The 56,842-nt window shown below is 72.7% G+C and carries 44 protein-coding genes (1 of these 44 running past the window's edge); 23 read left to right on the top strand and 21 right to left on the bottom strand.

Going from position 1 to position 56,842, the window contains the following annotated elements; all coding sequences use genetic code 11:
- Positions 1-104: 104 nt before the first annotated feature.
- Both ACIQOW_RS02060 and pulA read right to left on the bottom strand, forming a co-directional pair.
- Complete coding sequence (locus tag ACIQOW_RS02060) at positions 105-2,438, bottom strand: M4 family metallopeptidase (protein ID WP_401078704.1); 2,334 nt, start codon at positions 2,436-2,438, stop codon at positions 105-107.
- Between the two features lie 631 nt (positions 2,439-3,069).
- The gene (gene pulA / locus ACIQOW_RS02055) at positions 3,070-8,589 is read right to left on the bottom strand and encodes a pullulanase-type alpha-1,6-glucosidase (protein ID WP_401078701.1); all 5,520 of its coding nucleotides are present in this window, start codon (positions 8,587-8,589) and stop codon (positions 3,070-3,072) included.
- A 317-nt stretch (positions 8,590-8,906) separates the two neighbouring features.
- Here pulA and ACIQOW_RS02050 point away from each other — a divergent pair, with 317 nt between their 5' ends.
- Positions 8,907-9,875: a phosphatase PAP2 family protein gene (locus ACIQOW_RS02050; RefSeq protein ID WP_401078698.1), complete on the top strand. Its 969-nt coding sequence runs from the start codon at positions 8,907-8,909 to the stop codon at positions 9,873-9,875.
- A gap of 55 nt (positions 9,876-9,930) precedes the next feature.
- Here the strand turns inward: ACIQOW_RS02050 and ACIQOW_RS02045 are convergent, their stop codons facing one another.
- The gene (locus tag ACIQOW_RS02045) at positions 9,931-12,957 is read right to left on the bottom strand and encodes a bifunctional [glutamine synthetase] adenylyltransferase/[glutamine synthetase]-adenylyl-L-tyrosine phosphorylase (RefSeq protein WP_401078696.1); all 3,027 of its coding nucleotides are present in this window, start codon (positions 12,955-12,957) and stop codon (positions 9,931-9,933) included.
- Positions 12,958-13,142: 185 nt separating this feature from the next.
- Here ACIQOW_RS02045 and ACIQOW_RS02040 point away from each other — a divergent pair, with 185 nt between their 5' ends.
- Positions 13,143-14,336: an acyltransferase family protein gene (locus ACIQOW_RS02040; RefSeq protein WP_401078693.1), complete on the top strand. Its 1,194-nt coding sequence runs from the start codon at positions 13,143-13,145 to the stop codon at positions 14,334-14,336.
- Here ACIQOW_RS02040 and ACIQOW_RS02035 read toward each other — a convergent pair.
- Together ACIQOW_RS02035 and glnA are read right to left on the bottom strand one after the other, a co-directional pair.
- Positions 14,303-15,547 (bottom strand): hypothetical protein, encoded by a 1,245-nt coding sequence (locus ACIQOW_RS02035; RefSeq protein ID WP_401078690.1) that lies wholly within the window; start codon positions 15,545-15,547, stop codon positions 14,303-14,305. The genes ACIQOW_RS02040 and ACIQOW_RS02035 overlap by 34 nt on opposite strands.
- A 180-nt stretch (positions 15,548-15,727) precedes the next feature.
- Positions 15,728-17,089: a type I glutamate--ammonia ligase gene (glnA, locus tag ACIQOW_RS02030; RefSeq protein ID WP_188296447.1), complete on the bottom strand. Its 1,362-nt coding sequence runs from the start codon at positions 17,087-17,089 to the stop codon at positions 15,728-15,730.
- A 190-nt stretch (positions 17,090-17,279) separates the two neighbouring features.
- Between glnA and ACIQOW_RS02025 the strand changes: the two genes are divergently transcribed.
- Positions 17,280-19,034, top strand: coding sequence for an NAD+ synthase (locus tag ACIQOW_RS02025; protein ID WP_401078686.1), 1,755 nt, complete (start codon positions 17,280-17,282; stop codon positions 19,032-19,034).
- Positions 19,035-19,046: 12 nt separating this feature from the next.
- Here ACIQOW_RS02025 and ACIQOW_RS02020 read toward each other — a convergent pair whose 3' ends face one another.
- From ACIQOW_RS02020 to ACIQOW_RS02010, 3 genes are all read right to left on the bottom strand, one after another.
- On the bottom strand, positions 19,047-20,096 hold the full coding sequence (locus ACIQOW_RS02020; protein ID WP_401078684.1) for an endonuclease/exonuclease/phosphatase family protein: 1,050 nt from the start codon (positions 20,094-20,096) through the stop codon (positions 19,047-19,049).
- 193 nt (positions 20,097-20,289) lie between these two features.
- Positions 20,290-20,922 (bottom strand): TetR/AcrR family transcriptional regulator, encoded by a 633-nt coding sequence (locus ACIQOW_RS02015; RefSeq protein WP_401078681.1) that lies wholly within the window; start codon positions 20,920-20,922, stop codon positions 20,290-20,292.
- Between the two features lie 185 nt (positions 20,923-21,107).
- Complete coding sequence (locus ACIQOW_RS02010) at positions 21,108-22,715, bottom strand: DHA2 family efflux MFS transporter permease subunit (protein ID WP_401078678.1); 1,608 nt, start codon at positions 22,713-22,715, stop codon at positions 21,108-21,110.
- A gap of 302 nt (positions 22,716-23,017) precedes the next feature.
- On the opposite strand from ACIQOW_RS02010, the gene panB reads away from it, so the two are divergent.
- The 3 genes from panB (at position 23,018) to ACIQOW_RS01995 (ending at position 25,896) form a co-directional block, all read left to right on the top strand.
- A complete protein-coding gene (panB, locus tag ACIQOW_RS02005; RefSeq protein WP_401078675.1) occupies positions 23,018-23,887 on the top strand; it encodes a 3-methyl-2-oxobutanoate hydroxymethyltransferase in 870 nt (289 codons plus the stop codon).
- 174 nt (positions 23,888-24,061) lie between these two features.
- Positions 24,062-25,084: an ATP-binding cassette domain-containing protein gene (locus ACIQOW_RS02000; RefSeq protein ID WP_401078672.1), complete on the top strand. Its 1,023-nt coding sequence runs from the start codon at positions 24,062-24,064 to the stop codon at positions 25,082-25,084.
- Positions 25,081-25,896 carry an ABC transporter permease gene (locus tag ACIQOW_RS01995; protein ID WP_401078669.1) on the top strand — a complete coding sequence of 272 codons (816 nt, stop codon included), beginning with the start codon at positions 25,081-25,083 and terminating at the stop codon, positions 25,894-25,896. The genes ACIQOW_RS02000 and ACIQOW_RS01995 overlap by 4 nt, the downstream gene beginning before the upstream one ends.
- A gap of 163 nt (positions 25,897-26,059) precedes the next feature.
- Here the strand turns inward: ACIQOW_RS01995 and ACIQOW_RS01990 are convergent, their stop codons facing one another.
- On the bottom strand, positions 26,060-29,515 hold the full coding sequence (locus ACIQOW_RS01990) for an AfsR/SARP family transcriptional regulator (RefSeq protein WP_401078667.1): 3,456 nt from the start codon (positions 29,513-29,515) through the stop codon (positions 26,060-26,062).
- Between the two features lie 194 nt (positions 29,516-29,709).
- Between ACIQOW_RS01990 and ACIQOW_RS01985 the strand changes: the two genes are divergently transcribed.
- Entirely contained in the window at positions 29,710-30,525 is an 816-nt protein-coding gene (locus ACIQOW_RS01985) for a site-2 protease family protein (protein WP_401078664.1), read from the top strand.
- Here the strand turns inward: ACIQOW_RS01985 and ACIQOW_RS01980 are convergent.
- Positions 30,522-30,713: a hypothetical protein gene (locus tag ACIQOW_RS01980; RefSeq protein WP_401078661.1), complete on the bottom strand. Its 192-nt coding sequence runs from the start codon at positions 30,711-30,713 to the stop codon at positions 30,522-30,524. The genes ACIQOW_RS01985 and ACIQOW_RS01980 overlap by 4 nt on opposite strands.
- Positions 30,714-30,850: 137 nt before the next feature.
- Positions 30,851-31,543, bottom strand: a complete 693-nt coding sequence (gene npdG / locus ACIQOW_RS01975; RefSeq protein ID WP_401078658.1) for an NADPH-dependent F420 reductase — start codon at positions 31,541-31,543, stop codon at positions 30,851-30,853.
- A gap of 47 nt (positions 31,544-31,590) precedes the next feature.
- On the opposite strand from npdG, the gene ACIQOW_RS01970 reads away from it, so the two are divergent.
- The 3 genes from ACIQOW_RS01970 to ACIQOW_RS01960 all read left to right on the top strand — a co-directional run bounded on the left by ACIQOW_RS01970 (position 31,591) and on the right by ACIQOW_RS01960 (position 34,397).
- Entirely contained in the window at positions 31,591-32,205 is a 615-nt protein-coding gene (locus ACIQOW_RS01970) for a hypothetical protein (protein ID WP_401078655.1), read from the top strand.
- A 91-nt stretch (positions 32,206-32,296) separates the two neighbouring features.
- Complete coding sequence (locus tag ACIQOW_RS01965; protein ID WP_401078652.1) at positions 32,297-33,631, top strand: MFS transporter; 1,335 nt, start codon at positions 32,297-32,299, stop codon at positions 33,629-33,631.
- A gap of 13 nt (positions 33,632-33,644) precedes the next feature.
- Entirely contained in the window at positions 33,645-34,397 is a 753-nt protein-coding gene (locus ACIQOW_RS01960) for a hypothetical protein (RefSeq protein ID WP_401078649.1), read from the top strand.
- A 23-nt stretch (positions 34,398-34,420) separates the two neighbouring features.
- Here ACIQOW_RS01960 and ACIQOW_RS01955 read toward each other — a convergent pair whose 3' ends face one another.
- Positions 34,421-34,663, bottom strand: a complete 243-nt coding sequence (locus ACIQOW_RS01955) for a hypothetical protein (RefSeq protein ID WP_401078647.1) — start codon at positions 34,661-34,663, stop codon at positions 34,421-34,423.
- Between the two features lie 98 nt (positions 34,664-34,761).
- Between ACIQOW_RS01955 and map the strand changes: the two genes are divergently transcribed.
- Positions 34,762-35,607 (top strand): type I methionyl aminopeptidase, encoded by an 846-nt coding sequence (gene map / locus ACIQOW_RS01950; RefSeq protein WP_401078644.1) that lies wholly within the window; start codon positions 34,762-34,764, stop codon positions 35,605-35,607.
- A gap of 66 nt (positions 35,608-35,673) precedes the next feature.
- Here map and ACIQOW_RS01945 read toward each other — a convergent pair whose 3' ends face one another.
- Positions 35,674-36,366: a bifunctional DNA primase/polymerase gene (locus tag ACIQOW_RS01945; RefSeq protein ID WP_401078641.1), complete on the bottom strand. Its 693-nt coding sequence runs from the start codon at positions 36,364-36,366 to the stop codon at positions 35,674-35,676.
- A gap of 513 nt (positions 36,367-36,879) precedes the next feature.
- On the opposite strand from ACIQOW_RS01945, the gene ACIQOW_RS01940 reads away from it, so the two are divergent.
- The gene (locus ACIQOW_RS01940) at positions 36,880-37,098 is read left to right on the top strand and encodes a hypothetical protein (protein WP_401078638.1); all 219 of its coding nucleotides are present in this window, start codon (positions 36,880-36,882) and stop codon (positions 37,096-37,098) included.
- 40 nt (positions 37,099-37,138) lie between these two features.
- Positions 37,139-37,336 (top strand): hypothetical protein, encoded by a 198-nt coding sequence (locus ACIQOW_RS01935; protein ID WP_401078635.1) that lies wholly within the window; start codon positions 37,139-37,141, stop codon positions 37,334-37,336.
- A gap of 58 nt (positions 37,337-37,394) precedes the next feature.
- Here ACIQOW_RS01935 and ACIQOW_RS01930 read toward each other — a convergent pair whose 3' ends face one another.
- The gene (locus ACIQOW_RS01930; protein WP_401078632.1) at positions 37,395-38,060 is read right to left on the bottom strand and encodes a PadR family transcriptional regulator; all 666 of its coding nucleotides are present in this window, start codon (positions 38,058-38,060) and stop codon (positions 37,395-37,397) included.
- 175 nt (positions 38,061-38,235) lie between these two features.
- On the opposite strand from ACIQOW_RS01930, the gene ACIQOW_RS01925 reads away from it, so the two are divergent.
- Entirely contained in the window at positions 38,236-38,634 is a 399-nt protein-coding gene (locus tag ACIQOW_RS01925; RefSeq protein WP_188296051.1) for an ACT domain-containing protein, read from the top strand.
- Positions 38,635-38,733: 99 nt separating this feature from the next.
- On the top strand, positions 38,734-38,991 hold the full coding sequence (locus ACIQOW_RS01920) for a hypothetical protein (protein ID WP_049658025.1): 258 nt from the start codon (positions 38,734-38,736) through the stop codon (positions 38,989-38,991).
- Between the two features lie 168 nt (positions 38,992-39,159).
- Here the strand turns inward: ACIQOW_RS01920 and ACIQOW_RS01915 are convergent, their stop codons facing one another.
- The 7 genes from ACIQOW_RS01915 to ACIQOW_RS01885 all read right to left on the bottom strand — a co-directional run bounded on the left by ACIQOW_RS01915 (position 39,160) and on the right by ACIQOW_RS01885 (position 48,463).
- Positions 39,160-40,305, bottom strand: coding sequence for a LuxR family transcriptional regulator (locus tag ACIQOW_RS01915; protein ID WP_401078628.1), 1,146 nt, complete (start codon positions 40,303-40,305; stop codon positions 39,160-39,162).
- Between the two features lie 339 nt (positions 40,306-40,644).
- Complete coding sequence (locus tag ACIQOW_RS01910; RefSeq protein ID WP_401079769.1) at positions 40,645-42,024, bottom strand: MFS transporter; 1,380 nt, start codon at positions 42,022-42,024, stop codon at positions 40,645-40,647.
- 242 nt (positions 42,025-42,266) lie between these two features.
- Positions 42,267-43,442: a 3-deoxy-7-phosphoheptulonate synthase gene (locus ACIQOW_RS01905; RefSeq protein WP_401078625.1), complete on the bottom strand. Its 1,176-nt coding sequence runs from the start codon at positions 43,440-43,442 to the stop codon at positions 42,267-42,269.
- 64 nt (positions 43,443-43,506) lie between these two features.
- Positions 43,507-43,836, bottom strand: a complete 330-nt coding sequence (locus ACIQOW_RS01900; RefSeq protein WP_401078622.1) for an ArsR/SmtB family transcription factor — start codon at positions 43,834-43,836, stop codon at positions 43,507-43,509.
- Between the two features lie 101 nt (positions 43,837-43,937).
- Positions 43,938-44,747, bottom strand: a complete 810-nt coding sequence (locus tag ACIQOW_RS01895) for an aminotransferase class IV (RefSeq protein ID WP_401078619.1) — start codon at positions 44,745-44,747, stop codon at positions 43,938-43,940.
- Positions 44,744-46,864 carry an aminodeoxychorismate synthase component I gene (gene pabB / locus ACIQOW_RS01890; protein ID WP_401078615.1) on the bottom strand — a complete coding sequence of 707 codons (2,121 nt, stop codon included), beginning with the start codon at positions 46,862-46,864 and terminating at the stop codon, positions 44,744-44,746. The genes ACIQOW_RS01895 and pabB overlap by 4 nt, the downstream gene beginning before the upstream one ends.
- Before the next feature lie 48 nt (positions 46,865-46,912).
- Positions 46,913-48,463, bottom strand: coding sequence for a carboxylesterase/lipase family protein (locus ACIQOW_RS01885; protein ID WP_401078612.1), 1,551 nt, complete (start codon positions 48,461-48,463; stop codon positions 46,913-46,915).
- Between the two features lie 252 nt (positions 48,464-48,715).
- On the opposite strand from ACIQOW_RS01885, the gene ACIQOW_RS01880 reads away from it, so the two are divergent.
- From ACIQOW_RS01880 to hemA, 8 genes are all read left to right on the top strand, one after another.
- A complete protein-coding gene (locus ACIQOW_RS01880) occupies positions 48,716-50,131 on the top strand; it encodes an NAD(P)/FAD-dependent oxidoreductase (protein ID WP_401078609.1) in 1,416 nt (471 codons plus the stop codon).
- The gene (locus ACIQOW_RS01875; RefSeq protein ID WP_401078606.1) at positions 50,128-51,411 is read left to right on the top strand and encodes a cation:proton antiporter; all 1,284 of its coding nucleotides are present in this window, start codon (positions 50,128-50,130) and stop codon (positions 51,409-51,411) included. Before ACIQOW_RS01880 ends, ACIQOW_RS01875 begins: the two co-directional genes overlap by 4 nt.
- Positions 51,412-51,436: 25 nt before the next feature.
- Complete coding sequence (locus ACIQOW_RS01870) at positions 51,437-52,303, top strand: diiron oxygenase (RefSeq protein ID WP_401078604.1); 867 nt, start codon at positions 51,437-51,439, stop codon at positions 52,301-52,303.
- Positions 52,303-53,145: a hypothetical protein gene (locus ACIQOW_RS01865; protein WP_401078602.1), complete on the top strand. Its 843-nt coding sequence runs from the start codon at positions 52,303-52,305 to the stop codon at positions 53,143-53,145. The genes ACIQOW_RS01870 and ACIQOW_RS01865 overlap by 1 nt, the downstream gene beginning before the upstream one ends.
- Positions 53,146-53,264: 119 nt before the next feature.
- Positions 53,265-53,507: a phosphopantetheine-binding protein gene (locus tag ACIQOW_RS01860; protein WP_401078600.1), complete on the top strand. Its 243-nt coding sequence runs from the start codon at positions 53,265-53,267 to the stop codon at positions 53,505-53,507.
- Positions 53,508-53,532: 25 nt separating this feature from the next.
- Positions 53,533-54,360, top strand: a complete 828-nt coding sequence (locus ACIQOW_RS01855) for a class I SAM-dependent methyltransferase (RefSeq protein WP_401078598.1) — start codon at positions 53,533-53,535, stop codon at positions 54,358-54,360.
- Between the two features lie 64 nt (positions 54,361-54,424).
- Entirely contained in the window at positions 54,425-56,005 is a 1,581-nt protein-coding gene (locus tag ACIQOW_RS01850) for a class I adenylate-forming enzyme family protein (protein WP_401078596.1), read from the top strand.
- Between the two features lie 32 nt (positions 56,006-56,037).
- On the top strand, positions 56,038-56,842 hold the 5' portion of the coding sequence (gene hemA, locus ACIQOW_RS01845; RefSeq protein ID WP_401078593.1) for a 5-aminolevulinate synthase. It continues 443 nt past the right edge of the window; 805 of the gene's 1,248 nt are visible here — the first part of the coding sequence; its start codon is at positions 56,038-56,040; its stop codon lies beyond the right edge, outside the window.

Below are 56,842 nucleotides of genomic sequence, written 5' to 3'. Positions count from 1 at the left end.
TCCGCGCCACGGTCCGCCGGAGCGCACGACAAGGGCCCGGCAGCCGTGGCCGCCGGGCCCCTCACCTGTCCTGGTTCACCGGCCCGTCAGGAGCCGGCCCGGGCTCAGCCGGTCTGGATGGAGGTGTCGTCGATCACGAAGCTGGTCTGGAGCGAGGCGTCCTCGGTCCCGGCGAACTTCAGGGTGACCGTCTGGCCCGCGTAGGCCGACAGGTCGAAGGTCCGCTGCTGGTAGCCGGCCGCGGCGTCCACGTTGGAGTACGTCTTCAGCGCGGTGCCGTTCACCGTCACGGCCAGCTTGTCGTACGCCGTGCTGCCCGACTCCGCGGTGTCGATGTGCAGCCAGAAGCTCAGCGTCGCCGTGCAGCCCGCCGGGATGCTCACCGTCTGCGACAGCGAGTCCGAGTGCGTGGAACCGTAGCCGTTCAGCCACGCCTTCCACGAACCACCGTGCGCCGCCTGCGAGGTGCTGTTGTCCACCACACCGCTGGAGGCCGTCCACGGCGAGGCCGTGCCCGACTCGAAGCCCGCGTTGCCCAGCAGCTGCGCCGGCGTGCAGCCGCCGCCACCGGTCGAGACGGTCCAGGTGAAGCTGGTCGTCCCGGTCTTGCCGGCCGAGTCCTTCGCCGTGACGGTCACGTTGTAGGTGCCCGCGGTGCTCGCGGTCCCGGTGATCACGCCGGTGGAGGCGTTGATCGACAGGCCGGTGGGCAGCCCGGTGGCCGTGTAGGACAGCGGGGCGGTGCCACCGGAGGCCTTGATCGACAGGTTGACCGCGCCGCCGACGGCGGTGGACTGGTTGCCCGGGTTGGTGACGGTGACGCCGCCCGGGTTGGGCGCGGTGCCGACGTTGACACCCGCCCAGGCGGTGCCGACGGCGGCCAGCTCGGCGCTGCCGGCGCCGTACAGGTCGGTGGCCGCCTTCTCCGTCGCGGTGCGCGCCGCGGCGTAGTTGGTGTTGGAGGTCATGTAGGTGGTCAGCGCGCGGTACCAGATCGCCGCCGCCTTGTCCCGGCCGATGCCGGTGACCGCGATGTTGCCCTGGGTCGGCGAGTCGTAGCTGACGCCGTTGATCACCTTCGCGCCGCTGCCCTCGGACAGCAGGTAGAAGAAGTGGTTGGCGACGCCGGACGAGTAGTGGACGTCCTTGTTGCCGACGGTGGAGGACCAGTAGTCGGCCGAGGCCCCGTCCTTGGACGGCTTGTCCATGTAGCGCAACGGGGTGCCGTTCCCGTTGATGTCGATCAACTCGCCGATCAGGTAGTCGGGGTTGTCGGTCGGGATGTTGGCGGAGAACTCGACCATGGTGCCGAAGATGTCCGAGGTGGCCTCGTTGAGGCCGCCGGACTCACCGGAGTAGGTCAGGTTGGCGGTGGCCGAGGTGACGCCGTGGCTCATCTCGTGGCCCGCGACGTCCAGTTCGGTGAGCGGCGCGGTGTTGTTGGAGCCGTCGCCGTACGTCATGCAGAAGCAGGAGTCGTCCCAGAACGCGTTCACGTAGTTGTTGCCGTAGTGGACGCGGCTGTAGGCGCCGACCCCGTCGTTGCGGATTCCGCTGCGGCCGAAGGTGTTCTTGTAGTAGTCCCAGGTGGCCGCGACGCCGAAGTGGGCGTCGACCGCGGCGGACTCGCCGTTGCTGACGGTGCCGTCGCCCCAGGTGTCGGTGGACTTGCTGTACAGCGTCCCGGCGCCCGAGGTCCCGTGGTTCAGGTTGGTGGTGTACATCCCACCGCGGGCGCCGTCCTTCATCTGGTACGTCGACCCGGACTGGGTGGTGCCGATGGTGACGTTGCCGACGAAGACGCCCTTGCCGGAGCCGGTCTCGATGCCGTCCCACTGCTGGATGACCTGGCCGCTGGTGGCGTCGGTGACGACGTGCATCTTGCTCGGGGTGCCGTCGGCCTTGGTGGAGGCGACGACGGTCTCCCAGGCGAGCCGGGGGCTGTTGTCCGAGGCCCAGACCACCAGGCGCGGCGCGGTCTCGACCGCGGTGCCCTGCTCGGCGGCGAGCGCGGCCGACTGGGCGGCCGGCGCGGCCAGCTTCGGCGTGGTGCCGACGCCGCTCAGCGAGGCGGTGCTGGCCCGGTCGACGCTCTTGGTCGCGCCGGTGGGCGCCTGGTGCACCACCAGGTCCCCGCCCAGGACGGGCAGTCCGTTGAGGGTGCGCTCGTACCGCAGGTGGCGGGTGCCGTCCGCGTCCTGGATGACGTCCTTGGTGACCAGATTCTCCTCGCCGCTCAGGCCCAGGCTCTGGGCGAGGGAGGCGGTCTGCTGGTTCGCCGCGGAGATCAGCTGGGCGCGGTTCGCCTGCTGGGCCGCGACGGCGGCCGGCGCGTCCGGCGTGGCCGCCTGGGCGATGACCGGTATGCCGGTCACCAGCAGCGCGGTGGAGGCGGCCATGACAACCGCCGCCTTCCGGGTGTGAGCGTAACGGGACATGCGGACTCCTTTTCCGACCGGCGCTGGGTCGCGCACGGTGGAGAGAAACCTGGGCCGCTGGATTGCGGCGCAGTGGGGGCCCCCGCCGGGTACGACGGGAGTGCGGATGCGGTGCTCACAACTCGTTCGCAGGGTCGGGACGCGCTGCACCTGAACTGGACCGGCCGCACCGGGGGGTGGGGTCCCCTCGTCTACAGCCGGGGGAATCGTGGCAGCAAACCAGCCGTTGATGACAGATGCATGCCATGGATTGGCCGATTCATTACCGAAACCGTATGGAGGACTGTTCGTCAGTTGTGTTACCCCACGGCAAACTCGTGAACACGGTTTTCATGCCCCGGGTGAAGTTCGATCACCACCGGAGGTCGGTGACCAGCACTCAGGGCCGGTGTCGGCACCGGCGGGTGGCCGACAGCGCCCGGCAGGCCCGGCACATCACAGTTCCGGCCGTGCCACTGACGCTTTCCGGCCATTGTCCGGCCGGAACGGAACCGACCCCGGCCGGACCGCGACCGGGCCCCGTACCGACTGAACAGTGGTACGGAGCCCGGGAGTTGTCAGGGTGTACGAATCAGTACCGGACGCATCGGCGCCGGAGGATTCGGCGCCGGACGAGTCGGTACCGGACGAATCAGTGCTGGACGAACACCGCCACGGTGCGGCCCGGCACGGTGAAGGTCCCGGTCCCGGCGTCGAAGCCGGACCGCTGCACCACCCGGTCCGCCCCGCCCGCCTGGACGGGGTGCAGCGCCTGGCCGGTGCCCTTCAGCGCCGGGACGGTCTGCGCCTGCGCCGTGGGCGTGGCGTTGAACACCACCGTGACGCCCTTCTCCGCCCCCGCCAGCCCGGTGCCGTCCAGGTGCAGGGTGATCACCCCCGGCGTCTCACCGGCGGTGCCGGAGAGCGGGTAGGAGAGCCGCTGCTGGACGGCGTCCAGGGTGGGCAGCGAGAACAGCGGGGAGGACCGCTTGATCCGCAGGAACTCCCGGTACTGCGCCGAGGCCGCGCCGATGTCGGCCGCGCCGACGGTCAGCCGAGGGTCCGCCAGCAGGGCCGCGGCGGCCGGCCACTGCGACCGGTTGTCCTCCGCCGTCGGCAGGCCGCGCCCCCAGCCGTTGCCGGCCGAGGCGTCCCAGTGGATCGCGTTGAACCAGTCCCCCGAGTCGTAGGAGTTGGAGTCCAGCGACTTGGAGCGCAGCAGGTCGCTGCCGGCCTGGGCGAAGCCCGCGCCCTGGGTGAGCACGGTCAGCGAGAGCCCGAGCGCCTGCATCCGGGCCCGGTCGGCGGGCGCGGTGCCGGTCGGCAGCTTGTAGGCGAGCGCGTCGAAGAGGTCGGTGTTGTCGTGGGCGTCCACGTACTCCACCGCCTCACCGGGCTTGGCGGCGTACCCGGTCGGGGCGCCGTTGTAGTCGACCCCGGCGCCGGTGACGGGCTTCCCCGAGCTGTCGGTGAAGGCGTAGCCGGCCAGGTTGCCGGTCAGCCCGACCTTCACCTGGTCCATCCGGTGCAGCAGCCCGGCCTTCTGCTCCTCCGGGGTGCCGTTCGCGGCCGAGCCGTTCGGGTCGGTGTACAGGCCCGAGGCGAAGCCCTGCTGCGGGGCGGAGTCCAGCATGAAGTTGCCGCCGCGGGCGGCGTCCCTGATCCGGTCGTCGAAGGTGGCGATGCCGGTGCCGGCCATGTTCTGCTGGGTGGCCTGCTCGAAGCGGGCGTTGTCGGCGACCGCGCCGAAGTTCCAGCCCTCGCCGTAGAGGAGGACGTTCTTCCCGTCCACGCCGTCCGAGTCCGGCGTCATCCTCCGCAGCGCGGCCTGGACGTCCAGCATGGTGGACTTCGGGTCCAGGCCCATCAGGTCGAAGCGGAAGCCGTCCACCTTGTACTCGCGGGCCCACAGCGTCACCGAGTCGACCACCAGCCGGTTCATCATGGCGTGCTCGGGCGCGGTGTCGGCGCAGCAACTGTCCGTCGTCACCTTGCCGTTGGCGTCCAGCCGCTGGTAGTAGCCGGGGACGACCTCGTCCAGCACCGAGTGCTCGGCCTGGCCGGCGGCCGCGGTGTGGTTGTAGACCACGTCCAGCACCACCCGCAGCCCGGCCGCGTGCATCGCCTGCACCATCTGCCGGAACTGCACGGTCCGCGCCGTTCCTGCGGGGTCGGTGGCGTAGGAGCCCTCCGGCACGTTGTAGTGCAGCGGGTCGTAGCCCCAGTTGTACGCGTCGTCGGCGGCCACCGCCGCCACGCACTCCTGCTGCGCCGGGCCGTCCTTCGGGAGGGACTTGAGGTCGCAGGCGGGCAGCTTCCGGTCCGCCGGGTTCTCCCGGATGGTGGCGATGTCGAAGGTCGGCAGCAGGTGCACGGTGGTCACCCCGGCCTCGGCCAGCTCCCTGAGGTGCCGCATGCCCGCCGAGTCCGACTCGGTGAACGCCAGGTAGGTGCCGCGCTCGGCGGCCGGGACGGTCGGGTCCTCGACCGAGAAGTCCCGGACGTGCAGTTCCTGGATCTGCTGCTGCGCGGGCGGGACGGCCTTCGGGCGGGCGTGGTCGTCCCAGCCCTCCGGCTTGAGCTCCCCGGCGTCGAGGTCCGCGACCAGGCTCCGCCGGGAGTCGGTGGACAGCGCCACCGAGTACGGGTCGGTGACGGTGTTGACCACCGACTGCTGCGTCGAGGGCGCCCAGACCTTCACCTGGTACAGGTAGTACCTGCCGTCCAACTCGCGCTTGTCGCGGACGACTTCCCACACTCCGGTCTCGTCGTCGCGCTTCAGCGGCAGCGTCCTGGGGGTGCCCCCGGTGGCGCTGTCGAAGACCTGGACGGAGACCTCCTGCGCGGTCGGCGCCCACAGCGAGAGCGCCACCTTGCCGTGGTAGTAGGCCGGCCCGAAGTCCACCTTGGCGGTCCGCCCGGCGTACAGGTCGTCCAGCACGCCCGGGATCTGCACCCCGGTGGCGGCCAGGACGGCGCCGCTGGGCAGGTGTTCGGTGAACAGCAGCCGGCCGCGCAGCGCGGCCGGCACCCGGGCGGCGTCCCTGGCGTCCACGGTGAAGGCCCGGTAGCCCGCCAGGTGCGGGTACTTCGCCTTCTGGGCGTCGGTCAGCCCGCCCCTGGCCGGGGTGAGCCGCAGCCACTTGCCGGGCTTGGTCAGCGCGCCCCTGTCTGCCCGGATGCCGCCCTCGGGGTCGTACACCAGCTGGGCGCTGGTGCCGCCGGCCAGGGCGTCGTCGCCCGCGCCGTAGTTCGCCGGGACGACGACGGTCCTCGCGTCGATCCACTGGGCCCTGGCGCCGGTGAGGTCCACCTGCGCGGAGGCGGCCGGGCTCTGCGGCAGCAGGTAGCCCTCCCGGCCGCCGAGGATCCAGACCTCCTTGCCGGTGACGGCGAGGTCCAGCGACTGGTCGGTGGGCAGGTCCTTGTCGTTGCCCTTGTGCAGGATGTAGCTGAGGCTGGTCGCGCCGGGGGCCAGCGGCACCTCGAAGACGGCGCCGAAGGCGTCGCGGCGCGCCGGCGTCAGCGGCTTGCCCCAGTCGGTCGGGGTGGCCGCGCCGGTCCAGTCGTGCAGGCCCCAGCCGTCGTATTCGCCGTCGGCACGGTTGTAGTGGACGACGGCGGTGTCCGCGGGCTGGGTGTCGGGCGGGCCGGGGTTCGTGGTGCGCACCGCCGGGTCGCCCTGCCCGAGCCACACCTCGCCGGTGCTGCCGGCGTCGAGGTGCCGGTCGGCGTCCACGTCCTTGACGCCGTCCTTCTCCACGACGAAGCCGACGTCCGAGGCGCCGGGCCTGAGCCGCACGTACGCGAAGGCGCCGTACGCGTCCCGCCCGGTGAAGCCGTGCCCGGCCGGCCACGGGGTGGTCTCGCCGTCGGCGAGGTCGCCCCAGGCGTAGAGGTTCCAGCCGTCGTAGTCGCCGTCCGGCCGGTTGTAGTGGACGACGGCGTACGGGCGGGAACCGGCGGTGGGTGCCGGCTTCGGCGCGGGGGTGCCGGTGGTGAAGCTCGCGGTGGCGGAGCGCAGCCGGCCGCCGGAGTCCTGCACGACGGCCTTGTAGCGCACCACCGTGCCGGGGGCGACGGCGCCGAGGTCCTGGGTGACCAGGTACTTCCCGGTGTCGGCGGTGCCCAGGGTCTGCCAGGGCCCGTTGCCGATCCGGGCGGCGAAGCTCACCCGGTTGAAGCCGCCGTCCGTCCTGGCACCGACCGTGACCAGGCCGGTCGCGCCGTCCGCCGGCGGCTGCACCGAGAGCTGCGGTGCGGCGTTCGCGGCCGCGAGCCTGCCGCCGGCCTTGAACACCACGGAGGACAGCGCCGGCACGGTGACCGTCACCCTGCGGTCGGCGCCGCTGGTGAGCCGCTCTCCGGCAGCCGGGAAGATCCGGTCGAAGCCCATCCCCGCCGAGAAGGTGTCCAGCGTGACGGTCTTCGGCTCGGTGGCGTTGTTGACCGCCGCCAGGTACTCGACCTGCTGCCCCGCGTCGATCCGGGAGAAGGCGTACACGCCGGCGCCGTCGGCGGCGTACCGCTCGATCTGGGCGCCGTCGGCCAGGGCCGGGTTGTCCCGGCGCAGCCTGGCCAGCCCGGCGATGCCCTGGTAGAGCTCGCCGCCCTGCCCGTACCGGTCGGCCGGGCCCGAGGGGCCGCCGAGCACCCGGTCGGCGTTGTACGAGTCCGTCTTCGAGGCGAACAGGTCCTGCCTGGCCTCCTTGTCGCCGCCCGCGCCGGTGAAGCCCTGCTCGTCGCCGTAGTAGACGACGGGCTGGCCGCGGGTGAGGAACTGGAGCTCGGTGCCGAGCCGGTCCTTCCTCAGCAGGGTCGCCTCGTCGGCGCCCGGGTTGTCGGCGAGCAGGAAGGAGCCGAAGCGGCCCATGTCGTGGTTGCCGAGGAAGGTCGGCAGCTCGTACGCGTCGGTGTCGGCGCCGGTGTAGCGGTAGTCCTGGGCGTAGACGTCGGCGAGGTTGCGCGCCGAGCCGCCCTGCGAGACGTAGGAACGGGCCGCGCCCTGGAACGGGAAGTCCAGGGTGGCCTGGAGCCTGCCCTTGGTGACGTACGGCGAGGTGACCGCCGGGTCGCCGGAGTAGACCTCGCCGAACATGAAGAACTTCTTGTTGCCCTGCTTGGCGGCGAAGTCCTTGAGCGCGGGCGCCCACTGCTGCCAGAACGCCATGTTGACGTGCTTGACGGTGTCGATCCGGAAGCCGTCCACGCCGGCGTCCCTGACCCACTGCTGGTAGACCTTCTCGAAGCCCTTCACCACCTTGGGGTTCTGGGTGTCGAGGTCGTCCAGGCCGCTGAAGTCGCCCTCGGTGGCGGACTCGCCGGCGAAGGTCGAGTCGCCCCGGTTGTGGTAGAGCGCGGGGTCGTTGAGCCAGGACGGGGTCTTGGCCCCGGCGTCGGCCGGGCTGCGGAACACCGGGGTGTAGGGGAAGGAGTCCTTGCCGGTCCTCGGCCAGGGGGTGCCCGCGTCGGCGACGGCGGTCTCGTCCACCGGGTTCCCGTCCGCGTCGAGCGTCGGGTAGGCGCCGGCCGAGCGGTAGCCGTACTGCTTCTCGGCGTAGTCGATGACGTCGGCGGTGTGGTTGGTGATGACGTCGAAGAAGACCTTGATGCCGCGGGCGTGCGCCTTGGCGATCAGCTCCTTGAGCTGCTCGTTGGTGCCGAAGTGCGGGTCGACCTGGGTGAAGTCGGTGATCCAGTAGCCGTGGTAGCCGGCCGAGGCCTCGGCCCCGCTGCCCTGCACCGGCTTGTTCCGGAAGATCGGCGCCATCCAGATCGCGGTGGTGCCGAGGTCCTGGACGTAGTCGAGCTTCCGGATCAGTCCGGCCAGGTCGCCGCCGTGGTAGAAGCCCCGGTCGGCGGGGTCGAAGCCGTTCTCCAGCCGCCCGCCCGTGATGCCGCCGGTGTCGTTGGCCCCGTCGCCGTTGGCGAAGCGGTCGGGCAGGACGAAGTAGAACTGCTCGCGGGTGAGGTCGTGCCGCCCCGCGGTGGCCGCGAGGGCGGCGTCCGAGGGCGGGGCCGGCGGGGCGGCGGCGAGGGCCGCGGGGGCGCCCCCGAGGGTGGCGGCGGTCAGTGCGGCGGCCAGCAGCACGGCCGTGCGGCCCGGCGGTCTGCGCCGGCCGGTGGTTCGTCGGGACGTGCTCCGTCGGGGGCGGAGCGGGACATCGGCCACTGAGGGCTCCCTTAGGGGAAGGGGCGATCGATTTCCCAGGAAGCTAGCGGCCTGCAATATGTTTCAGCAAGATGCAGAAATCGTTACGTGCCCGGACGTTCCAGGTGGTGGACCGTCTCCCGGCACCCCGATTACTCCCCCGGAGCGACGGGCGTGACAATGGAACGTATGTCCGCTCCACCGGTACGCACCAAACCTCAGAGCACCCCCTACCCCGGTGGGCGCCGGCCCCTAGCCCTCAAGGGGGACAGCCGGTGAAGAATCCACTTCCAGAGGATGAGCAGACGGCTACGAGTGGTCTGGCAGACTTGGCCCCCATGGGGGAACCGACCGAGATCCAGCGAGCCGGCGCCGGGCGCGCCGACGCGGCCAGCGGTGGCGGTTCCGAAGCGGTGACGGCCGTCCCCGGCCGCCTGCCCGACGGAGCCACCCGCGCCGCGCAGTCCCGTACCGCCGCCCTGCGCGGCCGCATCCACGCGCAGCGCCGGTCGCCGGCCCGGCCGCGGATCTGGTTCGAGCTCGCGCTGATCGGGATCAGCTACTGGATCTACTCGATCGTGCGCAACGCGGTTCCCGAACAGGAAGCGATAGCCCAGAAGCACACGCGCTGGATCTGGGAGCTGGAGCAGCACCTCGGCATCGCCGTCGAGCGCTCGGTCAACCACGCCGTGGACGGCGTCGGCTGGCTCATCACGGGGATGAACTACTACTACGCGACGCTGCACTTCGTCATCACGATCGGCGTGCTGGTCTGGCTCTACCGCCGCCACCCCGGACGCTACGTCGCGGCCCGCACCGTGCTGTTCGTCACCACCGGGATCGCCCTGGTCGGCTTCTACTTCTTCCCGCTGGCCCCGCCCCGGCTGATGACCGACGGCGGCTTCATCGACACCGTGAAGGTCCACGGCACCTGGGGCTCGATGGCCTCCGGCCCCGCCGCGCACGTCTCCAACCAGTACGCGGCGATGCCCTCGATGCACATCGGCTGGTCGATGTGGTGCGGCCTGGCGATCTTCTTCCTGGCCCGCCGGACGTGGGTCAGGGCGCTCGGCCTGCTGTACCCGGCCGCCACCCTGGTGGTCATCGTCTCCACCGCCAACCACTTCTGGATGGACGCCGTCGGCGGCGAACTCTGCCTGGCCGTGGGCTTCCTCGCCGCCCGCTGGCTGTACCACGAGTGGGTCTACCGACTGCCCAGGGTGCCCGCCAGGGAGACGGCTGCCGAGCAGCCGGTCACCGTCCCCGAGCAGTGGAGCGAGCCCGCGGTCAGCACCGCGCGCCGCTGACCCGCGAGACCTCGGAGGGGCCCCGGTGGGGCCCCTTCCGCATGTCCGGGGCGGTTCAGCCGATGCCGTAGAACAGCCGGTCCACCACCGCCCTGGCCCGCCGGGTGGTCCGCCGGTAGTCGTCCAGCAGCTCACCGCTGTGCCCGGAGCCGTACCCGAGGTAGCGGGCCACCCCGGCCAGCTCCCTGGCCTCCCCGGGGAAGCTGTCCCCGGGGCGCCCGCGCACCAGCATCACCGCCGCCCGCACCCGGGAGGCCAGCACCCAGGCCGCCTCCAGCACCCCGGCGTCCTCCGGCTCCACCAGCCCGGCCCCGACGGCGGCCACCAGCGCGGCCCTGGTCCTGGTGGTGCGCAGGGCCGGCAGCTCGTGCCCGTGCCGGAGCTGGAGCAGCTGCACCGTCCACTCCACGTCCGCCAGCCCGCCCCGGCCGATCTTGGTGTGGGTGGTCGGGTCGGCCCCGCGCGGCAGCCGCTCGGCCTCGATCCGGGCCTTGATCCGGCGGATCTCCACCAGGTCCCGCTCCGGCACCCCGCCGCCCGGGTAGCGCAGCGGGTCGATCAGCTGCCGGAACCGCAGGCCCAGCTCCTCGTCCCCGGCCACCGGCTCGGCCCGCAGCAGCGCCTGGCTCTCCCAGGTGTGCGACCAGCGCCGGTAGTACGCCGCGTACGAGGCGAGGGTGCGCACCAGCGGGCCGCTGCGCCCCTCCGGCCGCAGGTCGGCATCGACCAGCAGCGGCGGCTCGGTGGAGGGCGCGCCCAGCTGGGTGCGCAGTTCGTGGCAGACCGCCTGGGCCGCCCTGGCTGCCTCCTCCGCCAGCGAGCCGAGCAGCGGCTCGTGGACGAAGAGCACGTCCGCGTCCGAGCCGTAGCCCAGTTCGTGGCCGCCGAAGCGGCCCATCGCGATCACCGAGATCCGGGTCGGCAGGTCCCCGTGCCCGGCCTCCCACCCGGCGACGCAGGCGCGCAGCGCGCCGCGCAGGGTGGCGGCGTTGAGCGCGGTGAGCGCCTCCCCCGCGGCGTCCAGCGCCTCGGCCGGGTCCTCGCCGAACCGGCCGAGCACGTCCGCGGCGGCGGTGCGGAACAGCTCCCGGCGGCGCACCGACCGGGCGGCCGCCACGGCGGCCGAGGTGGATCCGGCCCGGCCGACGGCGGCCAGCACCTCCCCCTCCAGGGCGGCCCGGCCGCGCGGTTCCAGGCCGTGCGGGTCGCCCAGCATGGCCACCGCCTCGGGCGCGCGCAGCAGCAGGTCGGGGGCGAGCCGGCCGGCCGACAGCACCCGGGCCAGCTGCTCGGCGGCGGCGCTCTCGTCCCGCAGCAGCCGCAGGTACCAGGGGGTGCGGCCGAGCCCGTCGGAGACCTGGCGGAAGTTGAGCAGCCCGGCGTCCGGGTCGGCCGAGTCGGCGAACCAGCCGAGCAGCACCGGCAGCAGGGTGCGCTGGATCGCGGCCTTGCGGCTCACCCCGGAGGCGAGCGCGCTGATGTGCCGCAGCGCGGCGGCCGGGTCCGCGTAGCCGAGCGCCTCCAGCCGGGCCCTGGCCGCGTCCGGGGTCAACCCGGTGGCGCCCGGCGGCAGTTCGGCGACGGCGTCGAGCAGCGGCCGGTAGAACAGCTTCTCGTGCAGCCGCCGGACCTCCATCGCGTGCCGCTTCCACTCGCGGTGCAGCGCGGCCACCGGGTCGGCCCGGGTGTCGTCGTTGATCAGGGCGGCCAGTGAGCGGGCCAGCCGGCGCTGGTCCTCCGCCCCGGTGGGCATCAGGTGGGTGCGGCGCAGCCGGTACAGCTGGATGCGGTGCTCCAGCGAGCGCAGGAAGCGGTACGCGGCGTCCAGCGAGGCGGCGTCGGCCCGGCCCACGTAGCCGCCCCTGGAGAGCGCGGCCAGTGCCTCCAGGGTGTTGCCGCTGCGCAGGGCCGGGTCGGTGCGGCCGTGCACCAGCTGGAGCAGCTGGACGGAGAACTCGACGTCGCGCAGCCCGCCGGGGCCGAGCTTGAGCTGGCGGTCCAGCTCGGTGACCGGGATGGAGTCGATCACCCGGCGGCGCATCTGCTGCACGTCGGCGACGAAGTTCTCCCGGGTGGCGGCCTGCCAGACCATCGGGGCGAGCGCCTCGACGTACGCGGCGCCGAGTTCCGCGTCCCCGGCGACCGGGCGGGCCTTGAGCAGCGCCTGGAACTCCCAGGTCTTGGCCCAGCGCTGGTAGTAGGCGAGGTGGCTGGCCAGGGTGCGCACCAGCGGGCCGTTGCGGCCCTCGGGGCGCAGGTTGGCGTCCACCGGCCAGATGGTGCCCTCGCCGGTGGTGTCCGCGCACAGCCGGGTGAGGGCGGCGGCCAGCCGGGTGGCGGCCCGGATCGCCTCCTGCTCGTCCACGCCCTCGCGCGGCTCGGCGACGAAGACGACGTCCACGTCCGAGACGTAGTTGAGCTCGCGGCCGCCGCACTTGCCCATCCCGATCACCGCGAGCCGGCAGGCCGCGGCGGCCTCCGGGTCCTGTTCGGCGGCGAGGTCCAGGGCGGTCCGGAGGGTGGCGCCGGCCAGGTCGGCGAGTTCGGCGGCGGTCTGCGCGAGGTCGGTGGTGCCGGTGAGGTCGCGGGCGGCGATGGCGAGCAGGCAGCGGCGGTAGGCGACGCGCAGCGCGTCCGCCGGGCCGCGGTCGCCGGTGCGGACGCCCTCGGCGAGGGTCCGGCGGAAGTCCTCGGGGCCGGGGTGCATGTCGCGCAGTTCGAAGGTGACCAGCACGTGCCAGTCGTGCGGGTGCCTGGCCAGGTGGTCGCCGAGCGCGGTGGAGACGCCGAGCACGCCGAGCAGCCGGTCGCGCAGCGGCTTGGAGGTGGTGAGGGTGTCGCGCAGGGTGTGCCGGTCGGCCTCGTCCGCGGCCTCCAGCAGCCGGGCCAGGCCGAGCAGCGCGAGGTCGGGGTCGGCGGTGGCGCCGAGCGCGTCCAGCAGCAGGGGATCGTCGCCCAGGCCCTCGAACCCGGGGCCCTCCAACAGCCGCACCGCCCGCGCCGGGTCGCCGAACCCCCGCCGGACCAGCCGGTTCTCCGGCCTGCTGACCCTGCTCCCGGCCCGCTGCTCCTCCACCGCCATCGGCCCCTCCATCCGTCCGCCCCAGCAGGTTACGCGTCCCTACGGCCCGCCGCCGGACGCGACCGCCGGGTGGACGCACCGGTCACGGCGGACGCGGCCGGCGTGACCTCTCCCCCGCCGCGCTCGTTCACCCGGACGCCGCCCCGTCCCCGCCGTCAGCCGTCCCCGCCGCCCCCGGAGCGCCGATGTCCACGACAGGCCCCCACCGCCTGCCCTCGCTCACCGGGCTGCGCTTCTGGGCCGCCCTGCTGGTGGTGCTCTACCACCTCTCCCGCAAGGCCGGCGAGCTGCCGCTGCTCAGCCCCCTGGCCTGGTACGGCCGTTCGGGCGTGACGTTCTTCTTCGTGCTCTCCGGCTTCGTCCTGGCCTGGACGTACGGGGCCTCGCCCGCCCCGGCGGCGGTCTTCGGCCGCCGCCGCTTCGCCCGGATCTGGCCGCTGCACGTGCTGACCACGGCGCTGTCCCTGGGCGCGGACGCCGCGATCGGCGCGGTGCTCCCGGTGGCGGCCGCCCTCTGGTCGCTGGCGCTGGTGCACCCGTGGGCGCTGCCCACCGTGTACGGCGGCAACGCGGCGTCCTGGTCGCTGGGCGCCGAGGCCTGGTTCTACCTGCTGTTCCCGCCGCTGCTGCGGCTGCTGGCCCCGCGCCGACGCGGCTGGCTGCCGCTCGCGGCCCTGTGCGCCGTGCTCGGCCCGCTGCTGTGGGCGGCCGGCCCGCTGCTGCCCGCCGACCCCGCGGTGCGCGGCTGGCTGCTGGACTACCTGCCGCTGACCAGGACCCCGCAGTTCGCCCTCGGCGTGGTCACCGGCCTGGCCGTCCGGCACGGCGTCCTCCCCCGGGCCGGGTTCCCGCGGCCCGGGCTGCTCCCGGCGGCCGCCGCCGTGGTGCTCTGGCACCTGCTGCTGGTCCCCTGGCACGCCGCCGTCCCCGACGCCCTCTGGTACGGCCCGTACAGCGCCTCTCAGCTGGTGCCCGCGCCGCTGTTCGCCGCCCTGCTGGCGGCCGCCGCCCGGCGCGACGCCGCCGGGACCGCGCCCCGGCTGCTGGCGGGCCGGACGGCCGTCCGGCTCGGCGAGTGGTCGTACGCCTGGTACCTGGTGCACGAGATCGGCATCCGCTGCTGGCTGGCCGTCCAGGGGCGCCCGGCGCCGGGGGCCGCGACGCTCGGCGTCTGGCTGCTGCTGGCCGGCGGCTCGCTGGCCGCCGCCGGTGTCCTCTACCGCTGGGTGGAGCGCCCCTGCGAGCGGCTGCTGCGCGGCGCCCCGCGCGGCCGGGACACGGCGGCGCCGCTGCCGCCCCGCGGGGTGCGGGTGGTGCGGCAGCGGCGCCGTGGTGCGACGGGGGATCAGCCCTCGGTGGAGCCGTCCAGGTTGACGTAGGCGTAGAAGACGCCCAGGTCGTAGCCGTCCTTGTCGGTGTCGAAGAGCACCTTGATGTCGGTGTCCCCGTTGCGCAGGAACGGCGAGATGTCCCAGCGGTTGGAGTCGTAGCCGAAGTTGTTGCGGTTGTACGGGGTGCGGATGAACTGGTCGGCCGGGGTCAGCTCCTCGATGGTGGAGTTGAACGCGTCGTTGGAGGCGTGGTTGAGGTCCGAGAAGAGTGCCTGCGGGCCGTTGGTGGACTTGATGGCGAGGGTGTCGCCGGTCCACTTGAGGTCGCCGTCGTAGACCACGAAGCCGAGCTTGCCGGCCACCGGACCGGAGGCGGGGGTCCGCAGCCCGGTGAGGTCGAACTCGCGCGGCGGGCTGTCCGGCAGCTCGACCCGGAAGCCGTCCCACAGGTGGACGTGCCGGTACGGCTTGCACTCGTTCTCGTACGCGACCACGATCGTCCAGCCGCCCCAGCTGTGCGGCTTCACCACCGAGTCCATGTTCGCGACGGTGTAGCTGCCGTTGCCGGCCTGCTTGACCAGGTCGGTGATGTCGGCGGAGGCCTGGTAGCTGCTCTCCACATCGGTGGTGATGTAGCCGATGGAGGGCTGGTCGTTGGCGATGTTGCGGTACTGGGCCTCGCCCGGGACCTTCAGGTACACCTCGTCGATCCGGTCCTCCGGCAGCACGACGTCGTCGATGCCGCGGGTGCCGCCCCAGTACAGCCGGGCGTACTTGACCTGGGAGCCGTCGATCAGGCCCAGGTCGGCGGAGCTGGCGGAGTAGATCGCGTCACCGAGCGGGCCGACCGAGCCCGGGTCGATGTTGATGTACTTCATCTCGTACTTGTTGTTGATCGGCCTGGTGCCGAGGCCCTTGCGGGCGTCCAGGCAGTTCGGCTGCTCCGGGTCGAGCGGCGCCTTGGTCTCGTCACAGGTCATCAGCGAGTTGCTGATCCTGGTGATGGAGCCGTGGAAGTCGCCCTCGAAGCGGGTGGTGAACGGCAGCTGGTTCTCGATGATCGTGGTGGCCCGGTGCTGCGCGCGCTGCGGGTGCTGCGCACCCGCTTCCGCACCGGTGGCCGTGCCCGAACCACGGGCGTCGGCGAGGGTCGGGGCGGCCAGCAGTTGGCCCGCGACGGCGGCGATGGCGGCGCCCGCGACGCAGGCCCGGCGGGCGAGCAGGCGGGCGGCTGCGGCACGGCTGACGGAGGAGTTCATGTGATCCTCTCAGGACGGAACGGACGAGCAGGCCCAATCGGACCACAACGTTCCGTCACGTGACCGTCACATAACGCCACTGTCGACCCGATGCGTCGTCAGATCCACTCCAGAGGACGGCCCGCTGTCCTCCGAGCGGGGGACGGCGGGCCGCTGCCGGTTTGGGCGGGTTTCACCCGCTTACAGCACCTGGAGGTTCTTCCGCAGTTCGAACGGGGTGACCTCGGAGCGGTACTCCTCCCACTCCTTGTGCTTGTTCCTCAGGAAGAAGTCGAAGACGTGCTCGCCGAGGGTCTCGGCGACGAGTTCGCTGCGCTGCATCAGGTCGATGGCCTCGCCCAGGTTCTGCGGCATCGGCTGGATGCCGAGGGCGCGGCGCTCGGAGTCGGACAGCGCCCACACGTCGTCGTCGGCGCCGGGCGGGAGTTCGTAGCCCTCCTCGATGCCCTTCAGGCCGGCCGCGAGGGTGACGGCGTAGGCGAGGTACGGGTTGCAGCCGGTGTCCAGGGAGCGGACCTCGATCCGGGTGGAGCCCTGCTTGCCCGGCTTGTACATCGGCACCCGGATCAGCGCCGAGCGGTTGTTGTGGCCCCAGCAGATGTAGGACGGCGCCTCGCCGCCGGCCCCCGCGGTGCGCTGGGAGCCGCCCCAGATCCGCTTGTAGGAGTTCACCCACTGGTTGGTGACGGCGGCGGTCTCGGCCGCGTGCTTCAGCAGGCCCGCGATGAAGGACCGGCCGACCTTGGACAGCTGGTACTCGGCGCCGGACTCGTGGAAGGCGTTGCGGTCGCCCTCGAACAGCGAGACGTGGGTGTGCATGCCGCTGCCGGGGTGCTCGGAGAAGGGCTTGGGCATGAAGCTCGCGTGCACGCCCTGCTCCAGCGCGACCTCCTTCATGACCAGCCGGAAGGTCATGATGTTGTCGGCGGTGGACAGCGCGTCGGCGTACCGCAGGTCGATCTCCTGCTGGCCGGGGGCGCCCTCGTGGTGCGAGAACTCCACCGAGATGCCCATCGACTCCAGCATGGTGATCGCCTGGCGGCGGAAGTCGTGGCCGACCCCGCGCGGGGTGTGGTCGAAGTAGCCGGACTGGTCGGCGGGGATCGGCGGGGTGCCGTCGCCGGGCAGGTTCTTCAGCAGGAAGAACTCGATCTCCGGGTGGGTGTAGAAGGTGAAGCCCTGCTCGGAGGCCTTCTCCAGGGTGCGCTTGAGCACGAACCTGGGGTCGGCGTAGGACGGCGAGCCGTCCGGCATCAGGATGTCGCAGAACATCCGGGCGGTGCCCGGGGTCTCCGAGCGCCACGGCAGGATCTGGAAGGTCGTCGGATCCGGCTTGGCGATCATGTCGGACTCGTACACCCGGGCGAAGCCCTCGATCGCCGAGCCGTCGAAACCGATGCCCTCCTCGAAGGCCTGTTCCAGCTCGGCCGGTGCCACCGCGACCGACTTCAGGAACCCGAGCACGTCGGTGAACCACAGCCGGACGAACCTGATGTCACGCTCTTCGAGCGTCCGAAGCACGAACTGCTGCTGCTTGCCCATGGGGACAGTCTCACCTCTGCTCTTTACGCTCGTGTTACGCCCCGGCGGTCTTGGAAAGACCTCGTAAAGCGACTGCCCCCCATTCTGGCCGATCCCCGCCCCGCCCGGCAGTGCCGACCCCCGGCGGCCGACCCCCGACGGCCGGGCCCGGCCCAGCACATCGCGTCAGTCGGACGATTAAAATCGGAGCATGCCCACTCTTCGTCTCGCCCTGTGCCAGATCGATCCCTGGGTCGGTGACCTCGCCCGCAACAGCGCCGAGGTGGTGCGCAGGACGGGGCAGGCCGCGGCGGCCGGCGCGCAGCTGGTCGCCTTCCCCGAGATGGCCCTCACCGGCTACCCGGTGGAGGACCTCGCCCTGCGCGGCTCCTTCGTCGAGGCCTCCCGCGGCGCGCTGGTCGAGCTGGCCGGCCGGCTGGCGGCGGACGGGCTGGGCGAGGTGCCGGTGGTGGTCGGCTACCTCGGCCGCTCCGAGCACCCCTCGCCGCGCCTCGACCGCCCGGCCGGCTCTCCGCAGAACTGCGCCGCGGTGCTCCACCGGGGCGAGGTGGCGACCCGCTTCGCCAAGCACCACCTGCCCAACTACGGCGTGTTCGACGAGTTCCGCTGGTTCGTCCCCGGCGACCAGCTGCCGGTGCTGCGGGTGCGCGGGGTGGACGTCGCGCTGGCCGTCTGCGAGGACATCTGGCAGGACGGCGGCCGGGTCACCGCCGCCCGGGAGGCCGGGGCCGGGCTGCTGCTGGTGGTCAACGGCTCCCCGTACGAGCGGAACAAGGACGACCTGCGGCTGGAGCTGGTGCGGCGCCGGGCGGCCGAGGCGGGCTGCGCCCTGGCGTACGTCAACATGGTCGGCGGCCAGGACGAGCTGGTCTTCGACGGCGACTCGGTCGTGGTCGGCGTGGACGGTGAAGTCCTCGCCCGCTCACCGCAGTTCGAGGAGCACCTGCTGGTGCTGGACCTCGACCTGCCGGCCGCCGCGGGCGACGACACCGACGGCCTGCTGCTGAGCGACGGGCTGCACCTGGTCCGCACCGAACTGGGCGGCGGACCGCCGGCCGCGCCCGCCGGGAGGCTCACCGCCGAGGTGGCGCCGCGGCTCTCGGACGAGGCCGAGATCTGGGCCGCGCTGGTCTCCGGCACCCGGGCGTACGTGACCAAGAACGGCTTCCGGTCCGTGCTGATCGGCCTCTCCGGCGGCATCGACTCGGCGCTGGTGGCCGCGATCGCGGTGGACGCGGTCGGCGCGGAGAACGTGCACTGCGTCTCGATGCCCAGCCGCTACTCCTCGCAGCACTCCAGGGACGACGCGGCCGAGCTGGCCCGCCGCACCGGGGTGCGCTTCAGGACCGTCTCCATCGCCCCGATGTTCGACGCGTACCTGGGTGCCACCGAGCTGACCGGCCTGGCCGAGGAGAACCTCCAGTCCCGGCTGCGCGGCACCCTGCTGATGGCGATCTCCAACCAGGAGGGGCACCTGGTGCTCGCGCCCGGCAACAAGAGCGAGCTGGCGGTCGGCTACTCGACCCTCTACGGCGACTCGGTGGGCGCGTACGCGCCGATCAAGGACGTCTACAAGTCGCTGGTCCTCCGGCTGGCCCGCTGGCGCGACGAGGAGGCCGTACGGCGCGGCGAGGTGCCGCCGATCCCGGAGAGCACCCTCACCAAGCCGCCGTCCGCCGAGCTGCGGCCGGACCAGGTGGACACCGACTCGCTGCCCGACTACGGGCTGCTGGACGCGGTGCTGGCCCGCTACGTCGAGGGCGACGAGGGCCGGGACGCGATCGTGGCGGCCGGCTTCGACCCGGCCGTGGTGGACCGGGTGGTCCGGCTGGTCGACACCGCCGAGTACAAGCGGCGCCAGTACCCGCCGGGTCCGAAGGTCTCGGCGAAGAACTTCGGCCGGGACCGCCGCCTGCCGATCACCAACCGCTGGCGGCGCGGGTAGCGCCGGCAGCGGTCAGTACCGGTAGGTGGCGGCCACCGGGAGGTGGTCGCTGCCGTCCCTGGACAGGGTGCGGGAGTCGACCGGGTCCAGCCCGCCCTTGCTCATGATCTGGTCGATCCTGGCCATCGGGAAGGCCGCCGGCCAGCTGAAGCCGAAGCCGTCGCCGGCGGCGCCCTGGGCCGAGCGCATCTGCGAGGTGACCGGCGCCAGGCTGCGGTCGTTCATGGTGCCGTTGAGGTCGCCGAGCAGCAGGACCTTCTTCAGCGGCTCGGCCTGGATCGCGTCGCCGAGCGCCTGGGCGCTGAGGTCCCGCTGGTTGACGGTGAAGCCGCCCTCGGCCTTCAGCCGCACCGAGGGCAGGTGCGCCACGTACACCGCGACCGGGCCCTGCGGGGTGGTGACCTCGGCCCGGAAGGCCCTGGTCCAGCCCATCTTCAGGTCCACCGGGGAGACGTCGCCGATCGGGTACTTCGACCAGAGCCCGACCGTGCCCTCCACGGTGTGGTACGGGTAGGCACCGGCGAGCCCGGTCTCGTACGAGCGCAGCTGCCGGCCGGCCAGCTCCTGGAGGGCGACGATCTGGGCGCCGGAGTCCACCAGGGTGCGGACGGTGCCGGGCACGTCGGTGTTGGCGGCGGCGACGTTGTGGCTGACCACCGTCCAGTCGCCCTTGCCGCCGCTCCGGTCGGCCAGCAGGCCGCCGAACAGGTTGGCCCAGAGCACCGCGGGCAGCAGCAGGGCGATCAGCGCGGTGGCGGAGCGGCGCAGCAGCGCGGGCACCAGCAGCACCGGGACGGCCATGCCCAGCCAGGGCAGGAAGGTCTCCAGCAGGCTGCCGAGGTTGCCGGCCCGGTTGGGCACCTCGGCGTGGAAGCCGAGCAGCGCGGCGGTGAGCACGGCCAGCACGGCGACCACCAGGCCGCGCCGCCAGGTGCTGCTGCCGCGGGCGTCCCTGCCCCAGTGGCGCAGGCCCAGGAAGCCGCCGCGGGGCGCCGCGGGGGCCGGGCCGTCGGAGCCGCCCCCGGGGGCCGCGATCCGCTCGGTCCTGTCCGCCTGCGCCATGCCGTGGCTCCCGTCGCTCGTGCCGCCGGTCCGCCGCGCGGCCCGTGGAAGGTGCGGGCACGTACCGGACCGGTGCCGGTTCGATCGGTTGCCCGGCTCAGCCTATGCCGGGACAGACGTCGGGCCCGCTGAGCGGGTTCCGGCGCGGCCCGGTTTGGTGAGCCAGGACACGTCAGGACAGATCAGGACACGGTCACCGGGGCGCGATGCCCTCGAGCACGGTGTCGACCAGCCGGCGGGCCAGGTCCGGGTCCTCCAGGTCGGAGTCCTCCGTCAGGAGGCTGCGGTAGAGGACCGGGCCCATCAGCAGGTCGCCGAGCAGCTCCACGTCGAGGTCGTCCCTGATCACGCCCTCGGCCACGGCCTGGCGGATCAGCTGGAGCCCCATCGCCCGGCGCGGTCCGATCACCCGCTCCTGGTAGGCGGCGTGCAGCTCGGGCAGCGCCTGCACCTGACCGAGCGCGGCCCTGAGGACCCAGCGGGTGCGCTTGGCCAGTCCGCGCCGGCGGATGTAGTCGACCATCGCGATCAGGCCCTCGCGGGCGCCCTCGCCGGCGGGCTCGGGCAGCGGCTCCTCCAGCCGGCTGACCACGTCGACCAGCAGGGCCTCCTTGTTGGGCCAGCGCCGGTAGATGGTGGCCTTGCCGACGCCGGCGGCGGTGGCGATGCCCTCGATGGTGAGTTCGGACAGCGTGGTGCCGTCGGCCAGCAGGTCCTCCACCGCGGTGACGATGGCCTGCTCGGCGGCCTCGCTGCGCGGCCGGCCTCGGCGTACGACGGCACAGGCCTGCTGCCCGGTGCCGGCGTCCGGGGTGTCGGTCCTCATCCCCGCTGTTCTCCCTCGCTGTCCCTGGGCGCGCGGGCGCCGTGCCGTCTCGGTTGGCGGTCCGCACGCGGGCGGGGGCCCGTCCTGCGGACCGAGGCCCCGCCGTCCCGGGCGCACCCGGGCGGCAGGGCCATTGTCGCTCAGCCGTCCCGCACCGCCGAGCCGTCGTCCTGCCCGGCCGCAGGTCAGGCCTCCGCGGTCGCGGTCTCCCGCTCCTGGCCGCGCTGCCCGGGGGCCTGGCCGGCCGGGCCCCCGGGGGCGGCGGAGCGGCCGGGCAGCAGGAACCAGGCGACGGCGGCACCGATCACCGAGACGCCCACCGACAGCGAGGCCACCACGTGCATCGCGTGGATGAAGGAGTCGTGCGCCGGGGTGATCAGCGCCTGGCCGCCGGGGATCCGGTCGGCGATGGCCAGGGTGGCCTCCAGCGACTCGCCGGCCTTGTCGCGCAGCCCCTCGGGCAGGTGGGTGAGGGTGTCGGACATCCCGTCGCGGTAGACGGTGGAGAGCACCGCGCCGAGCACGGCGACCCCGAGCGAGCCGCCGACCTGGCGGAAGGTGTTGTTGACGGCCGAGCCGGCGCCGGCCTTCTCACGGGGCAGCGAGGCCATGATCGCGACGGTGACCGGCGGCATGACGTGCGCCATGCCGGCGCCCATCACCAGGCCGAGCACGACCAGCACCCAGATCGGCGTGGTGGCGGTCAGCACGACGTAGCCGACGAAGCCGAGCGCGACCAGCAGCATGCCGCCGGCGGCGGTGGCGGCGACGCCGAGCCGGTCGACCACCAGCCGGGCCCGCGGCGCGAACACCAGCTGGGCGGCGGCCAGCGGGAGCATCAGCACGCCGGCCTGGAGGGCGCTGTAGCCGCGCACGCTCTGGATGTAGAAGACGCCGAAGAACGAGACGCCCATCAGCGCGAAGAAGATCACGCCGACCACCACCACGGAGGCGCTGAACACCCGGTTGCGGAACCAGGTGACGTCCAGCGCGGGGAACGCGGTGCGGCGCTCGAACCAGACGAAGGCGACCAGTGCGACCACGCCGACCAGGGTCGGCACCCAGGCCTCGGCCGCGGTGAAGTCGGCCAGCTCGCCGCCCTTGATGATGCCGAAGATCAGCGCGACCAGGCCGATGATCGACAGCAGCACGCCGACCGGGTCCAGCCGGCCCGGGCTGGGGTCCTTGGACTCGGGGACCAGGATCACCATCGCGATCACCGCGACGATCACGATCGGGACGTTGACCAGGAAGACCGAGCCCCACCAGAAGTGCTCGATCAGCAGGCCGCCGGTGATCGGGCCGATCGCGATGGCCAGGCCGACCGCGCCGGCCCAGATGCCTATCGCCTTGGGCTGCTCCTCGCGTTCGAAGACGTTCATGATGATCGCCAGCGTGGCGGGCATCGCGAGCGCGCCGCCGACGCCCATCAGGGCGCGGTAGCCGATGAGTTCACCGGGAGAGGCGGCCATCGCGGACAGCAGCGAGGCGATGCCGAAGACCACCATGCCGGCCAGCAGCGCGCGCTTGCGGCCGAACCGGTCGCCGAGCAGGCCCGAGGTGAACAGCAGCCCGGCGAAGACCAGGGTGTAGGAGTTGATCGACCACTCCAGGTCGCTCTGGGTGGCCCCGAGGCCCACCGGAGCGGGGGTCGCGATGGTCTTCATCGCGACGTTGAGGATCGAGTTGTCGAGGACGACGACGAGCAGGGCGAGCACCAGGGTGCCGAGGATCGCCCAGCGCCGGCGGTGGATGGCTTCCGGCACGCGAGGTGGCGCGGCTGCGGTGGTCATGGGTGTTCCCGTCCGTGGTGGTGTGGCACTGGCGGGCAATTCCGAGCCGCATGCGTCTCGTAACCCCCGGGCATCAGGGTAGCGGCCAATACGATACGAGACGACTCCGTTTCGTAAAGAGGAGGCAAATTCGGGGGCCTCCCGCGCACCCCGGCGCGGGCGCGCCGCGCACCCGGCGGGCCGCGGACCGCCACGGGACGCCGGCACCCCCCTTTGCGCCGGAGCCGGGGCGTGCAAGCATGGAGGGGATCCGGGGACGCCGTACGGCGCCACGAGACGACAACCCTTCAGGAGTCCGTTCGATGAACGCTTCTACGCCTTCGCCTGCCCAGAACCAGGCGTCGACCGCCACCCTCTACGGTGGGGTCACCAACCGCCGTGTCACCGTCCGCGACCTCGCCGCCGCCAAGCAGCGCGACGAGAAGTGGTCCATGCTGACCGCCTACGACGCCCTCACCGCGGGCGTGTTCGACGAGGCCGGCATCCCGGTGCTGCTGGTCGGCGACTCGGCGGGCAACTGCCACCTCGGCTACGAGACCACCGTCCCGGTGACCATGGATCAGATGGTGATGCTCTCCGCCGCCGTCGTCCGCGGCACCAAGCGGGCCATGATCGTCGCCGACCTGCCGTTCGGCTCGTACCAGGAGTCCCCCGCGCAGGCCATGCACAACGCGGCCCGGCTGATGAAGGAGGCCGGGGTCGGCGCGGTCAAGCTGGAGGGCGGGGAGCGCAGCGCCCGCTCGATCGAGCTGCTGGTCGAGGCCGGCGTCCCGGTGATGGCCCACATCGGCCTCACCCCCCAGTCCGTCCACGCCCTCGGCGGCTACCCGGTCCAGGGCCGCGGCGACGAGGCGGCGCACCAGCTGCTGCGCGACGCCAAGGCCGTCCAGCAGGCGGGCGCCTTCTCGGTGGTGCTGGAGGCCGTCCCGGCCGAGCTGGCCGCCCAGGTCACCGAGCAGCTGGCGATCCCGACCGTGGGCATCGGCGGCGGCCCCGGCACCGACGCCCAGGTGCTGGTCTGGACCGACATGGCCGGCATGACGGCCGGCCGGGTGCCCAAGTTCGTCAAGCAGTACGCCGACCTGCGGACCGTCCTCGGCGACGCCGCCAGGGCGTACGCCGAGGACGTCCGCACCGGCGCCTTCCCGGCGGCCGAGCACAGCTTCCGCTGACCGGACCGCCCGGCCCCGCTCCGCCCTCCGGAGCGGGGCCTTCCTCGCACCCGGGCCCGCTCCGGCACAACCCCGGGCCCGCCCCGGAGCCGATGACAGCGGCGTGACAGCGGGCCGGCAGCGCGCCGCCCCGGGCGACAGGGAGCTGACAGCCGGGGCGGACAGCCTGGGGGCATGACACGCATCGAGACAGCCCCGAACGACCGGGGAACCACCTCCGGGAACGCCGTGGAGGTGCACGGCATCGTCAAGCACTACGGTGCCACCAAGGCCCTCGACGGGGTCGACCTCACCGTGCGGGAGGGCACCGTCCTCGGCGTGCTCGGCCCCAACGGCGCGGGCAAGACCACCCTGGTCCGGATCCTCTCCACCCTCGTCAGGCCGGACGCCGGCACCGCGTACGTCGGCGGCTACGACGTGCTGCGCCAGCCCCGGCAGCTGCGCCGCACGATCGGCCTCACCGGCCAGTACGCCTCCGTGGACGAGCTGCTCTCCGGGTACGAGAACCTCTACCTCATCGGCCGGCTGCTCGACCTCCCCCGCCGGGAGGCCAAGGCCAGGTCCGTCGAGCTGCTGGAGCGCTTCTCGCTCACCGAGGCCGCCGGGCGGATCGCCAAGACCTACTCCGGCGGCATGCGCCGACGCCTCGACCTGGCCGCCAGCATGATCGGCCGCCCCCGGGTGCTCTACCTGGACGAGCCCACCACCGGCCTGGACCCGCGCACCCGCAACGAGGTCTGGGACGAGGTGCAGCGGATGGTCGCCGAGGGCACCACCGTCCTGCTGACCACCCAGTACATGGAGGAGGCGGAGCAGCTCGCGAACGAGCTGACCGTCATCGACCGCGGCAAGGTGATCGCCAACGGCCCGGTGGCCGCCCTCAGGGCCAGGGTCGGCGGCCAGACCCTCCAGGTCCGCCCGACCCACCCGGCCGAGCTGCCCGAGATGGCCCGCTGCCTGCACGAGAGCGGCATCGCCACCGCCACCGTCTCCACCGACACCGGCCTGCTCGCGGTGCCGATCACCGGCGAGGAGCAGCTGACCGCGGTGATCGGGGTGCTCGGCACCCGCGGCTTCGGCATCGCCGGCATCGACACCAAGGTGCCCAGCCTGGACGAGGTCTTCCTCGCCATCACCGGCAAGCCCGCGACCGCCGCGGCGCCCGCCCCCAGCCTCGCCAAGGAGCCCGTCGCATGACCACCGCCACGCTCGCCCCCGCCGTCCGGGCGGAGGACCCCCGGATCGGCCTGGCCGGCACCCTGCGCCACGTCGGCGCGCTGACCCGGCGCAACCTGATGCGGATCAAGGCCGACCCGGAGTCGATGTTCGACGCCGTGCTGATGCCGATCATCTTCACCGTGCTGTTCGTCTACGTCTTCGGCGGCGCGATGGCCGGCGACCAGGACACCTACAAGCAGTACCTGATCCCCGGCCTGCTCGGGCAGACCGGTCTCACCCTCGCGATGGCCGTCGGCACCGGCCTCAACAGCGACTTCCAGACCGGCGTGATGGACCGCTTCAGGACCCTGCCGATCGGCCGGGCCTCGGTGCTGCTGTCCAAGATCGTCGCCGAGACCCTCCGCGGGCTGCTCTCCTTCGCGATCCTGATCGGCTTCGCGATGTGCATCGGCTTCGAGGTGAGGACCGGCCCGCTGGAGGTGCTGGCCACGATCGGCCTGGCCCTGGTGTTCGGCATGTCGATCGTCTGGATCTCGATGCTGCTGGGCATGGCCCTGCGCAGCGCCCAGGCCGTCCAGGGCGTGGCCATGCTGGTCCTGATGCCGATGCAGTTCGGCAGCTCGATCTTCGCCCGGACCGACACCATGCCGGGCTGGCTTCAGTCCTTCACCAAGGTCAACCCGCTGTCGGCGCTGGCCGACGCCTCCCGCGCCCTGCTCAACGGCGAGGGCGCGGTGGCCCACCCGGTGATGATCGTGCTGATCTGGTCGGCCGCCGTCACCGCGGTCTTCGCCCCGCTGGCGGTGGCCCGCTTCCGCAAGCGGACCTGATCCCCCGGCCACCGTCGGCCCCGGTCAGGGGAAGGGCCGGCGGACAGGACGGCCGGACGCCCGGGACGGGCGCCGGCCACCGTACGGGCCCGGCCGGCCGGTGACCAGGGGACGGGCGCCGGCCGGCCGGGCCCCCGGGTGGCCGGGGACGCGGCTCGCGGGACTAGCCGATCAGCCGCTCCAGCAGTTCGTGGGTCTGCTCCTGGGTCATCCCGACCCCCCGCTCCCTGGCCTCCTCGAACGCGGCGTCGCCCATCAACTCCCGCAGCGCGGACTCCGAGCGCTCGCGCTCGAGCCGGTCCAGATAGCCGCCCTTCGGGCCGTTCAGCCCGCCGTGCGCACCGATCAGCACGGCCGCCACGCCGGCCCGCTCCAGGTCCCCGTCGCGCCGGGCGAAGCCGCACAGCGTCGCCGTCACCGCGGGCACCACCATGACCGTCATGTGCTCGGCGAAGCCGCTCGCGGCCGCCAGCGCCCGGAGCTGCCGCCGGCCCTCGCGCAGCAGGCGCAGTCCCTCGTCCGGGTCGCCGGACCTCGCCATGATCCAGCCCCGGGCGCTCATCAGCAGCCCGACCACCAGACTCGGCGCGAAACCGCCCACCCGGACGCTGTCCAGATCGTCCAGCTCGGCCAGCGCCCGCTCGAACTCGCCGCGCTGGGCGTGGATGCCGCAGAGCGTCAGGTGGCCGAACAACAGCGCGCCGTTGGTGGCCTGGTTGACGCCCGGACTCTCGATCGAGGCCACCGCCTCCCGGATGACCCGCTCGCCGCGGTCCATGTCCTGCTCCAGAAGGGCGGTGCCCAGGTGCACCAACAGGATCGGCACCTCCTGCGGCGCCCCCAGCTCCTCGGCCAGCTCGATCGCCCGCCCGTACGCCTCGGCGGCGGCCGCGGACTCGCCCCGGTTGGCCAGCGACTCTCCGTGCGCGGCCAGGGCCTGGGAGATCCCCCAGAGGTCGCCCGCCCGCTCGTACAGCTCCAGCGAGCGCTCGCCGTCCGCGATGCTCTGCTCCTCGCCGCTCGGCCAGTCGTTCAGCATCCTGGCCCTGACCTGGAGGACGAACGCCAGGTCGCTCAGCTCGCCGTGCCGCTCGCAGCCGCGCACCGCGTCGTCCAGCAGGTCCCTCATCTCCTCCAGCCGGCCGGCCAGGAAGGCCGCGAACACCCGCATCAGCGCCGGGAAGCGGTAGGACTGCGGCAGCTCCGGGGTGTAGGCCTCCATCAGCCGCTGGGCGAGCCCGACGGCCTCCGAGTCGCCGAAGACGTCCAGGTTGCCCTCGAACAGCCCGATCAGCCGGTACATCGCGAGCAGCCGGCGGGCCTCCTCCAGCACCCCGGCGGACAGCGGCGGCTCGTACGTGAGCACGTTGCGCTCCAGCGGCACCGGCCGCGGGGCGTCCGGGCCGAACGGGTCGGGGCCGAGCGCGGCGACCGCGTTGTACCAGGTGCGGGCCTCCATGCTGTAGCTGCGCAGCGACCAGTACCAGCTCATGCCGAGGGCGAGGAGCAGCGCCTGTTCCTCGTCCCGCCGGTCGATCGCCCGGCGCAGCGCGGCCCGGACGTTGTCCTGCTCGCGCTCCAGCACCGACAGCCAGTGCAGCTGGCGGGGGCCGTGGATCTGCCCGTCGGCGACGGCGATCATGGTGCGGAAGTGCGCCACGTGCCGGCCCTCGGTGGCGGTCCGCTCGGCGGCGGACTCGGCGAGGCGCTCGGTCGCGTACTCGTGGATGGTCTCCAGCATCCGGTAGCGCGGCAGGCTGGCCCCGTCCAGGTCGGCGACCAGCAGGGACTTGTCGGCCAGCGACAGCAGCAGGTCGGCGACCTCGCCGGGGGGCACCTCGACGCCGTCGGCGCAGACCGCCTCGGCGTCCTCCAGCTGCCAGCCGCCCGCGAACACCGAGAGCCGGCGCAGCACCGCCCGCTCCCGCTTGCCGAGCAGGTCCCAGCTCCAGTCGACCACCGCGCGCAGGGTCTGCTGGCGCGGCAGCAGGGTGCGGCTGCCCGCGGTGAGCAGCGAGAACCGGCTGTCCAGCCGGTCGGCTATCTGTCGGGCCGTCATCACCCGCAGCCGGGCGGCGGCCAGTTCGATGGCCAGCGGCAGCCCGTCGAGACGGCGGCAGATCTCGGCGCAGGACTCCGGGTCGCCCGCCGGGTCGAAACCGGGACGGGCGGCGGCGGCGCGGTCGGCGAACAGCCGCAGCGCGACCGGGTCGGGCAGCGGCTCGACCGGCAGCACCGTCTCGCCGGGCACGCCCAGCGGTTCGCGGCTGGTGGCGAGCACCGTCAGCCCCGGGCACTCGGCGAGCAGGACGTCGGCGAGGTCGGCGGCGGCCTGGATCAGGTGCTCGCAGTTGTCCAGGACGAGCAGCATCCGGCGGTGGCCGCAGTGCTCGACCAGCCGGCGCACCGGGTCCTCGGCCCGCTTCTCGATCACCTCGGCGACCATATTGGTGCCGTGCAGCACGATCTCGCGCAGGCCGAGTGCCGAGACCACGGCGGCGGGCACCGCGTCCGGGCTCTCCAACGGGGCGAGTTCGGCCACCCAGACGCCGTCCGGCCAGCTCCCCGCGGACTGCTCGGCGCGGGCGGCCACGGTCGACAGGCTGGTCTTGCCGGAGCCGCCGGGGCCGGTCAAGGTCACCAGCCGACGGCTCGTCAGCATCCCGCGCAGCGCGGCCAGATCGTCCTCCCGGCCGACGAAGCTGGTCAGCCGGCCGCGCAGGTTGCCGCCGGTTCGCGGCGGTTGCGGCGCGGGCGGCGCGGGCGGCGCGGGCGGCGCGGGCGGCTGCGGGGGCGGCCCGGGCTGCGGCGGGGGCGGCCCCGGCTGGGAGGACGGCGGCGGAGGCGGCCCGGCCGGCCCGAGCGGCCCGGAGCGGGCCGGCTGCGACGCCGGTTCCTGCCGGTCCGCCGGGGCGAGCAGCTCGGCGTACAGGGAGCGGAGTCCGCGGCCCGGGTCCACCCCGAGCTCCTCGGCCAGGGCGCGCCTGGCCCGCTCGTAGTGGCGCAGCGCCTCGGCCGTCCGGCCGCTCTCGTGCAGCGCCCGGATCATCAGCAGCTGCAACGGTTCGTCCAGCGGGTGCCGTTCGCACAGCTCGGCCAGCTCGGCGACCAGCTCGGCGGCCCGGCCGAGGGCGAGGTCGGCGGTGATCCGGTGGCGGCGGGCCTCCTCGCGCTGGGCCTCCAGCCGGGTGGCCGGGCCGGTGCGGTCCGGCAGGTCGGCCAGGGCCGGGCCGCGCCACAGCGCCAGGGCGGCGCGCAGCCTCTCGGCCGCGAGCGCGTGGTCCCCGGCGTCCAGGGCGCGGCGGCCCTCGCCGGTCAGCCGCTGGAAGTCGGCGACGTCGGTGGCCGGGCCGGTCAGCCAGTACCCGGCCGGGCCGGAGCCGACCTCGTCCCGGCCGATGGTGCGGCGCAGCCGGCCGACCAGGGTCTGGAGCGCGGCGGAGGAGTCCTGCGGCGGCTCGGTGTCCCACACCTCGTCCACCAGCAGGTCGGCCGGGACCGGCCTGCCCTGTCTCAGGGCCAGGGCGGTGAGCAGGGCCCGCAGCCGGGCACCGCCGACCGGTACCGCGGTGCCGTCGTCGTGGTGGGCCGTCGTCGTCCCGAGGATGCCGTAGTGCACCGGACCATTCTGGTCGATCCGCGGAGCGGGGGCCGCACAATTGTGCTGCCGCCCTCCCGGCCCCGGCGCGTAGGGTGGAACGCCACCGCCCGGCCGGACGTTCACCCGGAGCGGCTTGTCCGGTCACCGGCCCGCCCGGCATGATCGGTCCCGTCCCGCGTCCGCCCCTCCCCCCGCCCCGGAGCACCCACACCATGACCTTCGCCGCCACGCCGAGCTCCCGCAGCGAGGACCGCCGGATCAGCCCGGTGTTCTGGGTGCTGCTCGCCGTCCTCGGCACGTCCGGCTGGGCGGTGTACTCCGGCTACGGCAACATGCGGTTCGGGATCTTCCTGTTCGTGATCGCGGGCTGGATGGTCTCGCTCTGCCTGCACGAGTACGCCCACGCGCGCACCGCGCTGCACGGCGGCGACATCAGCGTCGGCGCCAAGGGCTACCTCACGCTCAACCCGATGAAGTACGCCAACGTGCTGCTCAGCTTCGTGCTGCCGATCGTCTTCATGATCCTCGGCGGCATCGGCCTGCCCGGCGGCTCGGTCTGGATCGAACGGCACCGGATCCAGGGCCGGCTCAAGCACAGCCTGATCTCGGCCGCCGGGCCGCTGGTGAACCTGGTCGCCGCCGTGCTGATCCTGGTCCCGGTCGGCGCGGGCTGGCTGGACGATCCCAAGGTGAACACGGTCTGGCAGGGCTACGAGCTCCAGGTCTCGCCGCTCGCCCTGGCCCTGGGCTTCCTCGGCATGCTCCAGCTGAGCGCGACCCTGCTGAACCTGCTGCCGGTGCCGGGCCTGGACGGCTACGGGATCATCGAGCCCTGGCTGTCGTACAGGACCCGGCGGGCGGTCGAGCCCTTCGCCCCGTACGGGATGCTCGCGGTGTTCGCGCTGCTCTGGCAGCCCGCGGTGAACCAGTGGTTCTTCGAGGCCGTGTACGGCGCGATGGAGCTGCTGGGCGTCGACCGGGTGTACGCCCAGATCGGCCGCGAGCTGTTCAGCTTCTGGCGGGGCTAGGACTGCTCGGCGGCCGCCGCGGCCGCGGCGATCTTCTCCCGGCGGCGGTTCATCCACAGCACGTTGCTGGCCACACCGGCCAGCGGCAGCCAGATCAGGCCCAGCCAGAGGCCCTGGGTGAGCGAGAAGACGGCGGCGACCAGCGCCAGGGCGACGACGATCAGGGCGAGCAGGGACGTGCGAGGCATGGCGGCGGACTCCTGGGAGCGGGTGCGGACGGCCGGGTTGCGGCCGACCCCCATTGTCGCCGACCTCACCTCCGGAGCGGGGCCAGGGGTGAGGTCGACACGGCGGGCGTTGCCGGGAGCGTTGCCGGGACGTCCGCTCAGACGTCGGTGATCCGCAGGCCCGCGTGGGCCTTGTAGCGGCGGTTGACCGAGATCAGGTTGGCCACCAGCGCCTCCACCTGGTGGGCGTTGCGCAGCCGGCCCGCGAAGATGCCGCGCATCCCGGGGATGCGGCCGGCCAGGCCCCGGACGACGTCGGTGGCCTCCCGGTCGTCGCCGAGCACCATGACGTCGGTGTCGATGGTCTCCACCGACTCGTCCTGGAGCAGCACCGCCGAGAGGTGGTGGAAGGCGGCGGTGACCCGGGAGTCCGGCAGCAGGGCGGCGGCCTGCTGGGCGGCGCTGCCCTCCTCCGGCTTCAGCGCGTACGCGCCCTGCTTGTCGAAGCCGAGCGGGTTGACGCAGTCGACGACGATCTTGCCGGCGAGTTCCCCGCGCAGCGCGGTCAGGGTGGCGGCGTGGCCGTCCCACGGGACCGCGATGATCACCACGTCGCTCTCCCGGGCGACGGTGGCGTTGTCGGCGCCGCGCACGCCGAGGCCCAGCTCGGCCGCCGAGGCCTCGGCCCTCGCGGCGTCGCGGGAGCCGATGATCACCTGCTGGCCGGCCTTGGCCAGCCGCAGGGCCAGGCCGCGCCCCTGGTCGCCGGTGCCGCCGAGGACACCGACCACCAACTGCGAGACGTCCGGGGCCTCGTGGGCCGGGTTTGTCGCTGAATCGAGGGAAGTCATGGGCCGATCTTGCCAAATCCCCGGCCTCCCGGGACATCCTGGCCCGCATGGACGCGGTGAGAGTTTCGGCACTCCGGGAACGGCTGACGGGCACGGGCTGGCTGGAGGCGGTCGGCGGCTTCGCCGGATCGCTGCGCCGTTCGGTGGAGCGGCGCGGGGCGAGCGGGCTGCTGCTGGTCGGCACCGAGGGGTACGAACCCTGGCACCTGGCCGCCCACCTGGACGACGAGGCCGCCTGGTCGGACGTCCCGCGGCTGGCGCCCACCCTGGTGCGGCACCGGCCGCCGGCCGACGCCCCGGCCCACCTGACCCACGACCTGCGGCGGCTCACCGAGGCCGGACGCGGCGCCACCGTGCTGGTGGTGGCGCCGGAGGCGGCCGGCGCGCAGCTGCTGGAGCGGGTGCGGGACGCCCGGCGGCACGGCGCGACCGTGCTCGCGCTGGACGGGGGCGCCCCCGACGGGACCGGCGGTCCCGGCGACCTGCACGACCTCGCGCACGAACGGCTGACCGTCGGCACCGCCGCCGAGGAGCCCTTCGACCTCGCCCAGCACCTGGTCAGCGCGGCCGCCGGGCAGTGGGCAGGCCACCGCTCCGTCCGGGACCGGCTCGCCGGGCTCGCCGGGCGGCTGGCCTCGATGCCCGCGATCAGCCGCTGGTAGCCGGGCCGGCCCCCGTTCACCACGGGCCGGTTCGCCGGCCGCCCGAAAACCCTTTGCGGGAACGGCGATCGACGTCCGAGGATAACGGTTCGTGACCGATGAACCCCCGCATCCCCCCGTGCCCGGGCGCACCCGGACGCTGCTGCGCTCACTGACCCCTGACCTCTCCCCCTGGCGTGCCTCGCGGGACTTCCGCTACCTGTGGACCTCCGGCTGCGTCACCAGCTTCGGCAGCTTCCTGACCCTCGTCGCCGTGCCGATGCAGATCAAGGAACTCACCGGCTCCTCCTTCGCGGTCGGCCTGATCGGCGCCGTCGAGCTCGTCCCGCTGGTCGTCTTCGGCCTCTGGGGCGGCGCCCTCGCCGACGCCGTGGACCGCAGGAAGCTGGTGCTGCGCGCCGAGGCGGCGCTCGGCCTGCTGGCCGGACTGCTGCTGCTCAACGCCCTGTTGCCGCACCCGCTGCTCTGGCCGATCTACCTGGTCGCCGCGCTGGTCGCGGCCGCCGACGGCCTCCAGCGCCCGGCACTGGACTCGCTCACCCCGCGGCTCGTCCCGCACCAGCACCTGACCGCCGCGTTCGCCCTCAAGTCGCTGTACCACAACGCCGCTTCGGTGGCCGGCCCGGCGCTGGCCGGCGTCGTGGTGGCCTTCGCCGGGGTACAGACCGCGTACGCGCTGGACATCCTCACCTTCGGCCTCTCGCTGCTGCTGCTCGTCCGGATCAAGGCGGTGCCGCCGCCCACCGGCGCCGAACGGCCGTCGGTCCGGGCGGTGCTCACCGGCGTCCGCTACGCGTGGAGCCGCAAGGACCTGCTCGGCACCTACGCGATCGACATCTGCGCCATGCTGTTCGCCTACCCGGTGGCCGTCTTCCCCTTCCTGGCCTCGGAGTTGGGCGCGGACTGGGCGCTCGGCCCGATGTACGCGGCGTCCGCCCTGGGCGCCCTGCTGGTCGGCGTGACCAGCGGCTGGACCTCCCGCGTCCACCGGCACGGCCGGCTGCTGCTGGCCGCCGCCGTCGGCTGGGGCGCGGCGATGGCGCTCGCCGGACTGTCCGGGCACATCTGGCTGGTGCTGCTCGGCCTGGCGCTGGCCGGCGGCGCGGACGAGATCAGCGGGCTCGCCCGCTCGACCATGTGGAACCAGTCCATCCCGGACGCGGTGCGCGGCCGGATGGCGGGTGTCGAACTGCTCAGCTTCTCCGTCGGCCCGCAGCTCGGCCAGGTCAGGGCCGGCACCATGGCCGGACTGGTCGGCGTGCGCGCCTCGGTGTGGGCCGGCGGCCTCGCCTGCGTGGTCGCGGTGCTCGCGGTCGCCGCCGCCCTGCCGAAGCTGCTCTCCTACGACGACCGCACCGACCCGCACGCCGCCGCCGTCCGCGCCGAGCACGAACGCACCGCCCGGGAGGCCGCCGCCGCGGTGTGACAGACTCCCGCCCATGGCGGTGGGGGGTTGGCAGAAGTGGGCGGGCCTGGTGCTCGTCCTGACCGTGCTGGCGGGCATCGTGGTCGGCTGGCTGTTCTGGCCGGAGGGCCGGACGGCGCGGCCGGCCACCCGGGCGGACCGTACGGCCGGCGGACCGCCGCCGGACCTGCGGGCGCTCGCCGACTCCCCCGAGGTGGTCGCCGCCGACCGGGCGCTCGGCGCTGAGATCGACCGCCGGCTCGCCTCGCTCCTCCCCGCGCTCTCCGGCGCCGAGGTGATCGGCGAGGGCCTCCGGGACGGCTGCGCCGTCGGGCCGAGCTGGTCCGACGGCTTCGGCACCCGCCGGCCGGCCGCGGAGTGCCGCCGACAGGTGGTCAGGTACCTGGCGGTGGCGGGCGATCCGCAGCAGATCCGCTCCCGGTGGGAGCCCGCGCTGACCGCCCAGGGCGCCAGGGCGGCCGACACCAACGCCTCGCCCCGGCCGGGCGAGGTGCTCTGGTACGGCTTCCCCCGGAACGACAGCGCGGACCTGCTCGGGGTGCGTCTGGGCTTCGACGAGCGCAGGGGCCCCGAGGTCCCGGCCACCCCCGGCCTGAACGTCCCCCGGCCGCGGTCCCCCGACGACGGCGTGACGGCCTGGGCGGACCGGGGATCCCGCCCACCGGGGCCGCAGGACCAGGCGGCCGCCCAGGCCTTCGCGAGCGGGCGGCGCCTCGTCGTGCTGGATGTCTCGGAGACCTACTTCACCGGCCCCGAGCCGCGCTGACCACCGGCTCTCGCCCCCGGCCGCTACTCGGTGCCGTCCGTCGGCCGGCCGTCCTCGGGCCGGTCGTTCCAGTGCGGGTCGTTGCGCCACTCCCGGTTGCGCTCGTCCGCGATCCGCAGCGCCTGGGCGGCCTCTTCCCGGCTGGCGTACGGCCCCAGGCGGTCCTTCGCCGGGCACTCCGGCCCCTCCTCGACCTTCTGGTGCTTGATGCAGTAGAACCACTCGCCGGGCTTGCCGGTCGGCTTGCGGTTGAATCCGAGGGGCATGGCACTCTCCCGTTCGAAGGATGGGTCGGTACCGATCATTCCCCGCAGCGGGCCCGGCCGCACACCGCCCGGGTCCGGCCACGCCCTAGACTCGCGGCATGGCTCTCGTACCCGGCATCCAGTCCCCCACCCGCAAGGTCCCGGCGAACATCGCGCGCCCCGAGTACGTCGGCAAGCCCGCGCCGACGCCGTACGCCGGGCCCGAGGTGCAGACCGCCGAGACGGTCGAGAAGATGCGGATCGCCGGCGGGATCGCCGCCCGGGCGATGGAGGAGGCGGCGAAGCTGATCGCCCCCGGCGTCACCACCGACGCGCTGGACGCCGTCGCCCACGCGTACATGTGCGACCACGGCGCCTACCCGTCCGATCTCGGCTACCGGGGCTTCCCCAAGTCCGTCTGCACCTCGATCAACGAGGTGATCTGCCACGGCATCCCGGACTCGACCGTGCTCCAGGACGGCGACATCGTCAACATCGACGCCACCGCGTACATCCACGGGGTGCACGGCGACCTCAACGCCACCTACCTGGTCGGCGACGTGGACGAGGAGTCCCGGCTGCTGGTCGAGCGCACCAGGGAGTCCCTCGCCCGGGCGATCAAGGCGGTCAAGCCCGGCCGGCAGATCAACGTCATCGGGCGGGTCATCGAGTCCTACGCCAAGCGCTTCGGCTACGGCGTGGTACGGGACTTCACCGGGCACGGCATCAACACGTCGTTCCACTCCGGCCTGATCATCCCGCACTACGACAGCGAGCGGGCCACCGAGGTGATCAAGCCGGGCATGACCTTCACCATCGAGCCGATGCTGACCCTGGGCACCTACGACTACGAGGTCTGGGCGGACGGCTGGACGGTCGTCACCAAGGACCGCAAGCGCACCGCCCAGTTCGAGCACACCCTGGTGGTCACGGCGGACGGCGCGGAGATCCTCACCCTGCCGTGACGGCGTGACGGCGTGACGGCGCTCGACCGCGGTGCCGCGCGCCCGGCATGATCCACAAGAGGCGCCCTAGCCGATCAGCCACTGCTCCTCGGCGACGGCGCCCACCTCGGTGCAGGCGTCGGTGAGCACGTCCAGGACGCGCAGCGGGTCCGGCAGCGGCTGCTCGGGCCCGCGCAGCCACCGCACCTGGGAGCCGTCCGGCAGCGCGGCCGGCGGCAGCAGGGTGTACGAGCCGCGGCAGTGCCAGCGCAGGCCCGGGTGCTCGGACATGGTGTCCGGGGTGGAGTCGAGCGCGCTCGGCCACCACTCGTCCTCGTCCTGCGGGGTGCCGCGGGTGGCGGTGAAGAACAGGTAGCGGTCCTCGCCGACGGCGGCGACCGGGCCCTCGACGCCGAGCGCGGTCAGCCGCTCCAGCGCCAGCCGGCCGGCCTCCACCGGGACGTCCAGCACGTCGTGCACCCGGCCGGTGGCGGTGACGAAGTTGGCCTGCGGGTCGCGGGCGAGCCAGCGGGAGAGCTGCTCCGGGTCCGTGGTGGCCTGGGTCTGCCAGGCGAAGGAGACCGGGTGCTGGGCTGGGGCGGGACACGCCACCCGGTCACAGGAACACCGGTAGCCGGCCGGATGCGCGGCGGGCGCGAGCGGGAATCCGGCGCGCACCGCGCCGAGCAGCTGATCGAGTCCGGCCGGGCCGTCCGCGCCCCCCGCCCGCTGACGATCACGCTTCTGCCACCAGGTCGTCCACCTGCCGCCGGCTTCCATCGGGCCCCTTCCGCGCAACTGCCGTGCCTGGTGCGACACAGCGTTCGACGTACCACTCGGACGCAACGCACGGCGCCCCCGGCTGCTTCCCGGGGTGTTCGGGCCTGACGTCCGCGCCCTGCCGGCCGCGGCCCGGGGTCACCGGACGGCCGACGCCGGGGTCACGGTACGCAGTCGCGGCAGCACGCTGTCCGCGCCAAACCGGCCGGAGGGAGCGCGGATTCGCGCCTCGCCCGGCCCGTACGGGGCCCGCTGACCCGGGGTGGACCCCGAGGGCGTAACAGGAAGGATAAGGGTGCGGAGGCCTTCCGGATGACCGGGGGCGGTGCCTCTCCGGTCACACTCGCGGTGCCGCCGACGGGCGCGCCCCGGGCACGCTCCGGGCACGCCGCCCGCACGCGACGCCCCGCCCGCCCTCCCGCCCGGGAGTTGCCGGTCACCCCCGGACTCCCCCCGCGGCCCCGCGTCCAGGGCCGATCCCGGGTCACCCCGTGGAGGTGAGACCCTGGGGGGATGAAGAGCGCGGACACCGCATTCGTCGGCGGCCCCCTGGACGGGCGGATCCTCCCCGTCCCGCTGGGGCCGATGCTCGGCGTGCCCAAGAAGTACAAGGTGCCGGTCCCCGCGCACGGCGAGGTCCCCGCGCGCACACTGGTGTACGTCCGGAGCAAGCAGGTTCGGGGCCTGAGCTGGTTCTGGCGCTACGAGTACGACGAGGCGGCCTCCGGCTGACGGCCGTCTCCTTCCCCGCAGGCTCCCCCGGGAGGTCGGCATGGCGAGGACGGTACGGCACCCGAGGAACCGCTCCCACGCGGTCGAGCACCACAACCGGCAGGTCGCCGGCGTCACCGGGGTGCTGCTCCTGGCGGTGTGCCTCTACAGCGTGATCATCGAGCCGAACGCCTGGCTCTGGTTCGGCTGGGCGGTGCTGCTGCTGGTGTGCGCGGCCCTGTTCGTGGTCCGGCCGTGAGGCCTTCTCCCCGGGCCGCCCGGGCAGCGGCACCGCCCCGCCCCCGCCCCGGGGCCGGTCAGTCGTCCTCGGCGAGGATGAGGTACAGCTTCTTGCGGGCCTCGGTCAGCACCGTCAGGCCCTTGGTGCGCTGCGCCTCGGTGCCGGTGGCCATGACCTGGCGGATCGCCTGGTCGACGGCGGCGAGCGCCTGGCCGACCTCCTGGACGGCCTCCCAGTCGACCTCCCGGCCGGCCTCGGCCCACGGTTCGTCCGGCCCGGCGTCGGCCTCGGCCCGGCCGGCCTCGGTGAGCGAGACCAGCCGCTTGCCGCCGACCTCCTCCGCGGTGATCAGGCCCTCCTCCTCCAGCAGCTGGAGGTTGGGGTAGATCGACCCCGGGCTGGGCCGCCAGGCCCCGCCGGTCCGCTCGGCGATCTCGGCGATCATCTCGTAGCCGTGCATCGGCCGCTCCTTGAGCAGCGCCAGCAGCGAGGCCCTGACGTCACCGCGCCTGGCCCGGCCACCGCGCCGCCCGTGCGGACCGCCGCGCCGCCCGCCGTGCCCGCCGAAGCCGTGCCCGTACGGGCCGCCCATCGGCCGGCCGGGGCCGCCACCGCCGAACGGCGGACCGAACCCGCCGAACGCCTCCCGGCCCTCGGCGCCCTCTCCGGGCATCCCCCGGAACTCCGGGCCCTGGCCACGGCGGAACCCGCCGCCCACCGGGCCCTCCCAACGGAACCGCATTCCCTGACGTTCCGAGCGCATCGCGCCCACCTCCTCGGATCCCTGAGGTTCAACGAGGCAGTCGAGTTACTGTCTCGATAGTTCGACGATATATCGGCGACTGTCGCTCGTCAACGGATTCCGACACGCCCGCGAAGCACCCCGCATCCCCCGTCCAGCCGCTACGGTGGCGGGCATGGCCGCAGAACGAGACCTTGCGACGCTGCTGCGCGGGATGAGCCCGCGGCTCGACCCGGGGCGGTACGTCTACTGCACGCTCCCCACGCGGGTGCCCGCCGGCATGCGGCCGGTGGTGACCGTCGCCGAGCCCGAGGGGATGACGGTGGTGGTCGCCCAGGAGGAGGCGGACGCGCTCGGGCTGCGCTACGAGTACGTGGCGGCCTGGATCACCCTGCGGATCCACTCGGCGCTGGAGGCCGTCGGACTGACCGCCGCCGTGTCCGGCCGGCTCGCCGAGGAGGGCATCAGCTGCAACGTGGTGGCCGGCTTCCACCACGACCACCTGTTCGTCGCCGCCGACGACGCCGACCGCGCCGTCCGGGCCCTGGAGGACCTCGCAGCCCGCTCCGTCTGACGACGCCGCCGAGTGGCCGTCTCCCCGGCAGGCTCCAAGACTGGGAGTGACCGCGCGGCCGCTCCCGGCCGCCGCCCCCACCGGAAGGAGACGGCCGTCATGGCCATCTGCGTCACCTGCGGCAACGACTACTGGCTGGCCTTCGAGATCAGGACGGTCACCGGCGACACCTACACCTTCGACAGCTTCGAGTGCGCGATGGAGAAGCTCGCCCCGCGCTGCGAACAGTGCGACGTCCGCATCGTCGGCCACGGCGTCGAGGTGGCGGGCATGTTCTTCTGCTGCGCCAACTGCGCCCGCGTCAACGGCGGCCTCGGCGACCAGATCCGCGACGCCGTCGGCGCGCGCCCCGCCTGACGGGGCCGCGCGCCGGGCAGCGGGGAGGAAGGGGCGGAAGGGCCGGCCCGTCCGCCGGGGCCCGGGCGCCTCCGGGGCGCCCGGGAAGGCGGACGCGGAGTACGCCGCGCCGGGCCCCCGGCACGCTGTCGCGGCCGGGGGCCCTGTCCGTGTTCTCTGCCGCGGCCGTCAGGTCAGCTGCGCGGGACCTCCGGCCGCCTCACCGTCGATGAGTCCGGCCCGGGCCGCGACGACCCCGGCCTGGAACCGGCTGGAGACGCCCAGGCTGTCCATGATTCCGGCGACGTGGCGGCGGAAGGTCCGTGACCCGATGCCGACCCGGCGGGCCACGACGTCGTCCTTCAGGCCCTGCGCGAGCAGGCTCATGATCCCCGCGCTGAGGTCGGGCAGCGTCTCCCCGTAGGACACGACGTCGGCGTCGAAGTCCATGCCGGACTGCCAGGCGAACTCGTACATGCGGTGCAGCAGGCCGATGACCATCGGCTCGTAGACGACGATGGTGCTGGGGATCTCCCCGTCCTCCGCCTGGTGCGTCACGTAGGCCACGTCGTCGCCCACGAGGACGAGGTCGTCGAAGATCTGGTTGGTGGTACGGACCTGGGCGCCGGAATCGAGCACCTGGCGGAGCCGGGTCCTCGACAGCGCCTTGGCCCGGGCCGAGTGCGGGGTGACCAGCCGGAACGGCACCCGGTGCGCCATCCTCGCCAGCTCGCACGGCTGGAAGGCGAGCCGCGGTTCGGCGTCGAACAGCTGCATGGCCAGGACTTCCGACGTGCAGTGCTGGAGGGAGTCCGTCAGGTGGATCCGCACCTGCTGCGGATCGAGCAGCGTCACGACCTTGTCGTTGCGCTGGCGCGAGGTCTTCAGGGTGCTGAAGATGCCCGAGATCGTGTGCAGGCGTTCGTGGATGCCGGCGAGCTCCTGGCGCTTCTCGTTGACCGCCTGCTGTAGGGGGATGACCAGTTCGTTCTGCGCGGCCTCCGGGCAGATCGCCCTGAAGCTCTCGAACGTCGGGGAGTACCACAGGAGTTTCAGCTCGCACAGCAGGTCGACGGCCCGCCTGACGTCGGCCATCGGGACGTGCAGCGCGGCCGATATCCGGGCGAGCGTGGCCGACTGCTGGGCCAGGGTGAACTCGTAGACGTGGACGATGAGTTCGTCGTCCACATCCGGCTGGATGCTCTCCAGCCGGTGCCGGAGCCGTGCGGCGGTGTCCGGCGCCTCCCCCGCGAAGGCGTCGATGGCGGAGGTTTCCTGTCTCATGTCCGACGCCGCCCCCGCGAAGGCGTCGATGGCGGCGGCTTCCTGCCTCATGTCCGACGCCGTAGGGACGTGCCGGCGGGACCGCTCGGCGCGGTACACCCGGGGGAGCACACACCGTGCGGGTGGATCGGGTTTGCCTCGACGTTGCTCATCAGAGGTGTGACGCCTTTCTGTGGAGATACCCAGGGACGGGCGACGGCGGGTGCCTTCGGCCACCTGAGGGTGGAGGCCGGCCCGGCTCCCGGACAGTGCCCTCCTGCGAACGGCACTTCCGGAGATCAGTGCGATGGCAGGCCCGGCCGGTGCGGCCGCCGGGCCTTCGGTACAGCGGGTCGCCGTCCCCCCGCCGGGCGGGCGGCCACGGGCGGGGGGACGGCGTCGGGACAGGGGTCAGTCGACGCTCTGCGTCTGCCGTTCCGGCTGCGGGGCGACCACGTCCGCGGGCTTGGACTTCACCAGCCACAGGCCGGTGCCGACGGCGGTGAGCAGACAGACGGCCCCGGCGGTGAGGAAGGCGCTGTCCAGGCCCGCCTCGAAGGACGCGCCGCCGGACTGCCTGCCGGTGACGATGGCACCGAGCACCGCCACGCCGAGCACGGCACCGATCTGCCGTGAGGTGCTGCTGATGCCCGATGCGAGACCACCCTCCTGCGGGTTGACCGACTGGATGGCCGCACCGGTCAGCGGCGACATCGTCAGGGCGAAGCCCGCGCCGATGATCGCCAGGCGCCACCAGACGTTGACATACCCGGTGTCCGCGTGGACGAAGCCCAGGGTCAGCAGCCCCAGCCCGGCCAGCACCAGACCGCTGGTGACCACGACCCGGAAGCCGTACTTGGCCGCCAGCCGGCCCGCGTACGGGCTGACGATCGCCATGCCGAGCGAGGTGGGCAGGGTCTCCAGGCCGGCCACCAGGACGGAGGCGCCCTGCACGGTGACGAAGAACTGCGAGAAGAAGAAGACCGAGCCCATGAGCGCGAAACCGACCATGACCATGGCCGAGTTGGACACCGTGAACAACGGGTTCCGGAACAGCCGCAGCGGCATCATCGGCGCCGACTTGCGTCCTTCGACCACGAGGAACGCGACGATGAGCACGACCGCGGCGACGAAGCTGCCCAGGATGGTCCCCGAGGTCCAGCCCTGGGAGCCGCCCTCGATCAGCCCGTAGGTCAGCGCCCCGACGCCCAGGATGGAGAGGACCGTTCCGGGGACGTCGATGGCCGCGGCGTTGTCGTTGCGGGACTCGCGCAGGCGGGGCAGGGCCACCAGCAGCAGCACCACGCCGATGGGCACGTTGACCAGGAAGATGGAACGCCAGTCGAAGGCGTTCACCAGGATGCCGCCGGCCAGCGGTCCGGCCGCCAGGCCGATTCCGCTGATGCCGGCCCACAGGCCGATCGCCTTGACCCGCTCCTGCGGAACGGGATAGGCGGCGGCGATCAGGGCCAGCGAACCCGGGCTCAGGGCCGCGGCTCCGATGCCCTGCAGCACACGCCCGGCGATCAGCCAGTCGAGCGAGGGGGCGAGGGCGCACACCACGGACGCGAGGGTGAACACGACCACGCCGGACAGGTAGATCCGCTTGCGGCCGAAACGGTCGGCGAAGACGCCGCCGGACAGCAACAGCATCGCGACCAGCAGGACGTACGCGTCCACGATCCACTGCAGTCCGGACAGGTCGGTGTGCAGTCGATTCTGCATGTCGGGGAGCGCCGCACCCACGATAGTACTGTCGAGCAGCACCATGAACTGCCCCACGCAGGCCATGGCGAGCACGACCGATCGGTTTGATCGAGCTTCTACGGACACAGCAAACCCCTTCGGGCACTTCCGAGTTCGGTGGATCCCGCGGTGAGCGGGAGCTGAGGTTCCAGCCGCACGGCAGGCGTGCGGTTCCCGCCGGACGCCCGCGGGAAGCGGGCAGCCCGACGAGACCCGTGCCGAGGCGGTGTCCGCCTCGCCGTGAGCGTGGAAATCGGGGAGGCGGTTCCTGAGCCCGCCGCGGACGCCTACGTGCCGGACATCGCCATTTCCCTGAGCGGAGTGGACTCCCGGTGCGGCGACAGCAGTTCGCCCACCAGCCGGGCCAGACGGGAAGCCTGCCCCGGGTTCAGCCGGGGGTCGCAGGCACTGCGGTAGTCGGTGGCGAGGTAGGCGTCGTCGATGTCCGTCGCGACGCACTCACTGACGTCCTCGCCGCTCACCTCCAGGTGGATCCCACCCGGGGTGACTCCCGTGTCGTTGCAGGCACCGAAGAAGGCGCGGGTCTCCGCCTCGACGGTGGTGACCACACGTGTCTTCACCCCTGCCGGGCTGACGACCGTGTTGCCGTGCATCGGGTCGCAGATGACCCGGTCCGTCCAGCCCTCCGCCGTGATCCGGCTCAGCATGGCGTAGAGGAGGTCGTACGCCCGGCGGTGGCCCATCCGGAAGATGAAGGCCAGCCGGCCGGGAACGTTGTCCGGATTGAGCACGGCGTGCAGGCCCGTCAGGACCGTCGGGGTGGCGGTCGGCCCGATCTTCACCGCGATCGGATTGGCGATGCCGGCGGCGAAGTCGATGTGGGGTCCGGTCAGCGACCGGGTGCGCTCGCCGATCCAGAGCAGGTGGGCCGAGTGGTCGTAGAAGCGGCCCTCGGCCGTGGCGGGGCGGGTCTGCGGCCGCTCGTAGTCGAGCAGGAGCGCCTCGTGGGAGGTGAAGACCCCCGAGCCCGCCAGGTAGGAGAGGGTCTTCCTGGAGTGTTCGTGGGCGTGGACCAGGTTCCGGGGATCGGGGATCCGTCGTGCCGCCGAGAAGTGCTCGCCGTTGACGGCGTCGCCGAGGTAGGACGGCAGGGTGATCCCCGAGCGGCTTTCCGTCGGCGCCGAACGGGGCTTCGCGTACTGGCCGGCGATCCGGCCGACCGTCACCACCGGCCGGCCGGATCCTCCCGCGATCTCCCCGGCCATGGCGCGCAGCAGCGCGACCCGGTCCGCCACCGACGCCGGTGTGTTGTCACGGAAGGTCTCGGCACAGTCGCCGGCCTGGAGGACGAACGCCGGTTGCGCGAGCCGGGAGCGTAAGCGGTCGATGTCCGGGGCGGTGACCAGCGGGGCTGCCCCGGCCAGCGCGTCCCGGGCCCGGCGGACCGCCGCCCCGTCGGGCCAGTCCGGCTGGTGGTCTCGTTCCGGTGTGGCTGCGATCACTGCGAAATCCATGGCAAGACCCCCGTCAAGCCTTGTGGGTAGGCAAGTGCGTTGCGCGTCGCCGTCAGTGAACGGCGGTGGGTGTGGATTCGTTCTCGGTGAGACGCAGGACCATGTCGAGCAGGCCGGGGAACTGGGTGCCGAGGACGTCGGTGCGCAGCCAGACGCGACGGCATCGGCCGTCGACCGCCATCCTGACCACGCCCGCCTCGCGCAGGATGCGCCAGTGGTTGGTCAGCGTCGACTTCGGCACTTCCAGGCCGGCGCCCGAACAGGCCATCCCGGGGCTGGTGGAGACGCACGACACCAGCTCCAGACGGACCGGATCACCGAGCGCGTACAGCACCGACGCGAGGGTCAGTTTCTCGGATGCCGGCTCGGGCAGCGGTCTCATGTGGATGAACGTAGCACATAATTCGATAGTTCGGGACTTTCGAACAATTGCCTCCTCCGCCTTGCGCAGCAAGGGTCCTGGGTCCGATCGGCGGACGGTTCTCAGTCGACCGCCGGGCTCTGGCCCACGGCGGACGCCAGCGCGTCCAGCCGCGCCTGCCAGAGCGGAGCCCGTCGTGCCGGCCCGGCCACCGCGGTGGATCCGACCCACTCCCGCACCGGCCGGATGCCGTGCAGCGCGTTGACCACCCACGTTTCGAGCCCGGCGAGCTCCCGGGGGCGGGGACACGCGTGGGCGACCCGGGTCCTGGAGGCGGCCGCGAGCCCCAGCAGGGTCCTCCGGGTGACGCTCGGCAGCAGGTCCGGACGGGCCGCGTCGGGGGCGTACAGGGTGTCACCGTCCCACCAGAGCAGGCTGGTCGTGGTCCCCTCGACCAGCCTGCCGTCCCCGGAGAGGATGAGCGCCTCGTCGGCGCCCCGGCGCCGAGCCGCCGCCCGGACGTCCGCGAGCCAGTCCAGGTCGGGCCCCTTCACGGCCGGCCGCCGCCGCCGGTCGGGGCCGTCGTACGCCCAGAGCCGGACGGCCTCGCCCCGGACCGGTGCGGGCCGCAGCCACAGGTGGAACCCCGGCTCGCCGTCGAGGAGGGTGAGTTCCACCCGGGGGAACCACCGGCCGACGGCCGGAACGCGCCGGACGGCGGCGTGCAGGAAGGCCGCGGTGCGTCGCTCCGGTACGGAGAACAGGGCGGCGCAGGCGGAGGTGAACCGGTCGAGGTGGGCGTCCAGCGCCACCACCCTGCCGTCGGTGACCAGCCAGGAGTCGATGACGTCCACTCCCCCGCCGGCCGGCTCGGCGAGGAGGACGCCGTCCGGCTCGGACCACCGCCAGCGCCGGGTCAGCGGGTCGGTCACGGTCGGCGCCGTCCGCTGTCCGAGGGCTGCGGCGGCAGCACCCGCAGCGAGGCCCGGGCCTTGAGGAGCATCTCGTCGAGTTCGTCGGCCGGGCTGGAGTCCAGGACGATGGCCCCGCCGGCGCCGATGCTCAGCTCGTCGCGGTGACGTACCGCGGTGCGGATCACGATGCTGAGATCGGCCGTACCCGTCAGCCCGAGGTACCCGAGCGCACCGGAGTAGATCCCCCGCGCCTCCGTTTCGAGACCGTCGATGATCTCCATGCTGCGCAGCTTCGGCGCACCGGTCATCGAGCCGCCCGGGAAGCAGTGCCGCACGCACTCCACCGCGCCGACCCCGGGGCGCAGAACCCCCCTGACGGTGGAGACCAGTTGGTGCACGGTGGCGTAGGACTCCACGGCCATGAACCTCGGGACCTCGACCCCGCCGACCTCGCAGACCCGGCCCAGGTCGTTGCGCAGCAGGTCGACGATCATGAGGTTCTCGGCCCGCGTCTTGGCGCTGTTCGCGAGTTCGGCGGCCAGTCGCGCGTCATCGGCGGGATCGGTGCCGCGGGGCGCCGTTCCCTTGATGGGCTTCGTCTCCACCACGCGATCCGCGTCGATCCTGAGGAAGCGCTCGGGCGAGGCGCTGAGGACGGTGACCTCGCCGAGCCGCAGCAGTGCCCCGTAGGGCACCGGGTTGGCGGCCCGCAGCCTGCGGTAGTACGTCAGGTCGTCGCCGGCGAACGGGATCCTGACCTTGTTGGTCAGGCATATCTCGTAGCTCTCACCGGCGACCAGCTCGTCGCGGCACGCCTCGATGTCGCGGAGGTAGCCGTCCGGCTCCCGGGACAGCCACGGGGCCGGATCGGTGCCGTCGCCGGCCGCGTCGGGGGTCTCCGCCGCCGCGTCGGGCCCGTCGAGCAGCGAGGCCAGGGTGGCGGCGGTGCTGTCGAGCCACTTCCGCGCGGACCGCCTGGTCTCCGGGTCGCCGCGGTGCAGCGCGACCACGTGGGTGGCCCCGTGCTCGTGGTCGACGGCGATCAGGCGGTCGGCGAACATCCAGGCCGCGTCGGGGGTTTCGGCACTGTGCCGGTTGACGGAGCCGAGGTCGCCCTTCAGCTCGTAGCCGAAGTAGCCGACGTACCCGCCGGTGAGGCCGAACGGGAGCCCCGGATCGGTCAGCCTGCGCTCGGCGAGGCGGCTCTCCAGGACGTCGAAGACGGTGCCGCTCTCCCGGTGGCTGCCGGCCGCGTTCCGCACCAGCACCGCGCGGTCGGCGAGCCGGTAGGTCAGCACCTCGCTCAGCGGGCCCGAGGCGTCACCGAGGAAGGAGAACCGGGACAGCCCCGGCTCGACCCGGCTGCTGTCGAGCCAGAAGGCGTACTCCGACAGCCCGAACAGCTCCGTGTACGCCGCCTCGGTGTCCACGGCGCCCGGCAGCGTGAGTGCGAGGAGCTGGTAGGCGTCCTCGTCCGGGCCCGCCGGGGAGGCCGGCGCGGCGGACACCGTCGACTCCCGCACCGGCCGGCGGGCCGGGCCGCCGGACGCCCCGGCCCGGGCGAGCGTGAGGTCCCTGAAGTTGGCCATGATCTCGCGGCCGTACTCCGAGGCGATCGACTCGGGGTGGAACTGGACTCCCCACTGGGGGCGGGTGCGGTGCCGGATCGCCATCACGACGCCGTCCTCCGCCCAGGCCGTGGCCTCGATCGCTTCGGGCAGCGGCTCCTCGACCCGCAGCGAGTGGTAGCGCACGGCGGTGAAGTCCTGCGGGACGCCGCTGAACAGTCCGTCTCCCGCGTGCCGGACCTTCGTGAGGTGCCCGTGCCGCGGCTGCGGCGCGCGGTCGACCGTCGCCCCGGCTCCGTGGGCGATCGCCTGGTGGCCCAGACACACTCCGAGCACCGGCAGTTCGGCCCGCTCCAGGACCTCCCTGACGTGCCCCAGGTCGCGGGCGGTCCGCGGGCTTCCCGGCCCGGGCGAGATCACGATGTTGTCGAACTCCGCCAGGTCGAGTGTGGTCAGCACGGGGTCGTCGTTCTTCAGGACGGCGGGCTCGTGCCCGTTCACCTCGGCGATCAGCTGGAAGAGGTTGAACGTGTACGAGTCGTAGTTGTCGATGATCAGGCTGCGCATCAGGACACTTCCGGACGGGACGCCGGGCCTCGGCGTCGGCATGGTCATCTACGAGGCGGGGACGGCGAGTCGGGAGTCCCAGGCGGCACGGTGCTGTTCGCGCGGATCGGTCTCCACGCGGCAGGTGGTGTCGAACGTCATGACCGAGCGCTCCGCGGCGTCGTAGCGGGCCCATCCCGGGCTGCCGCTCCTGGCGAACTCGATCCAGCTGTCGCGCAGGGCGCGCCCGAGCTCGACGGGGGCGTCGGGGCCGACCTGGGGGGCGAAGGCGGGGTCGTCGAACTGGTCGAAGAGGAAGGGCACCTCCAGGAAGTGCGCCGCGCCGTAGTGGCCGTCGAAGGCCGGCGACCCCTGCCAGGCGAACTCGTAGGCGAAGGTGTTGCCGCCGGACTCGGCGTGCAGCCGGGTGAGTTCGATGGTGGGGCCGCGCCAGATCCAGTTGGTCACCGTCTCGGCGAGCTGTTCTCCCAGCGGCAGGTGCCCGTAGAGGGAGCGGGCGGCGGCTCGGCACTCCTCCGGGACGTCGTACGCGCGCTGGGCGTCGAGCAGGTCCTGCTCGGTGGCGGAGGTGAACTGCCCGTTGCGCATGAGGAAGTAGCGCGACTCGTCCCGATTGGTGCCGATCAGCAGGTCGACGGAGGACGGGATGCGCGCACCGAGGTCGGCGTCGGGGAACAGCGTGCCGTCCACGACCGGGATGAAGGGACTGAACCAGTAGGTGTACGGGTGCCAGCGGTTCGCGTCGCGGAAGCGGACGTCCAGGGCGCGGTGGCGCCGGCCCAGCAGTTCCTTGAGCGGGATGTCGCGCACGTCGCCGTCGACGTTCAGGTCGGCGAGGACGCGCTCGGCGACGGCGGCCCCCTCCTCCGCCCCGACCACCAGCGACGGGCAGGGGCTCTGCAGGATGGCCCGGTGGACGAGCCCCTCGGCGGCCGCCGTCCCGGCGATCGCCGCGATGATGGCGCTGCCCGAGGAGTTGCCGAACACCGTCACGGCGTCCGGGTCACCGCCGAAGGCCGCGATGTTGTCGCGCACCCAGCGCAACGAGGCGACCACGTCCTGCATTCCCGCGTTCGTGGTGCCGCCCGGAACGGAGAGGAATCCGTCCACGCCGAGCCGGTAGTTCATGGCGACCACGACGACACCTTCGCGGGCGAAGACCGAACCGTCCGCGCGGGAGGTGGCGGCGCTGCCGGAGACGTAACCGCCCGCGTGTATCCAGACCATGACCGGCAGCCGGGCCGCCCCCGGGTCGGGGGTGTAGACGTTGAGGGTCAGGCAGTCGGTGTCCCACGGGTAGAGCGGTGTGGCGTCCACGAGCGAATAGGTGTTGGGCTGCGGCGCGCAGGCACTGTATTCGAATGCTTCACGCACTCCGTCCCACGGCTGCGGCGGCTGCGGCGGCTCGAAACGATTGGCACCGTAGGGATCCGCCGCGTACGGGATCCCCTTGAACGACACGACTCCCGCATGGACGCTTCCCGCGACGACGCCCGAGGTCGTGGTGACCAGAGCCGGTTTCGCCGCATTCTCGTGCGTGCTCAATGACGGTCCTTTCTGGATTCGTTTCCCGGCGCTGGTCCGCCGTCTTCCGCGCACCGGGGGGAGGGCCTTCGCCGGCGGTGGCCGCAAGTGGCCGACCGCATTCGGCCGGCGCGGGGCAACCCATCGCTATACCGGTCGCCGCCGCTCACCATATCCCCCCGGTCAGGGCTTTTGCCGATCGCCCGGAAAAGCGGAGGGTGGCCACCTCCGGCCACCCTCTTCCGGCTGTTGCGATCGGCGAGGGCCGAAGCCTAGCGTCAGCCACGTCCGAAGTTTGACGTCGAATTCGAGACGAGGAAGCGGATAATGGGGGAGCAAACTCAGGTTCTGGTCATCGGCGGCGGGCCGGCCGGGAGTACCGCCGCCGGACTCCTGGCGCGCCAGGGAATCCAGGTGACCCTGCTGGAGAGTTCGACATTCCCGCGGTACCACATCGGTGAGTCGATCTTGCCTTCGGTGCTTCCCGTGCTCGATCTGCTCGGCGTCCGGGAGAAGGTCGACAACCACGGTTTCGTCCGCAAGGACGGCGCGTACTTCGAATGGGGCCCGGAGAACTGGGACCTCAACTTCGACCACCTCAGCGGCGCCGGCCGGTACAGCTACCAGGTGATCCGGTCCGAATTCGACCACATTCTGCTGAACAACGCCGAGGAACTCGGCGTGAACGTTCGGCAGGGCGTGCGGGTCACCGAGATAGAATTCGACCAGGGACGGCCCGTGAAGGCCCACTGGGCCTCCACCGACGACCGGTCGGTCACCGGCGAGATCGCGTTCGACTTCCTGGTCGACGCGTCCGGCCGGTCCGGTGTGATGGCCACCAAGTACCTGAAGAACCGCCGCTACCAGGAAGCCTTCAAGAACGTCGCGGTGTGGTCCTACTGGCGGGGGGTCAAGCCGCTGGACAAGGGTCCGGCCGGCGCGATCGCGGTCTGCTCGGTGCCCTACGGCTGGTTCTGGGCGATCCCGCTGCACGACGGCACCCACTCGATCGGCCTGGTGGCCAAGCGCACGGCGTTCGCCGCCGAACGGGAGCGGCTGGGCGGCATCGAGGAGCTCTACTTCGACGCCCTCTCGCAGTGTCCGCGCGTCGCCGAGATGGTGGAGGGCGCCGAGCGGCTGCCGGAGTTCAAGGTCGAGCAGGACTACTCGTACATCTCGGACCGCTTCACCGGCCCGGGGTACATGATGATCGGCGACGCGGCCTGCTTCCTGGACCCGTTGCTGTCGACGGGCGTGCACCTCGCCACCTTCAGCGCGCTGCTGGCCGCCGCGTCCATCTCCGCCGTCGTGGCGGGCGAGCTGTCGGAGGACGAGGCCGAGGCGTTCTTCTCCAAGGCGTACCGGCAGGCGTACGAACGGCTGCTGGTGGTGGTGTCCTTCTTCTACAAGAGCTACAACCGCCAGTCGCAGTTCTTCGAGGCGGACAAGCTGACCCGGCGCGAACGGCACATGCTCAACCTGTACGAGTCGTTCCTGCACATCGTGACCGGCGTCGAGGACCTGGACGACAGCCAGGACGGCACCGCGGCGCTGGACAAGGTGGCCGACCGCATCCGCTCCCAGGGCGACCTCGACACGGAGGGCGGCATCCTCGCGGGCCACAACGAGGCGATGAACTCGATGCCCTCGTCGCCGGACAAGGCCGTGGGCGGGCTGTACCTCGAACTGAAGCCGAAGCTCCGCATCCGGCGGCTGGTCGAACCCGCCGTCGGGGCGGAGTGACCTCCAGCCAGAGCATCACGCTCCTGCTGGTGCTCGCCGTGGTGTTGGTGGTGGCCAAGACGCTCGGCTCACTGGCCACGAGGCTCGGCCAGCCCTCGGTGATCGGGGAGATCCTGGCCGGCATCCTGCTCGGCCCGACCCTGATGCCCGACGCGGTGGAACGCGCCCTCTTCCCGGCCGACATCCACCTGGTGCTGCGCGCGCTCGGCAACCTCGGGATCGCCCTCTTCCTGTTCCTGATCGGCCAGGAGCTCACCCGGCATCCGCCGCGCCGGCGGACCGGGGTCGTCCTCGCCACCACGGCCGGCTCGATCGTGGTGCCGTTCGCCCTCGCCTGCCTGCTGGCCGCGTTCGTGGTCGTGCCGTCCGGCGGAGGATCGCCGGGGTACGTGCTGTTCATGGGCACCGCGATGTCGGTGACGGCGTTCCCGGTGCTGGCCCGCATCGTCCAGGACCGCGGGATGCTGGCCACCCCGGTGGCCGGCATCGCCCTGGCCAGCGCCGCGATCGGGGACCTGATCGCCTGGTCCGCGCTGGCCGTGACGGTCATGGTGGCCTCCGGCCAGACCCAGTGGCGGCTGCTGCTGATGATTCCGATGCTGGCCCTGGTGTTCGGCGTGCTGCGGCCGCTGCTGGCCCGGTGGGCCGGCCGGCGGACGCGGCAGGGGCGGCTCCGCGAGCCGTTCGTGGTGGCCCTGATCGGGCTGTTCGGCTGCGGCGCGGCGACGGAGTGGCTGGGCCTGCACTTCATCTTCGGCGCGTTCCTGTTCGGCCTGGTGATGCCCTCGGGCCCGGGCGGGCTGGACGAGCCGGCCGGCCACCGGCTGGGCCTGCTCGCCGAGTACCTGTTGCTGCCGGTCTACTTCGTGGTGGCCGGCGCGCAGGTCGACCTGTCCCGGCTCGGGGTGTCCGGCCTGGCCGAGTTCGGCGCGATCATGCTGGTCGCGGTCGGCGGGAAGTACCTCGGCGCGACGGCCGGCGCCCGGTGGTCCGGGCTCGACTGGCGCCGCTCCGCGGTACTGGCCGCGTTGGTCAACACCAGGGGGCTCACCGAACTGATCATTCTCACCACCGGACTCCAACTCGGCCTGGTGGACCAGCGACTGTACTCACTGATGGTGCTCATGGCGGTGCTGACCACCGTGATGACCGGACCGGCGCTCCGGATCCTGTACCCCCCGCGCCTGGTCGACGCGGACCGCGACCGGGCGGCCGGGAAGCCGGTTCCCGACCGGTCACCGGCCACCGCCGGATCGGCGGCCGGCGGCGTCCCCGCATGAAACGTCCCGAATGGAGCGGCACACCATGGTCAGCGACCTGATCAATTCCGACCAGCGATTCCTGGACATCCTCGACCGGCTGACCAACAAGTCGATCGACGACTACTACAACCCCTACCGGCTCTTCGAGTGGCCCGACAGCCTGCCGGAGGACATGTGGTGGATGAGCCCCGAGCTGACCACCACGCACGGGACCTCCCTCGCCGGGCGCCTGACCGAGCAGCAGCTGCACGCGCTCTCCAAGGCCGAGAGCATCAACTTCTACAGCCTGAACGTGCACGGCATCCGGGAGCTCCTCATCGAGGTCACCCGCCGCATCCACACCAGGGGATTCGAGACGCCGTCGAAGTTCTTCCACCACTTCATCGGTGAGGAGAACGAGCACATGTGGTTCTTCGCCGAGTTCTGCCTGCGCTACGGCGGGAAGATCTACCGGCAGCCGGCCGGGGCGGCCGCCGAGATCCCGAGGTCGGACGTGGAGAGCCTGCTGGTCTTCGCCCGGATCCTGATCTTCGAGGAGCTGGTCGACCACTTCAACTCCCGGATGGCGCTGGACGACCGGCTGCACGAGACGATCCGGGGCATCAACCGGATCCACCACCAGGACGAGTCCAGGCACATCGCGTTCGGCCGCGAGCTGGTCACCGCGCTGTTCGGCGACGTGAAGCGCAACGCGACCGAACAGGAGCTGGCCGACATCGCCGGCTACCTGCGCCGGTACCTGACGTACAGCTTCGAGTCGCTGTACAACCCGCACGTCTACCGGGACGCCGGCCTCGCCGACCCGCTGGCCGTGCGCGAGGAGCTGCTGGCCGCGCCCACCCGGGCGGAGTTCGAGCACAGCGTCTTCCGCAAGACCTCCAGGTTCCTCGAGAAGATCGGGATCATCTGATGGCCGCGGGCTCCGCGCGGGCCGCCCACACCGGCGCGCTCGCCATCCTCGACCCCGACCAGACCGATCTGCTGCGCGAACTGGACCGCGTCTTCACGGGCTGGGGCCGGGCGGCCGGCGCCCGGGAGATCCTGCCGCCGCCGATGTACCCGGTGTCCGACCTGGAGAAGTTCGACGTCTACACGAACTTCCCGCACCTCGCCCTGGTCGCGGCCCCGCTGGACCTGACGGACGGTCCGCCGAAGCCGGCCGACGGCCGGTTCACCGCGGCCGATCTCCAGGAGCCCCGGCTCGGCCTGCCGCACGCCACCTGCTTCGGCGCCTACCTGTTCTTCGAGGGCGCCGAACTCGGCGAGGACACCCTGGTGACCCTGGTGAACCGGTGCTTCCGCAACGAGGACCACTACGTCCCGCTGCGCCGGCTGACCAGCTTCCAGATGCGCGAGATCGTGGCCCTGGGGTCCTACGAGCACACCCAGCGGGTGCTGGCCGACTTCACCGAGCGGATCACCGCGTTCGGCGCGGCCCTGGGACTCGGCCTGGACCGGGAAGCCGCCGCGGACCCGTTCTTCGAGAACGACGGCGCGCGGGCGCTGATGTCCAGGCTCAGCCCGGTCAAGTACGAGTTCCAGGCCGGTGACCTGGCCATCGCGTCGGTCAACACACACCGCAACTTCTTCGGCGAACGCTGCCGCATCCGGCTCACCGACGCACCCGGCCACGCCTTCACCAGCTGTGTGGCCTTCGGTCTGGAGCGCTGGCTGGCCGTGCTGACCGACGCGCACGGCAGCGCGACGCGGGCGCTGGAGGCGGTCCGGGAGGCCGCCCCGCGCATCCCGTGACGCCGGACCCACCTGAACCGCTGAACCCGCCTGGCCCGCCGGCACCGGCCGCCTCGCGGTGAGCCCCACCCACGACCCCCCTTCGTGCACGGCCCGCAACCCAGACAACAGGAGCACCCATGGCAACGACGGGCAGCATCGACGAAGTCCGCAGCTGGATCCTGAAGCGGCATCCGGAGCGGCAGACCATCGACCCCGAGGAAAACCTCATCGAGACCCGCCTGGTCGACTCGCTGACCTTCGTCGAGCTGGTCTACGTGATCGAGAACGCCACCGGCGTGGAGATCGACTTCGACAACATCGTCATCAGCGACTTCCAGACCCTGGCCGCCATCGAGAAGGCGTTCTTCGTCGCGGCCTGATCCGTACCGGACCAAGGAGGAACTCATGGAAGCCGTCTCTTACACGGCCCAGTGGACAGCCGCGGCAAGGGCGTTGGAGACCGAACGCGGCGACAGCTCGACCTTTCAGGACCCCTACGCCCGCGCGCTGGCCGCGCCGCGCGGATTCGAACTGCTGGAGAAGAACCGGGGCAGCGGGCTCGCCCCGTTCATCGCGATCCGCACCCGGTACCTCGACGAGAGCATCAGGGAGATCCTCTCGGACGACGGCATCCGGCAGATCGTGTTCATCGCCGCCGGCATGGACACCCGCCCGTTCCGGCTCGACTGGCCGGACGGCGCGACGGTGTACGAGGTCGACTTCCCGGGGCTGCTGGAGGAGAAGCGCCGCCGGCTGGACGGGCTCGGCGCACAGCCGCGGGTGACCCGCCACGAGGTGGCCGTCGACCTGCGCCTGGAGTGGCTGCCCGAGCTCGAACGGGCCGGCTTCGACCGCACCCGCCCCACCCTGTGGATCACCGAGGGCCTGCTGTTCTTCCTCACCCCCGAGCAGGCGACCGGCCTGCTCCGGGTCCTCGGATCGGCTTCGGCACCGGGCAGCTGGCTGGGCGTGGACTTCGTCAGCCAGGCGCTGCTGCGCAGCCCGTTCTCCCAGGAGTTCCGCCGCAGCCTGGAGGAGGACGGCACGCCCTGGCTGTTCGGCACCGACGAGCCCGAGGAGTACCTGACCTCGATCGGCTGGAAGGCCCGGGACGTCAAGGAACCCGGCGAGCCGAGCACCGCGCACGACGACTGGCCGTTCCAGGTGCAGCCCCGCGACCGCAAGGGGCCCTCGCGGAGCTGGCTGGTACGCGCCGAGTACGTCGGCAACTGAGAGCGGCGACCTCATCCGGGGGTCCTGACCGCCTGAACCCCTTGGGCCGGTGGGAGAGATCAGCATGGCAACCGACAGTCGACAGTGGTGGACGGCAGCGGGCGGATACACCGCCGAACTGCTGACCGTTCTCGCGCGGGACCCCGGGAAACCGGTGCTGCACTACCGCGGTTCCTGGATCACCGGGGGCGAGCACCTGCGCTCGGTGACCGGCATCCACCGGACGCTGCACGCGTCCGGGGTGGCCCGCGGCACGGTCGTCGGCGTGCTGACCGCGTCGAACAGCCCGGACATCCTCGCGGTCCGGCACGCGGCCCACCTGCTCGGGGCGGCGGTCGGGCACCTGCGCTCCACCAACCCGGGATCCAGCGCGGCGATGCTGGCGGTCGACGACCAGCTGGAGATCCTCCGGACCACCGGGGCCGCCGTGCTCTACGCCGATCCGGACAGTGGCGACCGGGCGGCCGGGCTCGCCCGGGCGGCCGGCCTGCCACTGATCGGCCCCGGTGTGCCCGGCCCGGGGCGGGTCGTGCCCGGCGACGACCCGGGCCCGGCCCGGCCCGTCCCCTGGTCGCCGGAGGACCTGGCGGCCATCGCGTTCACCAGCGGCAGCACCGGGCGGCCCAAGGGGATCAGGAAGTCCCGGCGGTCCTGGGACAGCGTGGTCCACGGGACCATCGCCCAGGGCCGGGAGGCCGAGCTGATCACGGCGCTGGTCGGCACCCCGCTGAGCCAGACGGTCGCCCAGCTCGCCGATGCCGCGCTGATCGACGGAGGCCGGCTGGTCCTGCTGGAGGAGTTCGCGCCCGACCCCTGGATCCGTGCGGTGGGCGAGCACGCGGTGACCCGTACCTTCATGGCCACGAGTCACCTGTACCGGGTCCTCGACCGGCTCGCGGACCTCGGCCCGGACGATCCGGCGGTCGCCGCGCTGGCCGGACTGCGCCGCGTCGACTACGCCGGGAGCCCGGCGGCGCCGTCCCGCCTCGCCGAGGCCGTGAAGCTGATCGGTCCGCACCTCTTCCAGCAGTACGGCACCTCCGAGAGCGCCAGGATCAGCTGTCTGACGCCCGAGGACCACGCCGACCCGAAGCTGGTGACGACGGTGGGGCGGCCGTTCCCCGGTGTCGAGATCGGGATCAGCGACCAGGAGACCGGCGCCCCGCTCGGCGACGGCCTGGTCGGCGAGGTGCGGGTCCGGTCCCCGCACCTCATGGACGGCTACCTCGACGAGGTGCTGACCGCCAGGGTGCTGCGCGACGGCTGGTACCACACCGGTGACATCGGCCACCTCGACGAGCACGGCTACCTGCACCTGCTCGACCGGGTCGCCGACATGGTCAAGATCGACGGGGTCAAGGTGTACCCCACGGTCGTCGAGCGCGCGATGCTCACGATCCCGGGCATCTCGCAGGCGGTCGTCTACGGCTTCCTGGGCCGGGACGGTCTGGAGCACCTGCACGCGGCGCTCACCCTGCGCCGGGGCGCTTCGGTGAGCCTCGACGAGGTGCGCGGACACCTCGGCAACATCCTGTCGCCGGCGCACGCCCCCGAGCGGATGCACGTCCTCGACGAGATCCCCCTGAACGGGGCGGGGAAGCCCGACAAGCCACGCCTGCGGCTGGAGCACACGTCGCACGTCTGACAGCAAGCCCAACCCACCATGGAGCGGAGAGCATGCCCACGCATCTGGAGCACTTCACGACCGACCTGACGCCCACCCGGACACCTTCCCGTGAGTTCCTCGAAATCGGCAGGCGCGCCGGGGACTTCCCCAGCGCCGTGGCACGCATCCCCACCGGTGACACCGAGGTCAGCGTGTGGTGCAGCAACGACTACCTCGGCATGGGCCAGCATCCGCGGGTGCTGGAAGCCGTCCACGAGGCGGTGGCCAGGTTCGGTGCGGGTTCCGGTGGTTCGCGCAACATCGGCGGCACGAACCACCTGCACGTCGAGCTGGAGCGGGAGCTCGCCGACTGGCACGGCAAGGACGCGGCGCTGCTGTTCACCTCCGGGTACACCGCCAACGACGGCGCGCTGACGGTGCTCGCGGGCACCCCGGCCGACACGGTGGTGTTCTCGGACGAGCTGAACCACGCCTCGATCATCGACGGGCTGCGGCACAGCGGCGCCACCAAGCGGATCTTCCGGCACAACGACGTCGAGCACCTGGCGCGGCTGCTCGCCGAGACCGACCCGGAGCTGCCGAAGCTGATCGTGCTGGAGTCGGTCTACTCGATGTCGGGCGATGTCGCGCCGCTCGCCGAGATCGCCGAGCTGGCGGAGCGCTTCGGTGCGACCACCTTCCTCGACGAGGTGCACGCGATCGGCATGTACGGGCCGCAGGGCGCCGGCATCGCGGCGCGCGAAGGCATCGCGGACCGGTTCGACGTCGTCATGGGCACCCTCGCCAAGGGGCTCGGCACGGTGGGCGGCTACATCGCGGGCCCGAGCGACCTCATCGGTCACGTGAGAGCCGTCT

It is taken from the genome of Kitasatospora sp. NPDC091335, from assembly GCF_044757205.1.
GTDB lineage: Bacteria > Actinomycetota > Actinomycetes > Streptomycetales > Streptomycetaceae > Kitasatospora.
This window is presented reverse-complemented; position numbering and strand designations above follow the sequence as displayed.

What these genes read in the sequence shown, in the direction of transcription:
- npdG (WP_401078658.1), bottom strand. Translation starts at nt 31,543, where the DNA reads ATGACTTCCCTCGATTCAGCGACAAACCCGGCCCACGAGGCCCCGGAC.
- ACIQOW_RS02050 (WP_401078698.1), top strand. Translation starts at nt 8,907, where the DNA reads ATGGGGGAACCGACCGAGATCCAGCGAGCCGGCGCCGGGCGCGCCGAC.
- ACIQOW_RS01915 (WP_401078628.1), bottom strand. Translation starts at nt 40,305, where the DNA reads ATGAGGCAGGAAGCCGCCGCCATCGACGCCTTCGCGGGGGCGGCGTCG.
- ACIQOW_RS01860 (WP_401078600.1), top strand. Translation starts at nt 53,265, where the DNA reads ATGGCAACGACGGGCAGCATCGACGAAGTCCGCAGCTGGATCCTGAAG.
- ACIQOW_RS01940 (WP_401078638.1), top strand. Translation starts at nt 36,880, where the DNA reads ATGAAGAGCGCGGACACCGCATTCGTCGGCGGCCCCCTGGACGGGCGG.
- ACIQOW_RS01945 (WP_401078641.1), bottom strand. Translation starts at nt 36,366, where the DNA reads ATGGAAGCCGGCGGCAGGTGGACGACCTGGTGGCAGAAGCGTGATCGT.
- ACIQOW_RS01970 (WP_401078655.1), top strand. Translation starts at nt 31,591, where the DNA reads ATGGACGCGGTGAGAGTTTCGGCACTCCGGGAACGGCTGACGGGCACG.
- ACIQOW_RS01910 (WP_401079769.1), bottom strand. Translation starts at nt 42,024, where the DNA reads ATGGCCTGCGTGGGGCAGTTCATGGTGCTGCTCGACAGTACTATCGTG.
- ACIQOW_RS01920 (WP_049658025.1), top strand. Translation starts at nt 38,734, where the DNA reads ATGGCCATCTGCGTCACCTGCGGCAACGACTACTGGCTGGCCTTCGAG.
- ACIQOW_RS02000 (WP_401078672.1), top strand. Translation starts at nt 24,062, where the DNA reads ATGACACGCATCGAGACAGCCCCGAACGACCGGGGAACCACCTCCGGG.
- ACIQOW_RS01955 (WP_401078647.1), bottom strand. Translation starts at nt 34,663, where the DNA reads ATGCCCCTCGGATTCAACCGCAAGCCGACCGGCAAGCCCGGCGAGTGG.
- ACIQOW_RS01900 (WP_401078622.1), bottom strand. Translation starts at nt 43,836, where the DNA reads ATGAGACCGCTGCCCGAGCCGGCATCCGAGAAACTGACCCTCGCGTCG.
- ACIQOW_RS02025 (WP_401078686.1), top strand. Translation starts at nt 17,280, where the DNA reads ATGCCCACTCTTCGTCTCGCCCTGTGCCAGATCGATCCCTGGGTCGGT.
- ACIQOW_RS01930 (WP_401078632.1), bottom strand. Translation starts at nt 38,060, where the DNA reads ATGCGGTTCCGTTGGGAGGGCCCGGTGGGCGGCGGGTTCCGCCGTGGC.
- ACIQOW_RS02040 (WP_401078693.1), top strand. Translation starts at nt 13,143, where the DNA reads ATGTCCACGACAGGCCCCCACCGCCTGCCCTCGCTCACCGGGCTGCGC.
- ACIQOW_RS01985 (WP_401078664.1), top strand. Translation starts at nt 29,710, where the DNA reads ATGACCTTCGCCGCCACGCCGAGCTCCCGCAGCGAGGACCGCCGGATC.
- ACIQOW_RS01980 (WP_401078661.1), bottom strand. Translation starts at nt 30,713, where the DNA reads ATGCCTCGCACGTCCCTGCTCGCCCTGATCGTCGTCGCCCTGGCGCTG.
- glnA (WP_188296447.1), bottom strand. Translation starts at nt 17,089, where the DNA reads ATGGGCAAGCAGCAGCAGTTCGTGCTTCGGACGCTCGAAGAGCGTGAC.
- ACIQOW_RS01995 (WP_401078669.1), top strand. Translation starts at nt 25,081, where the DNA reads ATGACCACCGCCACGCTCGCCCCCGCCGTCCGGGCGGAGGACCCCCGG.
- panB (WP_401078675.1), top strand. Translation starts at nt 23,018, where the DNA reads ATGAACGCTTCTACGCCTTCGCCTGCCCAGAACCAGGCGTCGACCGCC.
- ACIQOW_RS02010 (WP_401078678.1), bottom strand. Translation starts at nt 22,715, where the DNA reads ATGACCACCGCAGCCGCGCCACCTCGCGTGCCGGAAGCCATCCACCGC.
- ACIQOW_RS01935 (WP_401078635.1), top strand. Translation starts at nt 37,139, where the DNA reads ATGGCGAGGACGGTACGGCACCCGAGGAACCGCTCCCACGCGGTCGAG.
- pabB (WP_401078615.1), bottom strand. Translation starts at nt 46,864, where the DNA reads ATGCGCAGCCTGATCATCGACAACTACGACTCGTACACGTTCAACCTC.
- ACIQOW_RS01925 (WP_188296051.1), top strand. Translation starts at nt 38,236, where the DNA reads ATGGCCGCAGAACGAGACCTTGCGACGCTGCTGCGCGGGATGAGCCCG.
- ACIQOW_RS02045 (WP_401078696.1), bottom strand. Translation starts at nt 12,957, where the DNA reads ATGGCGGTGGAGGAGCAGCGGGCCGGGAGCAGGGTCAGCAGGCCGGAG.
- ACIQOW_RS01960 (WP_401078649.1), top strand. Translation starts at nt 33,645, where the DNA reads ATGGCGGTGGGGGGTTGGCAGAAGTGGGCGGGCCTGGTGCTCGTCCTG.
- ACIQOW_RS02060 (WP_401078704.1), bottom strand. Translation starts at nt 2,438, where the DNA reads ATGTCCCGTTACGCTCACACCCGGAAGGCGGCGGTTGTCATGGCCGCC.
- ACIQOW_RS01855 (WP_401078598.1), top strand. Translation starts at nt 53,533, where the DNA reads ATGGAAGCCGTCTCTTACACGGCCCAGTGGACAGCCGCGGCAAGGGCG.
- ACIQOW_RS02015 (WP_401078681.1), bottom strand. Translation starts at nt 20,922, where the DNA reads ATGAGGACCGACACCCCGGACGCCGGCACCGGGCAGCAGGCCTGTGCC.
- ACIQOW_RS01850 (WP_401078596.1), top strand. Translation starts at nt 54,425, where the DNA reads ATGGCAACCGACAGTCGACAGTGGTGGACGGCAGCGGGCGGATACACC.
- ACIQOW_RS01880 (WP_401078609.1), top strand. Translation starts at nt 48,716, where the DNA reads ATGGGGGAGCAAACTCAGGTTCTGGTCATCGGCGGCGGGCCGGCCGGG.
- ACIQOW_RS02035 (WP_401078690.1), bottom strand. Translation starts at nt 15,547, where the DNA reads ATGAACTCCTCCGTCAGCCGTGCCGCAGCCGCCCGCCTGCTCGCCCGC.
- ACIQOW_RS01870 (WP_401078604.1), top strand. Translation starts at nt 51,437, where the DNA reads ATGGTCAGCGACCTGATCAATTCCGACCAGCGATTCCTGGACATCCTC.
- ACIQOW_RS02020 (WP_401078684.1), bottom strand. Translation starts at nt 20,096, where the DNA reads ATGGCGCAGGCGGACAGGACCGAGCGGATCGCGGCCCCCGGGGGCGGC.
- map (WP_401078644.1), top strand. Translation starts at nt 34,762, where the DNA reads ATGGCTCTCGTACCCGGCATCCAGTCCCCCACCCGCAAGGTCCCGGCG.
- ACIQOW_RS01865 (WP_401078602.1), top strand. Translation starts at nt 52,303, where the DNA reads ATGGCCGCGGGCTCCGCGCGGGCCGCCCACACCGGCGCGCTCGCCATC.